This is a genomic window from Salinicoccus carnicancri Crm (assembly GCF_000330705.1).
Lineage (GTDB): Bacteria > Bacillota > Bacilli > Staphylococcales > Salinicoccaceae > Salinicoccus > Salinicoccus carnicancri.
In genome coordinates this window covers 574,518-632,188 of sequence record NZ_ANAM01000001.1, presented here as the reverse complement: position 1 = coordinate 632,188, position 57,671 = coordinate 574,518, and the positions used below count along the sequence as shown (strand labels likewise).

Annotated in this window: 53 protein-coding genes and 1 other annotated feature (2 of these 54 cut by a window edge); of the genes, 22 read left to right on the top strand and 31 right to left on the bottom strand. The window is 52.9% G+C overall.

From position 1 onward, the window contains the following. The 4 genes in view from C792_RS14165 to C792_RS14160 are tightly spaced (at most 14 nt apart) and all read right to left on the bottom strand, a layout consistent with a single transcriptional unit that may run on beyond the window. On the bottom strand, positions 1-136 hold the 5' portion of the coding sequence (locus C792_RS14165; protein WP_017548030.1) for an ABC transporter permease. Its footprint begins 995 nt before the window's first position; only the first 136 of its 1,131 coding nucleotides appear in the window; its start codon is at positions 134-136; its stop codon lies beyond the left edge, outside the window. A 14-nt stretch (positions 137-150) separates the two neighbouring features. Next, on the bottom strand, positions 151-1,113 hold the full coding sequence (locus C792_RS0103340) for an ABC transporter permease (RefSeq protein WP_017548029.1): 963 nt from the start codon (positions 1,111-1,113) through the stop codon (positions 151-153). 7 nt (positions 1,114-1,120) lie between these two features. Then, a complete protein-coding gene (locus tag C792_RS0103335; RefSeq protein WP_017548028.1) occupies positions 1,121-2,050 on the bottom strand; it encodes an ATP-binding cassette domain-containing protein in 930 nt (309 codons plus the stop codon). Further along, the gene (locus C792_RS14160; RefSeq protein ID WP_017548027.1) at positions 2,050-3,090 is read right to left on the bottom strand and encodes an ABC transporter ATP-binding protein; all 1,041 of its coding nucleotides are present in this window, start codon (positions 3,088-3,090) and stop codon (positions 2,050-2,052) included. The genes C792_RS0103335 and C792_RS14160 overlap by 1 nt, the downstream gene beginning before the upstream one ends. Positions 3,091-3,580: 490 nt before the next feature. Between C792_RS14160 and C792_RS0103325 the strand changes: the two genes are divergently transcribed. After that, a complete protein-coding gene (locus C792_RS0103325) occupies positions 3,581-3,775 on the top strand; it encodes a DUF2929 family protein (protein ID WP_017548026.1) in 195 nt (64 codons plus the stop codon). A 323-nt stretch (positions 3,776-4,098) separates the two neighbouring features. On the opposite strand, the gene C792_RS0103320 is transcribed toward C792_RS0103325, so the two are convergent. Next, the gene (locus C792_RS0103320) at positions 4,099-5,178 is read right to left on the bottom strand and encodes an NAD(P)H-dependent flavin oxidoreductase (protein WP_017548025.1); all 1,080 of its coding nucleotides are present in this window, start codon (positions 5,176-5,178) and stop codon (positions 4,099-4,101) included. A 261-nt stretch (positions 5,179-5,439) separates the two neighbouring features. Here C792_RS0103320 and C792_RS0103315 point away from each other — a divergent pair, with 261 nt between their 5' ends. The 9 genes from C792_RS0103315 to C792_RS0103275 all read left to right on the top strand — a co-directional run bounded on the left by C792_RS0103315 (position 5,440) and on the right by C792_RS0103275 (position 15,282). Continuing rightward, the gene (locus C792_RS0103315) at positions 5,440-5,991 is read left to right on the top strand and encodes a glycerol-3-phosphate responsive antiterminator (RefSeq protein ID WP_017548024.1); all 552 of its coding nucleotides are present in this window, start codon (positions 5,440-5,442) and stop codon (positions 5,989-5,991) included. A gap of 184 nt (positions 5,992-6,175) precedes the next feature. Continuing rightward, a complete protein-coding gene (locus tag C792_RS0103310; RefSeq protein WP_017548023.1) occupies positions 6,176-6,994 on the top strand; it encodes an MIP/aquaporin family protein in 819 nt (272 codons plus the stop codon). A gap of 32 nt (positions 6,995-7,026) precedes the next feature. Continuing rightward, a complete protein-coding gene (glpK, locus tag C792_RS0103305; RefSeq protein WP_017548022.1) occupies positions 7,027-8,550 on the top strand; it encodes a glycerol kinase GlpK in 1,524 nt (507 codons plus the stop codon). Between the two features lie 41 nt (positions 8,551-8,591). Then, on the top strand, positions 8,592-10,268 hold the full coding sequence (locus C792_RS0103300) for a glycerol-3-phosphate dehydrogenase/oxidase (protein WP_026090206.1): 1,677 nt from the start codon (positions 8,592-8,594) through the stop codon (positions 10,266-10,268). Between the two features lie 319 nt (positions 10,269-10,587). Further along, a complete protein-coding gene (gene ehuB / locus C792_RS0103295) occupies positions 10,588-11,466 on the top strand; it encodes an ectoine/hydroxyectoine ABC transporter substrate-binding protein EhuB (RefSeq protein ID WP_017548020.1) in 879 nt (292 codons plus the stop codon). A gap of 72 nt (positions 11,467-11,538) precedes the next feature. Next, entirely contained in the window at positions 11,539-12,201 is a 663-nt protein-coding gene (locus C792_RS0103290) for an amino acid ABC transporter permease (protein WP_017548019.1), read from the top strand. Continuing rightward, positions 12,201-12,896: an amino acid ABC transporter permease gene (locus C792_RS0103285; RefSeq protein WP_017548018.1), complete on the top strand. Its 696-nt coding sequence runs from the start codon at positions 12,201-12,203 to the stop codon at positions 12,894-12,896. Before C792_RS0103290 ends, C792_RS0103285 begins: the two co-directional genes overlap by 1 nt. After that, complete coding sequence (locus tag C792_RS0103280; protein ID WP_026090204.1) at positions 12,893-13,666, top strand: amino acid ABC transporter ATP-binding protein; 774 nt, start codon at positions 12,893-12,895, stop codon at positions 13,664-13,666. The genes C792_RS0103285 and C792_RS0103280 overlap by 4 nt, the downstream gene beginning before the upstream one ends. Before the next feature lie 227 nt (positions 13,667-13,893). After that, on the top strand, positions 13,894-15,282 hold the full coding sequence (locus C792_RS0103275) for an alanine/glycine:cation symporter family protein (RefSeq protein ID WP_017548016.1): 1,389 nt from the start codon (positions 13,894-13,896) through the stop codon (positions 15,280-15,282). Positions 15,283-15,503: 221 nt separating this feature from the next. On the opposite strand, the gene clpB is transcribed toward C792_RS0103275, so the two are convergent. After that, positions 15,504-18,095, bottom strand: a complete 2,592-nt coding sequence (gene clpB / locus C792_RS0103270) for an ATP-dependent chaperone ClpB (RefSeq protein WP_017548015.1) — start codon at positions 18,093-18,095, stop codon at positions 15,504-15,506. A gap of 155 nt (positions 18,096-18,250) precedes the next feature. Here clpB and C792_RS0103265 point away from each other — a divergent pair, with 155 nt between their 5' ends. After that, positions 18,251-19,075, top strand: coding sequence for an undecaprenyl-diphosphate phosphatase (locus tag C792_RS0103265; protein ID WP_017548014.1), 825 nt, complete (start codon positions 18,251-18,253; stop codon positions 19,073-19,075). A gap of 80 nt (positions 19,076-19,155) precedes the next feature. Here C792_RS0103265 and C792_RS0103260 read toward each other — a convergent pair whose 3' ends face one another. Continuing rightward, positions 19,156-19,464 carry a metal-sulfur cluster assembly factor gene (locus C792_RS0103260; RefSeq protein WP_017548013.1) on the bottom strand — a complete coding sequence of 103 codons (309 nt, stop codon included), beginning with the start codon at positions 19,462-19,464 and terminating at the stop codon, positions 19,156-19,158. 111 nt (positions 19,465-19,575) lie between these two features. Here C792_RS0103260 and C792_RS0103255 point away from each other — a divergent pair, with 111 nt between their 5' ends. From C792_RS0103255 to C792_RS14855, 4 genes are read left to right on the top strand one after another with little or no spacing between them, the layout of a single operon-like run. Beyond that, positions 19,576-20,394: a Cof-type HAD-IIB family hydrolase gene (locus C792_RS0103255; RefSeq protein ID WP_017548012.1), complete on the top strand. Its 819-nt coding sequence runs from the start codon at positions 19,576-19,578 to the stop codon at positions 20,392-20,394. An 18-nt stretch (positions 20,395-20,412) separates the two neighbouring features. Further along, positions 20,413-21,255 carry a DegV family protein gene (locus C792_RS0103250; RefSeq protein WP_017548011.1) on the top strand — a complete coding sequence of 281 codons (843 nt, stop codon included), beginning with the start codon at positions 20,413-20,415 and terminating at the stop codon, positions 21,253-21,255. A gap of 1 nt (position 21,256) precedes the next feature. Then, complete coding sequence (locus tag C792_RS0103245) at positions 21,257-22,600, top strand: CoA-disulfide reductase (protein ID WP_017548010.1); 1,344 nt, start codon at positions 21,257-21,259, stop codon at positions 22,598-22,600. Then, a complete protein-coding gene (locus tag C792_RS14855; RefSeq protein WP_156811621.1) occupies positions 22,597-23,253 on the top strand; it encodes a hypothetical protein in 657 nt (218 codons plus the stop codon). The genes C792_RS0103245 and C792_RS14855 overlap by 4 nt, the downstream gene beginning before the upstream one ends. On the opposite strand, the gene C792_RS0103235 is transcribed toward C792_RS14855, so the two are convergent. The 22 genes from C792_RS0103235 to C792_RS0103130 all read right to left on the bottom strand — a co-directional run bounded on the left by C792_RS0103235 (position 23,169) and on the right by C792_RS0103130 (position 49,949). Continuing rightward, positions 23,169-24,587, bottom strand: a complete 1,419-nt coding sequence (locus tag C792_RS0103235; RefSeq protein ID WP_017548008.1) for an alpha-amylase family glycosyl hydrolase — start codon at positions 24,585-24,587, stop codon at positions 23,169-23,171. The genes C792_RS14855 and C792_RS0103235 overlap by 85 nt on opposite strands. A 132-nt stretch (positions 24,588-24,719) precedes the next feature. Continuing rightward, positions 24,720-25,094: a YisL family protein gene (locus C792_RS0103230; protein ID WP_017548007.1), complete on the bottom strand. Its 375-nt coding sequence runs from the start codon at positions 25,092-25,094 to the stop codon at positions 24,720-24,722. A gap of 56 nt (positions 25,095-25,150) precedes the next feature. Further along, positions 25,151-26,053, bottom strand: coding sequence for a fumarylacetoacetate hydrolase family protein (locus C792_RS0103225; protein ID WP_017548006.1), 903 nt, complete (start codon positions 26,051-26,053; stop codon positions 25,151-25,153). Positions 26,054-26,099: 46 nt separating this feature from the next. After that, entirely contained in the window at positions 26,100-27,209 is a 1,110-nt protein-coding gene (locus tag C792_RS0103220) for a DUF418 domain-containing protein (protein ID WP_017548005.1), read from the bottom strand. Continuing rightward, positions 27,199-30,645, bottom strand: coding sequence for a helicase-exonuclease AddAB subunit AddA (gene addA, locus C792_RS0103215; protein WP_017548004.1), 3,447 nt, complete (start codon positions 30,643-30,645; stop codon positions 27,199-27,201). Before addA ends, C792_RS0103220 begins: the two co-directional genes overlap by 11 nt. Next, positions 30,626-34,135, bottom strand: a complete 3,510-nt coding sequence (locus tag C792_RS0103210; RefSeq protein WP_017548003.1) for a PD-(D/E)XK nuclease family protein — start codon at positions 34,133-34,135, stop codon at positions 30,626-30,628. Before C792_RS0103210 ends, addA begins: the two co-directional genes overlap by 20 nt. Before the next feature lie 58 nt (positions 34,136-34,193). Further along, entirely contained in the window at positions 34,194-34,727 is a 534-nt protein-coding gene (gene lepB / locus C792_RS0103205) for a signal peptidase I (protein ID WP_017548002.1), read from the bottom strand. Positions 34,728-34,739: 12 nt separating this feature from the next. Continuing rightward, positions 34,740-35,339 carry a TVP38/TMEM64 family protein gene (locus tag C792_RS0103200; protein WP_017548001.1) on the bottom strand — a complete coding sequence of 200 codons (600 nt, stop codon included), beginning with the start codon at positions 35,337-35,339 and terminating at the stop codon, positions 34,740-34,742. Between the two features lie 78 nt (positions 35,340-35,417). Continuing rightward, a complete protein-coding gene (locus C792_RS0103195; RefSeq protein ID WP_017548000.1) occupies positions 35,418-36,740 on the bottom strand; it encodes a glucose-6-phosphate isomerase in 1,323 nt (440 codons plus the stop codon). Between the two features lie 54 nt (positions 36,741-36,794). Further along, the gene (gene trpA, locus C792_RS0103190) at positions 36,795-37,601 is read right to left on the bottom strand and encodes a tryptophan synthase subunit alpha (RefSeq protein WP_017547999.1); all 807 of its coding nucleotides are present in this window, start codon (positions 37,599-37,601) and stop codon (positions 36,795-36,797) included. Further along, a complete protein-coding gene (trpB, locus tag C792_RS0103185) occupies positions 37,594-38,805 on the bottom strand; it encodes a tryptophan synthase subunit beta (protein ID WP_017547998.1) in 1,212 nt (403 codons plus the stop codon). Before trpB ends, trpA begins: the two co-directional genes overlap by 8 nt. Beyond that, positions 38,789-39,412, bottom strand: a complete 624-nt coding sequence (locus tag C792_RS0103180; protein ID WP_017547997.1) for a phosphoribosylanthranilate isomerase — start codon at positions 39,410-39,412, stop codon at positions 38,789-38,791. Before C792_RS0103180 ends, trpB begins: the two co-directional genes overlap by 17 nt. Then, positions 39,413-40,177: an indole-3-glycerol phosphate synthase TrpC gene (gene trpC, locus C792_RS0103175; protein WP_017547996.1), complete on the bottom strand. Its 765-nt coding sequence runs from the start codon at positions 40,175-40,177 to the stop codon at positions 39,413-39,415. Continuing rightward, a complete protein-coding gene (gene trpD, locus C792_RS0103170) occupies positions 40,178-41,242 on the bottom strand; it encodes an anthranilate phosphoribosyltransferase (protein ID WP_017547995.1) in 1,065 nt (354 codons plus the stop codon). A gap of 295 nt (positions 41,243-41,537) precedes the next feature. Next, positions 41,538-41,780: a binding site (T-box leader), on the bottom strand. A gap of 85 nt (positions 41,781-41,865) precedes the next feature. Continuing rightward, a complete protein-coding gene (locus C792_RS0103165; RefSeq protein WP_026090202.1) occupies positions 41,866-43,110 on the bottom strand; it encodes a Glu/Leu/Phe/Val family dehydrogenase in 1,245 nt (414 codons plus the stop codon). 338 nt (positions 43,111-43,448) lie between these two features. Then, positions 43,449-44,693: a Glu/Leu/Phe/Val family dehydrogenase gene (locus C792_RS0103160; protein WP_017547993.1), complete on the bottom strand. Its 1,245-nt coding sequence runs from the start codon at positions 44,691-44,693 to the stop codon at positions 43,449-43,451. Positions 44,694-44,763: 70 nt separating this feature from the next. Next, the gene (locus C792_RS0103155) at positions 44,764-45,957 is read right to left on the bottom strand and encodes an ornithine--oxo-acid transaminase (protein WP_017547992.1); all 1,194 of its coding nucleotides are present in this window, start codon (positions 45,955-45,957) and stop codon (positions 44,764-44,766) included. A 73-nt stretch (positions 45,958-46,030) separates the two neighbouring features. Further along, positions 46,031-47,572: an L-glutamate gamma-semialdehyde dehydrogenase gene (pruA, locus tag C792_RS0103150; RefSeq protein WP_017547991.1), complete on the bottom strand. Its 1,542-nt coding sequence runs from the start codon at positions 47,570-47,572 to the stop codon at positions 46,031-46,033. A 341-nt stretch (positions 47,573-47,913) separates the two neighbouring features. Next, the gene (ygs, locus tag C792_RS0103145; protein ID WP_017547990.1) at positions 47,914-48,294 is read right to left on the bottom strand and encodes a S1 domain-containing post-transcriptional regulator Ygs; all 381 of its coding nucleotides are present in this window, start codon (positions 48,292-48,294) and stop codon (positions 47,914-47,916) included. 139 nt (positions 48,295-48,433) lie between these two features. Next, entirely contained in the window at positions 48,434-48,721 is a 288-nt protein-coding gene (locus tag C792_RS0103140; RefSeq protein ID WP_083854819.1) for a DUF1871 family protein, read from the bottom strand. Continuing rightward, on the bottom strand, positions 48,690-48,893 hold the full coding sequence (locus tag C792_RS0103135; RefSeq protein ID WP_017547988.1) for a hypothetical protein: 204 nt from the start codon (positions 48,891-48,893) through the stop codon (positions 48,690-48,692). The genes C792_RS0103140 and C792_RS0103135 overlap by 32 nt, the downstream gene beginning before the upstream one ends. Positions 48,894-49,361: 468 nt before the next feature. After that, positions 49,362-49,949, bottom strand: a complete 588-nt coding sequence (locus tag C792_RS0103130) for a peptidylprolyl isomerase (RefSeq protein WP_017547987.1) — start codon at positions 49,947-49,949, stop codon at positions 49,362-49,364. Between the two features lie 204 nt (positions 49,950-50,153). On the opposite strand from C792_RS0103130, the gene C792_RS0103125 reads away from it, so the two are divergent. From C792_RS0103125 to mnhG, 7 genes are read left to right on the top strand one after another with little or no spacing between them, the layout of a single operon-like run. After that, a complete protein-coding gene (locus C792_RS0103125) occupies positions 50,154-52,568 on the top strand; it encodes a Na+/H+ antiporter subunit A (protein WP_017547986.1) in 2,415 nt (804 codons plus the stop codon). Next, a complete protein-coding gene (locus C792_RS0103120) occupies positions 52,537-53,004 on the top strand; it encodes a Na(+)/H(+) antiporter subunit B (protein WP_017547985.1) in 468 nt (155 codons plus the stop codon). Before C792_RS0103125 ends, C792_RS0103120 begins: the two co-directional genes overlap by 32 nt. Further along, positions 53,004-53,345: a Na(+)/H(+) antiporter subunit C gene (locus C792_RS0103115; protein WP_017547984.1), complete on the top strand. Its 342-nt coding sequence runs from the start codon at positions 53,004-53,006 to the stop codon at positions 53,343-53,345. Before C792_RS0103120 ends, C792_RS0103115 begins: the two co-directional genes overlap by 1 nt. Then, positions 53,335-54,828 carry a Na+/H+ antiporter subunit D gene (locus C792_RS0103110; protein WP_017547983.1) on the top strand — a complete coding sequence of 498 codons (1,494 nt, stop codon included), beginning with the start codon at positions 53,335-53,337 and terminating at the stop codon, positions 54,826-54,828. The genes C792_RS0103115 and C792_RS0103110 overlap by 11 nt, the downstream gene beginning before the upstream one ends. Then, positions 54,829-55,308: a Na+/H+ antiporter subunit E gene (locus tag C792_RS0103105; RefSeq protein ID WP_017547982.1), complete on the top strand. Its 480-nt coding sequence runs from the start codon at positions 54,829-54,831 to the stop codon at positions 55,306-55,308. It begins immediately after the preceding gene. Beyond that, positions 55,305-55,604 carry a Na(+)/H(+) antiporter subunit F1 gene (locus tag C792_RS0103100; protein WP_017547981.1) on the top strand — a complete coding sequence of 100 codons (300 nt, stop codon included), beginning with the start codon at positions 55,305-55,307 and terminating at the stop codon, positions 55,602-55,604. The genes C792_RS0103105 and C792_RS0103100 overlap by 4 nt, the downstream gene beginning before the upstream one ends. After that, positions 55,597-56,010 (top strand): monovalent cation/H(+) antiporter subunit G, encoded by a 414-nt coding sequence (mnhG, locus tag C792_RS0103095; RefSeq protein ID WP_245537505.1) that lies wholly within the window; start codon positions 55,597-55,599, stop codon positions 56,008-56,010. The genes C792_RS0103100 and mnhG overlap by 8 nt, the downstream gene beginning before the upstream one ends. A 103-nt stretch (positions 56,011-56,113) precedes the next feature. Here the strand turns inward: mnhG and C792_RS0103090 are convergent, their stop codons facing one another. Continuing rightward, entirely contained in the window at positions 56,114-56,494 is a 381-nt protein-coding gene (locus C792_RS0103090; protein ID WP_017547979.1) for a PaaI family thioesterase, read from the bottom strand. Further along, positions 56,487-57,671, bottom strand: partial view of a leucyl aminopeptidase family protein gene (locus tag C792_RS0103085; RefSeq protein ID WP_017547978.1) — the 3' portion only. It continues 303 nt past the right edge of the window; 1,185 of the gene's 1,488 nt are visible here — the last part of the coding sequence; the start codon falls outside the window, past its right edge; its stop codon occupies positions 56,487-56,489. The genes C792_RS0103090 and C792_RS0103085 overlap by 8 nt, the downstream gene beginning before the upstream one ends.

Here is a 57,671-nt window from a genome sequence, read left to right as displayed (position 1 = left end):
TCGGCCTGCCGTCGCTTGCCGACGCACGGTCGTCCAGTTCTTCCTGGCGGCGCATACGCTCCTGCTCGCTCACCCCTTCTGAATTTTCCTCTTCATGTTCCCGGCCCAGTCTGCCGTTGTTATCTTTATTATCCATTTTTTCCGCCCCCCTTACTTGATCCGTATCCTTGGATCCACGATGCTCAGAATGATATCGGACAGCAGTGCGCCGACGATTGCCATGAAACCGTAGAACAGGATCAGGATGTTCGCCACACTGAAGTCACGTGTCGATATGGAATCCAGGAACAGCCTGCCCATGCCCGGGTAGCTGTAGATCATTTCTATAAAGATGGAACCGCCGAGCAGTGCCACGATTTCATAACCGAAGAAAGCCGCAATTGGAAGTATGGAATTTCTGAATATGTGCTTGCTGTATACGGAAGACTCCTTCACGCCTTTGGCCCGTGCCAGGACGATGAAATCCTTCTGTTTCGTTTCAATGATGCCGCTTCTGAGATACTGGACCGTACCCACCAGCCCGATCAGGGCAATGGCGAAACTCGGCAGCACCAGGTGATTGATCTTGCTGAGTACGAAGTCGAGTGTCCCCGGTTCTATGCCGGGACCAACGGAACCGCCGGTCGGGAACAAGTCCAGGTTATAGCCGAATACCCACAGGATCACCAGTCCGAAGATGAACTGCGGTGTCGCAAAACCAAGGTATGTATACCCCGTGATCGTCGTATCGAGCAGTGAGTCGTTGTAGCGTCCGGAAACAAGTCCGAGCGGCAGTCCGAGCAGGTATATCAGGACTGTCGAGAACAGTGACAGCCAGATTGTGTTCATAAGCCTGTCACCTATGACATCGAGCACCGGCCGCTGGTGGAAGATCGAGTTCCCGAAATCACCCTGGAACATTGCGAATACCCAGTCCCTGTACTGTATATACCATGGATTGTTGAGACCGAGCGCTTCACGCCTCGCTTCGATCGCCTCTCTCGGAATCGTCGGATCGATCAGACCCGACAGTGCATCCCCGGGCATCATGGAGCCCATGATGAATACGAGGACACTGAGCACGACCAGCTGCGGGAATGTGACCAAGAGACGTCTGATTGTAAATTTCAGCATAAGTTCATCAACCTTTCACCGGAAGCGCAACTCTGTGCGTCTCCGAAATGGATTGCAGCGGGAACGCCCTTCCCTCATCGTCGAGGGATTCTGAGAAGTTCTGGTCATATTCCGTCTTGACCGTCTGCCTCACTTCCAGATTGCGTTCAATTTTATCCACGTTCGTATCAGGGATGGCTGCTATCAGACGCTTCGTATATATGTGCTGGGGATTTGAGAATATATCCTCGGCAGTCCCCTCTTCCACGAGGCGCCCCTGATACATGATACCGATGTGCTGGCACATGTGCCGGACGACACCGAGATCGTGGGCGATGAACATCATCGTAAGGTTCATATCCTTCTGTATCTCCTGCATGAAGTTCAGCACCTGTGCCTGGACGGACACATCCAGTGCAGACACCGGCTCATCGGCAATAATCAGTTTCGGATTAAGCGCAATGGCCCTTGCCACGCCGATCCGCTGGCGCTGCCCGCCTGAAAACTCATGCGGATATTTGTACAGTGCATCCCTCGGGAGTCCTACACGGTCGAGAAGATCGAGCACTTCCTCCGTCAGTTCCCCTTTCGGTTTCCGGTGGTAGTTCCGGATCGGTTCTGCGACGATGTCTAATACACGCTTACGCGCATTGAGCGAAGAGTACGGATCCTGGAAGATCATCTGGATGTCATCGCGGACATCCACTTTCTTACCGGATGCGTTCAGCTTCCGGCCGTCGAACAGTATGTCCCCTGCGGTGATGTGGTTCAATCCCATGACCGCCTTTCCGGTCGTGGTCTTGCCCGAACCGGACTCGCCTACGAGGCCGTACGTCGTTCCTTCCGGGATATTGATGCTCACCCCGTCGACCGCTTTGACATGATCTTTTACCGTATTGAAGAATCCTCCCTTGATCGGATAATGCACTTTAAGGTCCTTTATCTCAAGCAGTGTCATCAGGCTCTACCTCCGCTAAAAGTTTCCCTTGCCGCTTCCACTGAAGCCGCGGCGTCCCCGTCATTGTTCAGATGGAAATTCTTATAGCATGTGCATCTCACAAAGTGGCCCTCTGAAATTTCCCGGAGCTCCGGATTGTCTTCATGCTCCTCTTCAGGCACCCACGGAATGCGCGGTGCGAACCTGCAGCCTGTCCTGTCCATCTTGTCAAGGGGCGGGACGACACCTTCGATTACATGCAGCCTGCTGCCGAGCATGTCTTCGGACGGCAGGGAATTCAGCAGCGAACGCGTGTAGGGATGCTGAGGGTTCTTGAACAACTCACGCACCGGAGCGATTTCCACGACCTGCCCGGCGTACATCACAGCCACCCTGTCGGCCATCTCTGCCACAACACCCAGGTCATGCGTGATCAGGAGCACGCCTGAGCCCAGGTCATTCTGCAGTTCACGGATCAGGTCCAGTATCTGCGCCTGGATTGTCACATCCAGTGCAGTCGTCGGTTCATCGGCAATCAGCAGTTTCGGCCTGTTGGCGATCGCTATCGCGATGACGACACGCTGGCGCATACCGCCGGAGAGTTCGTGCGGGAATGCTTCCGCAACCCGTTCTGGGCGGGGTATCCCCACCCTGTCCAGCAGTTCGACAGCATAGGATTCACGTTCATTCTTCGATTTTTTGCCGTGGAGCTTCAATGTTTCCGTAATCTGCTGCCTTATCTTCATCAGCGGATTCAGGGCGGTCATCGGATCCTGGAAGATCATGGCCATATCCCCGCCGCGTATCTTATTCATCCTGCCTGTACCAAGGGATGTCAGCTCCTTTTCCATGAACTGGACTTCCCCCGTTATGCGGGCCTTCGTATGAAGTCCCATCAGTGAGAACGCCGTGGCACTCTTCCCTGAACCCGACTCTCCCACAAGCGCCAGCACCTCATTCGGTTTGATGCTGAACGACACATGGTCGACCGCCGGATAGTACTCACCCTTGATCTTGAATGAGGTCGTAAGATCATTGACCTCAAGTAACTTATCGGACATTAACAATCACCCATTCTTTCCTTACTCTTAGCAACCCTTTGTTTTGTGCTCCTCTGCGTTTTATGTAAACCGTGATGCCCTCCCCCCGGATGTTTACCGCACCGGACGGTATATAACAGAATTTCACATATGACTGTATAAGCATTAGTTGTAGGACAATTCAAAACAATATATCCTATATATATTGTAGTTCCGGAAGTTGTCGTTTGCAACTCCATTTTTCGAATTGTGACAATACTTAGCATATTTTTCAGAAGTTAAATATACACCATTGCATAGGGCAATTCAATACTTTGGAGGAAATTTTTTCTGACATTTGTAATCGCTTACAAATGAAATCTTTACAGCTCCGGGGTTATAATGTGATTTTGTGAAAATATTATTTTGTTTGCTTTTTCCTTTTATACATCAATCATGCGGATTGCCACTATACATATAAAGCATTTTAAGTTATTATTGATTCATATACTTATGCAGTGGAGGCAGGACCATGAGATACGTTATCAGCTTTATCTGGGCATTCATGCTGACACAGATGGTGAACTTTGTCCTGAACAGCCTTGGCGGCGGCAGCCCTTACATGTTCTGGAGCGGTGTCGCACTGGCGGTACTGATCACGGCAACGATTGCCATCTTTGATGTTATGCTCAAGCACCCGGATGAAGAAAGCGAAACGCAGGCATAACCGCCGATACGTTTTAAACCCGCAGCCAATATTGGCTGCGGGTTTTTCTTTCATTTTTTACATTGAAATATTGAAACTTCAGCGGACGCCGGACAGATTCACAGAATGCCTGGCGGCACAATCCTCCCGGCTGTGATCATATGGATTTTCTTTGCCCGTGAATCACAGCGGGTGCGCTCCCCCTTTTCTGCCGCACCCCTGCCCTGCCGGGAAACACTGGATTAAATTCCGGTTTTCTGATTATAACAATTTCCATTCTAAAATACTTTTCCAGTTAGAAATAAAACCCGGGGAGTGGAAAAGCCTGTCTCCATTACATCTTTCTAAATGTCGTATCCAAGCTCGCCCACTTCCAAAGAGAGGACCTCAATCAGCTCCGCCGCGGGCATATGGCGCGCGTGCTGCTTCCCCTGTCCCGCAAGAAGCATGGCATAATCGGGAGAGCCGGCGTTCTTTGAGGCATCCTGGAACGGCTGCGTCAGGCTGCGCTGCACCGGATAGGCCGTCATTTCATCTTCGAACATGCCGAACTCCGATATGAACCTGTTCTTTACAGCACGCGCCTGCCGGCCGGTGAACAATTTCGTCAGTACAGCGGGGATGTCTGCCGATTCCGTCAGTATTCTTTTATGGAGCGGATGCGCACCGCTCTCAAGGGCTGCGAGAAAAGCGGTACCCATCTGCACGCCTTCTGAGCCGAGGATACCGGCGGACACGATTCCCCTGCCCGTCATGATGCCGCCGGCTGCAATGACGGGGATATCCATGCGTTTCACGCTCTCAGATATGAGGGGCATGAGCCCGGTCAGGCTGTCTTCGGTCGTGCCGGGGTGCGCCCCGCGGTGGCCGCCGGCTTCAGCACCCTGGAGGATGACTGCATCCAGGCCGGCGGCCGCGATATCCGCCGCCTCCGCTGCCGTCGTTGCGGTCGCAAGTGTCACGATGCCATACGACTTCAAACGGCTGAGCTGATCCGCATCCGGTATACCGAAGATGAAGGAGACGACCGGGACCCCCTCCTCTACGACCACATCCAGCTGCCTGTCGAATTTTTCACGGACGTCTCCCGGTGCGGCCGGCGTGACGGGACCCTGTTCCAGTCCAAATGCATCATACGCCGGCCGGAGCAGGCGGAAGGCATTTTCGATGTCACTGTCCGTGACTTCAAAGTTCCGCGGAATGAAGAGGTTGACGCCGAAGTTCCTGCCTGTCCTCCCCCTCGTTTCACGTATCAGGCTGCGCAGATCATCCGGTGCCAGACTGCCGCCGGCGATCATACCGAGGCCGCCGGCAGCCGACACTTCAGCCACGAGATCCGGTGTCGTGATGCCGCCTGCCATCGGTGCCTGTATGATTGCCCGGTCCACCCCGAGCAGCTCCCTTACCCTTTTCGATTCCAACATGAATCCCTCCTGAAATATGTATCACGTTTAGTGGTCCTACCAATTCCTTCTATTATAATACATTGATACATGATAAACGATTGAACCACAATACAGACCTGATCCGCCCGGGCCCGCATTCCGGTTTGGCTCTGGTCTTCTTCCATAAACCCTATACCCCAACTGACACGTTTCTATACACTTTTTTGGACCGACTATACAAAATGCGCCGCTTCCTCTATCATGACTAGTACTATAATAAAATACGAATGGAGCAACACTATGGTTAAAATACTGCCGGCTGTACGGTCGATGAAGGATTTCGAAAAACTCACAGGGAGCGGATACAGGGAGTGCGTCGTCCTGGACATCCATATAGGACATCTGGAGAGCCACATATCCTTCATGAAGCAACACGGATTTGAAGTCTATCTGCACCTTGATCTGATCAGGGGATTGTCCACTGACATCGCCGCCCTCGAATACATCCACCAGCGTTTCAGGCCCACGGGCATCATCACGACACGCGGCAGGCTGATCAAAAAAGCCAACAGCCTCGGGCTCAGGACGGTCCTCCGCATATTCGTCATCGATTCCTCTGCAATCGAAAAGAGCATCGAACTCGTCAGGCAGACGGAGCCGGACCTCATTGAAATCCTGCCGGGGGTCGTCCCCAAAGTCATCCACCTCTTCAATCGTGAAGTGGATGCAGATGTGATTGCCGGCGGCCTGATCGAAACGGAGGACGAAGTCCGGAATGCGATTTCCGCCGGCGCGAAGTTCGTGACGACCTCCAACCGGGAGCTGTGGTTCAGCCAACAGGCGGATGAATAAAATATACGCTTCTGGAAATACACGGATAAAACAAGTTGACAGCGTTATCAAAATGGTATAAATTAGAAAGTAAGTTGATAGGACACGGAGATTTAGAGCCCGCATTTATAGCTGTACATAGCTATGAGTGTGGGCTTTTTTAAGTTTTATCGGCGCATTCAATCAAACAAAGGAGTGATTTGCAATGAATATTTACCTTGCAGAATTCGTTGGTACGGCCATCCTGACCCTGTTCGGGTGCGGTGTCGTTGCCAACGTCAACCTGAAGGGGTCCCTCGCCAAAGGATCCGACTGGGTAGTCGTCGCGTTCGGCTGGGGATTTGCTGTTACATTTGCCGTCTACGCCATCGGACAGTTTTCAGGGGCGCATATCAACCCGGCTGTCACACTCGGCTTTGCAGTCGCGGGTGATTTCGAATGGGCGAAAGTGATCCCGTACATTATTGCACAGATTTCAGGCGGCTTCCTTGGTGCCGCCATCGTCTGGCTGCACTTCATGCCACATTTCAAAGCTGAGGAGGATGAAGGGACGAAACTCGGGGTTTTCTCCACAGCACCGTCATACCCGAACTATGTTTCCAACTTCGCCAGTGAGATCATCGGTACGTTCATCCTGGTGATGGGCCTCCTCTTCATCGGGGCGAATGAATTCACCGAAGGGCTGAACCCGCTCATCGTCGGTTTCCTCATTACAGCGATCGGTCTCTCCCTCGGTGGTACTACGGGATATGCGATCAATCCGGCCCGTGACTTCGGCCCGCGGCTCGCGCATTTCTTCCTGCCGATACCCGGCAAGGGCATTTCCAACTTCAAATATGCAGTCGTGCCTTTCGTCGGCCCGCTGACAGGCGGAGCACTCGGTGCTGCTGTCTACAACGTTGTATTCACCGGAAAATCAGACATATTCCTGATTGTCACCATTGCCGCCACCGTTTTAGTTCTGTTGCTCGGGGTATTCCTAAATAAGAGCGTTCTTAAGGAAGATACATCGAAACTCATGTAACACATATCAATTTGAAAAGGGGAATGAAATCCATGGAAAAGTATATCATGTCAATCGATCAGGGAACGACGAGTTCCCGTGCCATACTCTTTGACCATGACAGCAATATCGTGGCGGACAGCCAGAGGGAGTTCAGACAGTACTTCCCTGAATCCGGCTGGGTGGAGCACAACGCCAACGAAATCTGGAGCTCTGTACTTGCCGTCATCGCCGGCGCCCTGACAGAGAATGATATTTCTGCAGAGCAGGTTGAAGCCATCGGCATCACGAATCAGCGTGAAACGACGGTTGTATGGGACAAGAACACCGGGAAACCTGTCTATAACGCGATTGTCTGGCAGTCGAGGCAGACAGCTGATATTTGTGAAGAATTGAAAAGCAGGGGCTACGAAGATGTTTTCCGCAAAAAGACAGGCCTGCTGCTCGACCCTTATTTCGCGGGGACGAAAGTGAAATGGATCCTCGACAATGTAGACGGTGCACGGGAAAAGGCGGAAAACGGCGAACTGCTCTTCGGCACCATCGATACATGGCTCATCTGGCGCTTCACCGAGGGCAAAGCCCATGTCACGGATTACACGAACGCGAGCCGTACACTCATGTACAATATCCATGATCTGGAATGGGACGACGAACTGCTCGACAAGCTAGATGTGCCAAAATCCATGCTGCCGGAAGTGAAGTCCTCCAGTGAAGTATACGGGGAAACGACACAGTCCCACTTCTTCGGACGCAACGTGCCGATCGCCGGCGTCGCAGGCGACCAGCAGGCGGCACTGTTCGGTCAGACATGCTTCAATGAAGGTGATGCGAAGAACACGTACGGCACCGGCTGCTTCCTGCTCATGAACACCGGAACAGAAGCGATCACCAGTGATAACGGTCTGCTCACGACCATCGCCTACGGCATGGACGGCGAAGTGAAATACGCTCTCGAAGGTTCCATCTTCGTTGCCGGATCCGCCATCCAGTGGCTGCGTGACGGCCTGCGCATGTTCTCATCTTCTCCAAAATCCGAGGAATATGCCAGCCGGGTCGATTCGACTGACGGCGTCTACGTTGTGCCGGCCTTTACAGGCCTTGGCGCCCCCTACTGGGATTCCGAGGCGCGCGGTGCCGTATTCGGCCTGAGCCGCGGCACTGAAAAGGAGCATTTCGTCAGGGCGACGCTCGAATCCCTCGCCTATCAGACGAAGGATGTACTGGATGCCATGCAGAAGGACTCAGGCATCAGCCTTGAAACACTCCGGGTCGACGGCGGCGCAGTGGCCAATGACTTCCTGATGCAATTCCAGGCTGATCTGCTCAATACGAAAGTCGAACGGCCCGAGGTCATCGAAACCACCGCACTCGGCTCTGCATATCTCGCAGGACTCGCCGTCGGCTTCTGGAAGTCCACCGATGAGCTGAAGCGTGTCAGCGACACTGATACGGAGTTCAAACCGGAAATGGAGGATGCCCGCCGCGGGGAACTCTACGATGGCTGGCAGGCTGCCGTCGGCGCCACGCAGGCATTCAAACCCAAAACGAAACACACTGAAGACGAAAACCAATAAAGGACTGGTGCCCTTTATTGTCCAAAAATATTAGGAGGGACATCATGCTGAACACATTAACCAGGAAAGATCAGCTTAAGCATATGCAGGAAGTGGATTACGATATCGTTGTCATCGGAGGGGGCATCACCGGTGCCGGGATTGCCCTTGATGCATCGAAGCGCGGGATGAAGGTTGCGCTGGTCGAGATGCAGGACTTCGCCGAGGGGACGAGCAGTAGAAGTACGAAGCTTGTACACGGGGGGCTGCGCTACCTGAAGCAGTTCCAGGTCGGCGTGGTGCGTGAGACCGGCCTTGAGCGTGCGATCGTCTATGAGAACGGACCGCACGTGACGACGCCTGAATGGATGCTGCTGCCTTTCCATAAGGGGGGCACTTTCGGCCACTTCACGACAAGCATCGGCCTGCGTGTGTACGATATGCTTGCAGAGGTGAAGAAAAACGAACGCCGCCGCATGCTGTCGATTGATCAGGTGCTTGAAAAAGAGCCGCTGGTCAGGCGTGATGGTCTCAAGGGCGGCGGCTACTATGTGGAATACAAGACGGATGATGCGCGCATGACGATTGAAGTGATGAAGCGGGCTGCCGAATTCGGCGCCGATCCGGTGAACCATGTAAAGGCCAGCGCCTTCGTCTATGATAAAGGGAAGATCGTCGGCATCCGTGCCGAGGACCAGCTGGACGGTGAGGAGTACCAGCTGCTCGGCAGGCGTGTCATAAACGCTACGGGACCGTGGGTTGATGATGTCCGTTCGCACGATCCTGAAGCGAAGAAAGGCAAAAAGCAGCTCCAGCTTTCAAAAGGGGTCCATATCGTGTTCGACCATAATGACTTCCCGCTCGGCCAGGCGGTCTATTTCGATGCGGAATCCGACGGCCGCATGATCTTCGCCATACCGCGCAGCGGCAAGACATATGTCGGTACGACGGACACTTTCTACAACGGGGATGAAAAAGAGATGCCGTCTGTGACATCAGAAGACCGCCATTACCTTCTGGATGCGGCTAATCACATGTTCCCCGGCCTCGACCTCACCGACAGCAGCATCGAGTCCACATGGGCCGGTTTCAGGCCGCTGATCCTTGAGGAAGGCAAGGATCCGTCGGATATTTCCAGAAAGGACGAGATCTGGGAGGCGGACAGCAACCTGATTACTATCGCAGGCGGCAAACTGACCGGCTACCGCCACATGGCAGAAGAGATCGTGGATCTCGTCACCAGGCGCCTAGAATCCGACTATGGGCTGAAATTCAAGCCGAGTGATACGAAACATCAGCCGATTTCAGGCGGTGACGTCGGCGGCAGTGAAAAATTCGAAGCGTACGTCCAGCAGATGGCGGACCGTGCCCCATCGTTCGGCCTCACAAAAGAGGACGGACGTGAGATTGCGCAAAAATACGGCAGCAACACAGATAAGATATTTGAAATCGCCGGCAACCTTAATGATGCGGCATCTGAGCGTTACGGTCTGCCGCCTGCCGTCCAAGCACAGGTACTCTACTCCATCCAGCATGAGATGGTGTATAAGCCGACGGACTATTTCGTGAGAAGGAGCAGCGACATGTACTTCTCCATCGATAAAGTCAACCAGTACCGCGATGGCGTCATTGGACTGATGAACAGCATACTCGGCTGGGATGAAGAGACGCGTCTCCGGTATGAAGCGGAACTTGACCGCTCCTACCTTGAAGCGACCCGGCCCGTCGTGGAAAAATAGAATGATCCGATCCATATCCCGTACTTCTTTTGTGAGGTGCGGGATATTTTCCTGCGAAAATATGGTGTATTTATACAACTTTTTTATTAGAGTGAGTGTAATTTATCCCCATAGCAGTTTGAATTATCTGTAAACTATAGTAGAATAAAGTGCAGGATTACCTTTTCAATGCGCTTTTCATTGGAGAAGCAGCCTTCCTGCGCTTCCACACCCATTTTTATCCTTTTCAACATGAATTTGACATAGAATATCACTTCGGTATACTGAGCGTGTACGATGTTCCAATTTAAGGAAAAATACTTGCTAGGAGGAGAATACTTTGAGGAAAATTTCGATTTTACTCACTTTCGCGGCAGCGCTTGTACTGAGCGCATGCGGCGGTGGCGGTGGTGAAGACCGGGTAGCCGAACTTCAGGAATCCGGTACGGTAAACATCGGGTTTGCCAATGAACCGCCTTATGCATATGAAAATTCCGAAACAGGGGAACTCGAGGGTGCGGCAATTGATATTGCGACTGCTGTATTCGAAGAAATGGGTGTTGAAAACGTGGAAGGCCATCTGACTGACTGGGGCGAGCTGATCCCGGGCGTACAGGCCGGCCAGTATGATGTCATCACGGCAGCTATGGCGATACAGCCGGACAGATGTGAAAACGCGCTGTTTGCAGAGCCTGAGATGCAGTATGGTGAAGGGCTCGTAGTCGCTGCAGACAATCCGCACGACCTGCACAGCTACGCTGACATCGCAGACAATCCGGATGTCACTGCAGCGCTCATGGAAGGTACGACACAGTTCGAATTCCTTGAAAGCGAAGGCGTGGATTCAGAACAGTTCATGTCGGTTGCCGACATACCGGGGCAGCTCTCAGCCGTACAATCCGGCAACGCCGATGTGGCTGCCGCAACCGGTCCGACACTCCGCTCCGCCTATGAATCACTGGGCAGCGATGCGGTGGAAATCGTCGAAGACTTCGAACAGCCTGATATCGAAGGCATCCCGAGCTTCGGTGCCGCCGCATTCAACCTGGAGGACGAAGAACTCCGCGATGCCTATAATGAAGCACTCGCAACATTGATAGAAGACGGAACCATAGATGAAATCCTGGATAATTCCGAAGGTTTCACCGCTGAGGAAAACCGCGTGGAGGCAGGCACAGTAACAGCTGCAGAACTATGTGAAGGTGGAAGTGAAGGTTAATATTCATGCTTTGGTCCAGTTATCCTGCAGGAAAGACTGGACCTTTTCATTTTTCCATGAAGGAGGGAGCACATGTTAGATTCCGCCTTTAACATACTGTCCTATCTGGGTCAGGGACTCTGGACGACAGTCAGCATCTTTTTAGCAGCAGCACTCTTTTCATATATCATGGCGTTTGTCGCCGGACTTACAAGAATGGTGAAGAATCCCATCATCCGGGGCGCTACGGCATTCTATGTGGAAGTTTTCCGGGGCACATCACTCATCGTGCAGCTTTTCTGGCTGTATTATGCAGTGCCGATACTGTTTGACATCCAGCTCGGCAGCAACTGGATCGTCGGTGTGATCGCCATCGGCCTGAACTACGGTGCCTATATGTCAGAGGTTGTCAGGACTTCCATCCTTGCTGTGGACAAGGGACAGACGGAAGCCGCCATCGCACTGAACCTGAGCCCGGTGCAGCGCATGAGGCACATCATCCTGCCGCAGGCGCTCAGGCTGATGCTGCCGGAATTCGGAAACTATTCCATACAGATACTCAAAGGGACTGCACTTGTATCGCTGATAGGTCTCACAGATATACTCTACTACGGCGACATCTACCGTTCGACGAATCTTTCAGAAGGGCCGATGGCATACCTGATGGTACTCATCATGTACTTCATCATTGCACTGCCATTGATCTGGATGTCCAAAAAAGGTGAGAAGATCGCCAGGAAAGGGGTGGCAAGCTGATGTGGAGCTGGGAAACCTTCATTGATGCGTTCCCCTTCATCATAAAAGGGATAAACGTGACACTCGGCCTGACATTCACGAGCTACGTGCTTGCACTTGCCGCCGGCTTCATCTGGCTCGCTCTCGAATCGACGCCGCTCAGGCCATTCAATTTCGTAATCTACTGGATCCGTGAGTTCATACGGTCGACACCGCCGATTGTACAGATATTCTTCCTGTACTTCGCCTGGCCGATGGTGCCGTATATCGGGACATCCTTCACGCCGTTCATCGCGGCGATGATCGCCCTCGGAGTCCACTTCTCGACATATATAGCGGAAGTGTACCGTTCGGGCATAGAGAGTGTCGATAAAGGCCAGTGGGAGGCTTCAAAGGCGCTCAATTTCTCCAGGAAAGATACATGGATGAAAATCGTACTGCCACAGGCACTCCCGCCCACCATACCGATGCTCGGCAACTATCTCATCATCCTGTTCAAGGAAGTGCCGCTTGCGGCGACGATCGGCGTGGTCGGCATACTGAGCCTGGGAAGAACGTACGGCGCAAATACGTGGTCATACATCGAACCGCTGACAATCGTCGCCCTGCTGTTCCTTCTGCTCAGCTACCCTTCCGCCGTACTCATCAGGAAGCTCGAGGATAAGGTGAACCGCAGATTCGACAAAAAGAATACGAAAGTGAAGGTGACAGAATAATGGAACCGATCGTTCAATACAAGGATATCCATAAATCATTCGGTGACGTCCATGTCCTGAAGGGGATCAACCTGGATATCCGCCCCACGGAGAAAATCGCCATCATCGGACCCAGCGGCTCCGGCAAGACGACGATCATCCGTCTGCTGATGACGCTCGAGGAACCGACGGAAGGCGACATCATCGTCGACGGGCAGAACCTGTGGAAGATGGAATCGGGAAAAGGAATGAAGAAAGCCAGTGAAAAGCATCTTGGCATCGTGAGGAATGACATCGGCATGGTGTTCCAGCATTTCAACCTGTTTCCCCATAAGACGATTCTGGACAACTGCGTTGTGCCGCTCGTCAATGTAAGGAAGATGAAAAAGGATGAGGCGGTAGAACTGTCGAAGCAGATGCTGGACCGTGTGGGGCTCGGTGATAAATACGAGTCTTATCCGACCCAGCTCTCAGGCGGGCAGAAACAGCGCGTCGCCATGGCGCGGGCACTCGTGATGAAGCCGAAGATCATGCTCTTCGATGAAGTCACATCCGCTCTCGATCCCGAGCTCGTCGGCGAAGTGCTCGAAGTCATCCGGGACCTCGCGGATAACGAGGATATGGCGATGGTGCTCGTCACACATGAAATGGATTTCGCACTTGAAGTCGCGGACCGGGTTCTGTTCCTCGATGATGGTGTAATCGCCGAATCCGGCACCGCTGAAGAAGTCATAAACAGATCCGAGAATCCGCGGCTGCAGGACTTCCTGCGCAGATTCCGCGGTGAGTAGTATCATATATCCATCCGGTCAAGAGTATCGGGTGGATTTTTGTTGCGAAAAAACCCGCTCCCAAAAAAATGATACATTGTACCCTAAATGAAAAAATACGGTTTAAACATGAACTATTACAATACCGAAAATAATTTTCTTTGTTATATTGTAAAAACCACAATTTATTTCATTTAATTTTTTTTGGCACTATTTGACAGCGTTTTCATAAAAATGGGAGTGGAATTATGTTAGAGATTTTAAATCGTATCAACGCAGTGCTCTGGGGGCCACCCAGCCTGGTACTGCTCGCCGGGACAGGTCTCTTTTTAACATTTCAGCTGAGGGGGCTGCAGTTCTCGAAACTAAGGTATGCTTTCAGGCTGGTGTTCACCAGGGACAAGGAAGATGCCGGTGCTGAGGGTGATGTCAGCAACTTCAAGGCGCTCATGACTTCCCTTGCCGGTATGATAGGCAACGGAAATATTGCCGGCGTGGCGACCGCCATCACACTCGGTGGACCTGGTGCTCTCTTCTGGATGTGGCTCGTGGGCCTCGTCGGCATGGCCACGAAATACGCGGAAGCCCTGCTCGCCCAGATCTACAGAGTGAAGAATGCGGACGGTGAGTACTCCAGCGGTCCGATGTACTATATAGAAAGGGGGATCGGCCCGAAGTTCAAATGGCTTGCTTTGCTGTTTGCCTTCTTCGCTGCATTCGCAGCGCTTGGCATCGGCAACGGCGTCCAGTCCAACACGATCGCCGATGTCATGGAGAACAGCTTCTTTGTACCCGGCTGGGTGACGGGTGTCATCCTCGTGACACTCACTGGTCTGATCGTCTTCGGAGGCATCAGACGCATCAGCAGTGTTGCCGGCGTATTCGTACCGGTCATGGCAGTACTTTATATCAGCAGTTCCATCCTGATACTCCTGTTGAACTATGACCAGATCATCCCTGCATTCGAACTCATCTTCAAACATGCCTTCACTCCGGTGTCTGCTGCAGGCGGCTTTTCAGGCGTAGTCGTCGCCCAGGCGATGCAGCACGGCGTATCAAAAGGCGTCTTCTCCAACGAAGCCGGACTCGGTACCGTTGCACTGATTGCAGGAAATGCCCGGACCACCCATCCGGTGAAACAGGCCCTGGTCGCGATGACCGGTACATTCATCGTCACAATCGTCGTGTGTACAATGACCGGTCTCGTGCTGATCGTTACCGGTTTCTGGGATGCATCAGGCGGCCTCCTGTCCGGAGTCGAACATGACCCGGGACTCGAAGCCGGCGCTCTGACCAGCGCAGCATTCGGGGCGGGCCTCGGGATTGTGGGGGAATATATCGTGTCCATATCCGTCATATTCTTCGGATTCTCGACAATCATCGCATGGTACGTTTACGGAACCAAATGCTTCGAATACCTTTTCGGTCTGAAATATGTAGCGGTATACGGAGTCATCTACATCACCGCCACATTCCTTGGCACAGTGATGGACCTTTCCACCGTGTGGGCGTTCGCCGATACAGCGAATGCACTCATGATGATACCCAACCTGATCGGGCTGCTCTTCCTTTATAAAGTGATCCGAACAGAAACACAGAAATTCTTCGCCAACCCTGTTGAGCGGACGAACATGTAGCATAGAGGATTCCCTCTTTGTGCAGATGGGGCCGGTTTTTGGCCAGGGCCACCGCGGATCGCACCGTGGCCGCCAGCTCAAAGCTGCAGGCCCGCAACCTTATTTGACGGCTGCCGTTTCCAAAACACCTCTGCCGGCCACAAAAAAATCCCCCTAAAGATGAACTTCAAAGTTCATCTTTAGGGGGGCACCTCCCCGATGGGAGGTTTTTTTCATCTCGATCAGTCCATATCGAATTTGAGCTCACCGTCTCTGTAGTCGACCCTGATCTTCAGGCCGTCTTCCTTGTCACGGGCGATGAGTTCTTTTGCCAGCGGGGTTTCGATATGGCGCTGGATGAACCGTTTCAGCGGACGGGCGCCGAATTGGGGTTCGTATGCTTCGTCTGAAATCCAGTCTTTGACTGCTTCTGTCACTTCGACGGTCATGTGCTGGTCCATCAGTCTGCGGTTCAGGTCGTGGATGAGCTTATCGGTGATCATCTTCATGTTGTCCTTGGACAGCGGACTGAACATGACGATGTCGTCCATGCGGTTGATGATTTCCGGCTTGAAGTACATGTGTACTTCGCTCATGACAGTGTCGCGGACTTCGTCAGTGATTTCGCCGCCTTCTGTCATCGAATCGAGCAGATGATGGGAACCGATGTTGGATGTCATGATGATGATCGTGTTCCTGAAGTCGACGGAACGCCCTTTGGAATCTGTGAGGCGTCCTTCATCGAGCAGCTGGAGCAGGATGTTGAACACATCGGAATGGGCCTTCTCCACTTCATCCAGCAGGATGACGGAATATGGCTGCCTGCGGATGGCCTCTGTCAGCTGACCGCCCTCTTCGTGTCCGACGTAGCCCGGAGGGGCGCCAATCAATCTGGACACCGCGTGTTTTTCCATGTACTCGCTCATATCTATCCGGATCATGTGCTTTTCAGAATCGAACATCGTCGCAGCAAGTGTCTTCGCAAGCTCTGTCTTGCCGACCCCGGTCGGCCCGAGGAATAAAAAGCTCCCGATCGGACGGTCCGGGTCTTTGATGCCGGCCCTCGCGCGGATGACCGCATCCGAGACGAGGTCGACTGCCTCGTCCTGACCCACTACGCGTTCATGAAGTATATCCGCAAGTTTCAACAGCTTGTCCTTTTCGGTTTCGACCAGTTTTGTGACCGGTATGCCGGTCCACTGGCTGACGATATAGCCGATTTCATCCTCCGTCACGACTTCGCGGATGATGCGGTTCTCTCCTGCACTTTCCTCCTGCAGCTTCTCCTCAAGTTCGCCAAGCTCCTTCTCAAGTGCCGGCAGTCTGCCGTGCCTCAGTTCGGCCGCCCGTTCCAGTTCATAGTTGTTTTCCGCATCCTCCAGTTCCTGGCGCACCCGGTCGAGCTCTTCACGCTTGCCGGTCACTTTCTGGATCTGCCCTTTTTCCTTCTCGACGCGCTGGGCCAGCGTATGCTGTGCCTCACGTGCTTCGGACAATTCCTTCTGCAGCTCGCCGAGCCTGTTTCTGGACACTGAATCATCTTCCGATTTAAGCGCCTGCTCCTCGATCTCGAGCTGCATGACACGACGGTTGATCTGATCCAGTTCCGTCGGATTGGAGCCCATCTCCGTGCGGATGGTCGCACTCGCCTGGTCCATCAGGTCGATCGCCTTATCCGGCAGGAACCTGTCCGATATATAGCGGTCGGACAGTTCCGCCGCTGCAACCAGTGCGCGGTCGGTGATCCTGACGCCGTGGTGCACCTCATAGCGCTCCTTCAGGCCGCGCAGTATGGAAATGGTATCCTCCACATCCGGCTCGGGAATCTGAACCTTCTGGAAGCGGCGTTCCAGTGCTGAATCCTTCTCGATGTATTCACGGTATTCATTGAGCGTCGTGGCACCGATGCAGTGCAGTTCGCCGCGTGAGAGCATCGGTTTCAGCATGTTGCCGGCATCCATTGCGCCCTCTGTCTTGCCGGCACCGACAAGCATGTGTATTTCATCGATGAACAGGATGATCCGGCCGTCCGATTCCCTGACTTCTTTTAAGACAGCCTTCAGCCGTTCCTCGAACTCACCGCGGTATTTTGCACCGGCCACAAGTGCGGACAGGTCCAGTTCGAAAATTGTCTTGTCCCTCAGGCTGTCCGGCACATCCCGGCGCACGATGCGCTGTGCGAGCCCTTCGACGATTGCAGTCTTGCCGACACCTGGTTCTCCGATCAGCACCGGGTTGTTCTTCCGCTTCCGGCTCAGTATGCGGATCGAGTTGCGGATTTCCTCATCCCGTCCGATGACAGGGTCGATGTTGCCGTTCCGCACTTCCTCAACGAGATCGCGGCCGTATTTTTCCAATACTTCATATTGTACTTCCGGATTCTGTGTTGTCACATGATTTCCTCCTCTTACTTTGTTGATGATCTCCCTGATCACCCGGTCTTTACTGCCTGCGGTTTCCCGCATGATCTCTTCCGTTTCGACTGCGGAGAGTATCAGGTGTTCGACAGATACATATTCGTCACTCATTTCGGCCATCAGCTTCTCTGCCCTCGAAATCAGTTTTGTGAACCCGTTCGACATGTACTGTCCGTACTGGACATTGTCGCCGGTTACGGTATTGTATTTCGCAAGCTTTTCATCATACGCCCCAAGAAGCGCCCGAACGTCAACCTTCGCGCGCTCAAGGACATCAGATGCCATGCTGTCGTCCATTTCGAGCATCGCTTTCATCACGGCTTCGATTTCGATGGACTGCAGTTTGAGTTCCACGGAAATCGACTGCGCCCGTTCGATGATCGACTGTACGGTATACGTCATTTTGTTTATATCCATGTATGTCACTCCTTTGATAAAAATGATTCAATAGAGTTTGACCTTTTTTGACCATAATTTAATTATACACTTTTCACACGCGTTTTCAAGTAATTGATGGCTTTTCAAATCAAATTAATTTATATTATATCTTAGGGATTTTAGGAGGTCTTACTTTGGACATCATACTTATCATAAAATATGTATTTTTGGGGCTCTTGCAGGGGATCACTGAACCGATACCCGTCTCATCAAGCGGCCACCTTGTCATAGCACGGGAACTGTTCAACATCGAAGCCAGCGGACTGTCGTTTGAAATTTTTCTGAATACCGCATCACTGCTTGCCATCCTGATGGTATACAGGAACGATATTATGGCGATACTCTCCAACCTGTACAGATATTTCTTCAAGCGTGCCAGGGATGAAGAGGCAGTAAAGGATTTCAAATACATCATGTATCTCATCATCGCGACAATCCCCGTCGGCATTCTTGGCGTGCTGCTCAAGGATGTGATCGGCGACAATATCTCAATGGGCTTTGTCGGCGTCATGCTGCTCGTGACCGGAGCGGCGCTCTGGTTCATCAAGAACAGGCGCGGCCAGAAGCGCGACGGCGAACTGACTGTGCGCGACTCCATCATCGTCGGGCTTGCACAGTGTATCGCCCTCACTCCCGGCATCAGCCGGAGCGGTGCAGCCCTCGTCGGCTCGATGGCGGTCGGCCTCAACCAGAAGAGCGCACTCCGCTTCGTGTTCCTGCTCTACATTCCGGTATCACTCGGCACAGCACTCATCTCAGCCGGCGACATCGTGAACGATCCGGAAATCGCTGCACTCGCCCTGCCGTATGCACTCAGCTTCGTGGCGACACTCGCCGCCACGTACTTCGCTGTAAAATGGCTGCAGAACGTCATGCAGAACGGCAACCTCGCGATCTTCAGCTACTACTGTTTCGCACTTGGAACATTTTCCATACTCTACTATTATATCTTCGTATAAGTGAAATTCCCGGATCCTCCCAGATCCGGGAATTTTCGCATTAAAAAGGCGCCTGCAGAAGCAGGCGCCTTTATATGACCTCAGCTCACGCCAAGGGCGATCTTTGCGTAGCGGCTCATCTTGTCTTTGCCCCATGGCGGGTTCCAGACGATGTTGACTTCGGTCTCTTTCACTTCAGGCAGTTCGCCGAGTGCAGTTTCAACCTGTTCAACAATCTGCGGCCCCATCGGGCAGCCCATGGATGTGAGTGTCATTTCGACGCCGGCTTTGCCGTCTTCATCGAGATGCACACCGTACACAAGTCCAAGGTTCACAATGTCTATGCCAAGTTCAGGGTCGATTACATTCTCAAGCGCACCCATCATGCTTTCTTCCATCGCTTTGTCCATCAATATCACTCCTTTTTAGAGTATATACCATTAATATACCAAAAAAATTACACTATTAAAATATAAATGATATGATAGTTTTATGAATGATTAACAAGGAGTATACAACTGATGCACAAACATTTAATATGCCTGGACCTGGACGGTACACTTCTCACAGATGAGAAGAAGATCAGTCCATATACAAAGAAAGTGCTGATGCACTTGAAAGAGATGGGTCATGAAATCATGATCTCCACCGGTCGCCCGTACAGGGCGAGTGAGCCCTACTACCGTGAACTTGAAATGTCGACGCCTGTCGTCAATTTCAACGGGGCGTTCGTCCACCATCCACAGGATCTTTATTTCAAGACGGTCCATGAAGAACTGGACCTTGAAGTGGCGAAGGAGATTGTGGCCCGGGTGCCGGACTTGAACATACAGAACATCATTGCCGAGGTGAAGGACAACGTCTACATCCACTACCACGACGAAGTGCTGTTCGAGGCATTCAGCATGGGAAACCCCCGGGTGAAAATCGGCAACCTGGTGCAGAACATGGAATCGGGGCCGACTTCCATACTGATCCAGGCGGATGAACCGGAAGTTCCGGGCATCCGCAAAGCGCTCGATGACCTGTTCGCCGAAACGATCGAACACCGCCGCTGGGGTGCGCCCTACCCGGTCATCGAAATCGTCAAGAAAGGAATCAACAAGGCGGTCGGCGTCGATTATGCGCGCGGCTACCTCGGCATCAGCCAGGAGCATACCATCGCGTTCGGCGATGAGGACAATGACACTGAAATGATTAAATATGTCAAACATGGTGTGGCCATGGGCAATGCCATCGAAGAGGTCAAAGAGGCCGCCGACCATGTGACGGATTCGAACGAAACCGACGGCATCGGCAAGTTTCTGAATGCGCATTTCGAATTGAATATACAACCATAACCGAGAGGAGCGATTGATATGCAGTTATTCGCAGACAGCTGTTCTGATATATCCCAGCAGGACTTCAAGGAGAAGGAAATTGAGTTCGTCCCGCTGAAAATTACCATCGATGACAAGGAGTACCTGGATCAGATTGAGATATCGAGCCAGGAAGTGCTTGATGAAATCGCAGACGGTAAACGTCCGCTTACCAGTCAGGCGAATCCTGAACAGTTCACCGACATGTTCATGCCGTATGTTGAGAAGGGGGAGTCTGTCCTCTACATCGCATTTTCAAGCGAACTTTCCGGCACCTACCAGAGTGCTGTCATTGCACGGGATACGATCCTTGATGAGCATACCGATGCGGACATCACAATCATCGATACGAAGGCGGCGAGCTACGGGCTCGGCCTCATCGTCGAACGCGCCCACAGCTACCTGGAAAGGGGCATCCAGAAAGAGGAGCTCCTCGCGAAAATCGAAAACGATGTAAAAAGCATCCGTCACTTCTTTACGGTGGATGACCTGGACTACCTCGCCAAAGGCGGGCGCCTGTCCAAGGGCCAGGCATTCCTCGGCGGACTGCTCAACATCAAGCCACTGCTCCATGTCGAGGATGGCAGACTCGTTCCCCTGGAAAAGCACAGAGGCACCAAAAAAGTCCACTCAAGCATGGTCAGACACATGCAGGCGGACAACGTTACCGGCGAGGTCCACATCACCCATGCGAATGCCCAGAAGCAGGCTGAGCAGCTCCAGAAGAAGATTATGGAGGAGACGGACGCCGGCAGTGTCAAAATCAGCATGATCGGCCCGACGATCAGCAGCCATACAGGCAACGGTACGGTTGCACTATTCTACTTCAATGAAGGTGTGTAATATGAAGCATTGTATTATCGTGGGAGGCGTGGCCGGCGGCGCAACCGCCGCTGCACAGCTCCGCAGGATAAATCCCGAAATCCGCATAACAATCTATGAAAAGGGCCGCGACATCAGCTTCGGCAACTGCGGCCTGCCATATAACATCGGCGGCGAGGTGAGCGACCGGGACAAGCTCGTCGCCGCAACGCCTGAGAGCATGGCCGAACGGGATATCACTGTGATGACGCATCATGAAGTGACCCGTGTGGACAGCGGAACGAAGAAAGTCACCGTGAAGGATATCAACGGGAATGATACGTTCGAAGAGGACTATGACTACCTGATCCTCTCCCCGGGCGGGGCACCGAAGACTCTGTCCGCGTTGCTCGATGTTCCGCAGGCATTCGTCCTGCACAACCTCGAGGATCTGGACGGCATCAAATCTCATATCGACAGGCATGATGTGGATAAGGTCGTCGTCATCGGTGCCGGATACATCGGTCTCGAACTGATCGAGAACTTTGTCAGACGCGGCATGCACGTGACCTTTATCCACCGGAGCGATGAAGTCTACCGTCCTCTTGAAGACGATATGGGGGATTTCTTCATCGAGGAGATGGAACGCCAGGGGGTCGATGTCAGGCTCAACACCGAAATCGTGGAAGTCGACGGCAATGTCGCGACGCTTGATAATGGCGAGGAAATCGATGCCCCGATGATCGTTGCAGGCATCGGCATACTGCCGCGGACGGAATTCCTGCAGGGCTCCGGCATTGAATTGAACGATGATGGATTCATCTGCACCGGTGAGACAGGCCGTACGAGCGCCGAGTCCGTCTATGCGCTGGGGGACGCCATCGAGACATTCTACCAGCATACGGGCGGGAAGACGACGGTCGCCCTCGCCTGGGGTGCCCACCGCATGGCATACGTCATCGCCAGCCAGATCAGCGGAAATGGAGACGTCGTGTTCGAGGGACTGCTCGGCACCAACATCATGCGGTTCTTCGGCTATGATATCGCGACGCTTGGACTCGGGCAGCACGAAGTCACCGGGTACGACCACTTCATCGTCGACCACCGGCAGCGGAACAAAGCCGGATACATGGACGGCAGCGTCCCCATCCGGGTGCGGATCTATGTGTCAAAAGCAGACGGCAAGATTCTGCGCGCCGCCGTCGTCGGCACCGAAGGCGTCGACAAACGCATCGACATACTCGCCGCACATATCCGGCTCGGCGGGACGGCGGCCGACCTCGCCAACATCGAAGTCGCATACTCCCCGCCGTACTCCAGCCCGAAAAGTGTGCTCAACATGCTCGGCTACAAAACGATTGAAAAAATGAAGAAGCTCGATGAATGACCGATCGGTCGATTGAGAACCGCCGTGCCGCCTCCTATAGGAGCGGGAACGGCGGTTCTTTTGCGGCAGGGCGGGTGTGTGGCGGACACCGCAGGCGGCGCCGTGTCCGGAAAGCGCTCATGGCGGACACCGCGGATGACGCCGTGTCCGGAAAACGCCCATGGCGGACACCGCGGATGGCGCCGTGTCCGGAAAGCGCTCATGGCGGACACCGCAGGCGGCGCCGTGTCCGGAAAGCGCTCATGGCGGACACCGCAGGCGGCGCCGTGTCCGGAAAACGCTCATGGCGGACACCGCGGGCGGCGCCGTGTCCGGAAAACGCTCATGGCGGACACCGCGGATGGCGCCGTGTCCGGAAAACGCTTGTGGCGGACACCGCGGGCGGCGCCGTGTCCGGAAAATATTACAAATCTACAAAACGGAGGCCGGCAACAATGCTTATCGGCCTCCGTGAATCGGACCATGGCCATCAAATGAGTCTGCCGGCCGCCATTTGGAATTTCAGTTCAGCTATACGGACGTCGTCCCATCAAAAAAGAGGCCACACCGGCCTCTCTCACAAAAATCATTACATATCTTCTTTTGGCTTACGGCGTTTGGCTACGATCCAGATGAATATTCCGAATCCGCCGAAGATGATGAGTCCGGCGTAGACGTAACCGTTATTGAGACCGGTCTCTTCAGTGATGGCGTAGAGTTCCGCCTCCTCCCGGTCGAGAACGGCGTTGTAGCTGTCCTGTCCTTCAGCGGCTCTGAGCTTGTCTCCGATGAGCATGCCGCTCATCATCTTGCCCCTGTCATCGGCTTCAAGCGGGACGTTGAAGTTTTCAGTCCTTGAGGTGTCGTTGATGTTCAGTATGAAATCGATGTCGGCGGTGTCGTACCGGACGACATAGTGGCCGCTCCCATCTGCTTTCAATTCCGTCATCTCACCGCCGAGCAGCTGTTTGTGCTGCGTAAATACAGTGTTGATCTGCTTGATGTAGTCAACCACTTCCTGGTCTGTCCAAAGGTCCATCTGCCTGTGCACCGCAGGGATGGTATCACCGTTCAGCGCGACTTCCGTCCCGTACTGGAAGCTGATGGGACCCGGGTAGCCGTACAGGTACGCGGTGAGCTGCTGTATGCGGGTGCCCGGAAACATATTTTCCCCGGCTGCATGCATTGTGAAGCGCTCGGTGAACCAGTGGTCTGCAAGCAGCATCTGTCCATCTTCCGGATAGGATGGTATCGCCTTATCCGTCGTGCTGAAGGCCTCTGCGACATCCTGCCTCATGGATTCTGAAGCGACATGGTCAAACCCTTCCGCCCCGACCGGTTCGCTGCCGAGAATTCCGTATGTCGTCACGCCCTCCGGCATGAATTCGCGGGCGTCCACGCCATCCTGTACCACGTTCATGCTGAGGCCGTCGATGCCGAATTCATCAACGAAGGACTGCGCCATCTCCCTGTACGCGTCCTGGTTCTCCGGCACGCTCAGATCGATGAACTCCACATCGCCGATCTCAGAATAGTATTCCTGCTGGAGTTGATTGAGCTCGGGGTCCTGCAGGGTTTCGTAGCCCTCCACCGCACTCGCCGGCATGTCGACAACGACTTTCATATCCATCTCATGTGCCGCATCGACAAGGGACTGGAACCCTTCCGCTCCGCCGAACGATTCCTCAATCTCCCCATAGCTTTCTACATCGTAGCCGAGATAGTCCTCAGCCGACCTTTCAAAGACCGGCGACAGCATGAGTGTGTCGAATCCCATGTCATGTATGTATTCCAGATTTTCCTGTATGCCGCGAAAATCCCCGCCGAACGGGAGCGGCTCTGTCTCGTCATCCGTCACATTGACATCATTTGATTCATCCGCATTGAGGAATCGGTCGACGACAACTGTATAGATGCGGTCGTGCGGCTTTTCCCGGGCTGATGCATCCTGCTGGAACATGCCGCCCACTACCAGCACCACCACTATGTATTTCAATAATTTCTGCATTGTGACCCTACCTTCTTGTCTAATATCCCAAGTATACTAGATAAAAAATAAAAATATCATATTTTCAAAGAATGTTCACAAAATCCCATGAAAAAGACACTCCCTTAAAAAGAGTGTCTGATTCCACCAGTGTTATCTGAACAGCGCAGTGACCGGTCCCATCGGCAGATAGATGCCGAGCCCGATCGTGATGACTGCAAGCACGAGGAATATGATGAACAGCGGCTGTCCGGTACCCTTCCTCTTCCTTATCACTGCCATTTCCATCAGGCCGAGCGTAAACAGGCCGGCAAGGAATTTGAGGCCGTACAGCATACCGTTGATGCCCATCGCCTGGATGAACAGAACAAGGCCTGATACAAGGACGATGACGTAAAACAGTCTTGCAATCATATGGGGAACTTTTGCGTACTTTGCATCCGGATCCCCCGGATTTTTAATTGAAAAGTAAGTGATGAAGAAGAACACAACTGCAAGGACAATTGCTGTAAGGTGCAAGTGTATCATGAAATCTCCCTTTCTATTGTGAATCACTTACCATTCTAACATATCCGCCCGGATTTTCATTCACCGATATATGTCGTAAGTGTGCCGATTCCATTGATGGAAATACGGACTTCGTCACCCTTTTTCAAAAATTGCGGCGGGGTCATTCCGGCGCCGACACCCCCCGGTGTGCCGGTTGCGATGATGTCACCCGGCTCAAGAACGACGTACTTGGAAACTTCCGCAATCAGTTCATCAAGCTTCAGCACCATCTCTGATGTACTGCCGTCCTGGCGGATCTCCTCATTCACCTTCGTGACGATGGATGTCTGCTCCGGATTCGGCAGCTCATCCTTCGTGACGATGAACGGCCCCATCGGGCAGCCGCCCTTCAGGCTTTTCGACAGGAACGGCAGGAGGTGCTTCTTCTGCAGGTCGCGTGCCGTGATATCGTTGATGATCGTATAGCCGTAGATGTAATCGAGTGCCATCGAGCTTTCTATCCTGTCCGCACGCTTGCCGATGACAACGCCAAGCTCCCCTTCATAGTCGAGCGCGCTGGTTACCTCCCCATGGTCCGGAATGACAGCTTCATCCCCGACGAGGCTTGTTGCAGCCTTCGTGAATACATAGAGGCTCTCAACTTCGTTGTCCAGCTCCTCTGCGTGCTTTTTGTAGTTGCGTCCGAACGCAATCACGTTGTTCGGCGGTGTCACCGGCGCAAGGAATTCTATGTCCGCAAACGGTGCTTTATACTGATCCGCATTGCCGGACCGGTCCGCCTTCTCCACTAATTTTCTTACGATTTCCTGGAAATCCAGAGTATTGTATGTTGATATCCCCTCGAGCAGCGTCTTCGGATAGCCCGCATCACTGCCGAAATCCTCGAACAGCTTCGGCAGTATCCATGCACTTTCCTCGCGCTTTACCTTAACCCCGTAGTAAGTCTGGTTTCCGTAGTCAAATGTCAAAAATTTCATGGATTACGCTCCTTTTGTTGTTTTATCCATTATAACAGACAACCGGTCAATTTTCCCCGCATTTATCTGAATTATCCGCAAATAGTGTTTCGATGCCCCCTGCCCCAGCTTTCCGGAATAAAAACCCGACGGCGACTGACAGCACGTAGACCGCCGTCATGATCAGCACCATCGAAAGTATGCTGACGTCGCCGTACGCCGTGAATCCGATTCCGTAGAAGATGAATATCAGCAGGATGTTGCCGGCTATATACATCGTCAGTACCCTGCCGCCGAGCGGTGCAAACAGCGCCACGGCCTTTTCCGGAATGACGGCTGATATGAACAGGAGCAGGATGAAGTATCCGAGGGCGAGGACGGGACCGCCGAAATTGTCAGCCAGCAGCGTGCCGCTGTAGGTCCCGAGCGTGACGACCTGGATCAGCTTCAGGGCAAGCCCGCCGCCCGCAAGGGTGATGAACATCGCTACTGCGAGTATATGATTTGCAGCGAGCAGGTCTTTGATACCGACTTTGGACAGCGCCATGCCAAAGAGCAGCCACGGCAGGACAGTGAACAGGAGGGTATACACCATGCCCGGGATGTCGCCTGTGAATATCTCGATATTTTTGCTGATGATCGCGAAGTAGTCGCTGCTCCTGTACACACTCGTCTGTTCGTTCACCGTCTGGATGGCCGAATACATCTTATCCGTCGGCGAACCGATATTCTCCAAAATATCCGGCAGGACGTTCGCGGCCATGTGGAATGCGAACAGGAGAACCGCCGAAATCATGGGCACGAACCATTTCGATTTCAGGAATATGAGTCCCACAAGCGCGGTCAGGGCAAGTCCCGGCAGGAAATCCCAGGCAAAGACGAACACCGACTGGAGTGAGCCCGCAAGGAAGATGGTGATTGTTATTTTGCCAAGGTCCAAAATCCCCCTGTCGCGCCAATGGTTCAGCATGTAGCCGGTGATGAGAGCGACCAGAGGCATGACGGCGCTGCCGGTGAATATGTTGACAAGATGGTATGAGCTGAGCGAGTCACCGCTCAGATATTCATATACATTTATCGCATCATACGGCATCATGTAGTGCATCCCGTTCATGAGAAGTACCGGGAACAGTGTGATGGCCAGGATGAATCTGATGCTGCCTTCTTCAGTTTTCAATTTTAATCGCTCCATAATCAAAGAAATATAGGTAAACAGTAACATCTTTTCCGAGGGCCTGCATCGCAGAGCGCCTGTAGATATCCATCTGTGTACCGTATCTTTCCACGAGATCCGACGGTCCGAGTCCGGTCCCTGCCACGCGGTCCGTCTTGTAATCCAGTATGACGTAGCTGCCGTCGATCTCGAGCAGGGCATCCATGATCCCCTGAACCATCTGGTCCTCGTATTGCGAGTAGCCGATCGCCTTCTGGTTCATGATGAACGGAATCTCGGTATGGATGGATTCCTGGCGCGCCAGCAGTTCGGCCATCACACTGTCTGACAGGAACTGTTCGATGTTCTCCACCATCTTCTCCCTGTGCATATCGGTGATGAGCATGTCTTCCAGGGTGTTGTCTTCAACCAGGCGCCTGACGTACGCGGCACGTTCCACAGCTCCGAGCCCGCGTACTTCTTCGTAGCGGTTCATCATGTGCATCATCATCTGGTGCATCACAGTACCGAAGACCGGGGCATCGAGCGTCTCGCTGCGGAAGTTCGGCAGTTTCAGGTTTGGCGTCCGGTCATGGCGGATGACTGCACTGTCGTCCGGCGGCGTTTCATTGCGCCGCTTGATTTCCGTCACGGACTCCTTGAATACGGTACGGGCCTCGGCCTGATGCGGGTATTTATAGAACAGCCTCTCCTTCAGCGGTTCATTGTCCGGCACCTTCAGCCCTTCGAGTTCAGAAAGCGATGCGTAGCGCCTGTCATCCGTTCCGGTCTCCTCCGGAGGTTCAGCATACTCCAGCGTGAGGAACGGCATATCCTCATTGATGAAGATCGGTGCGATGAGGTCCTGTATGGTCCGGGCGTTCAGCCTGTCATCGGCATTGATCAACCCCGGTTCATAGGAATATTTCTCCTTATACTCCCCGTCGTAGACCAGCGGCATGATGAGCTTGTCGATCGCACGGGTCATCGCTACATACACAAGCCGCATCTCCTCGCTGATCAGCTCCCGGAGTACCTGTCTGGATGCGACTTCCGAGTGGATGCTCGGCATCACTGCAAGTGCCTCCGGCAGGAACCGCTTCATCGCAATGCCCTGCCCAGGGTGGACACTGATCTTTTTCGAAACGTCCATCATGTTCAGGCGGCGGTGCAGCCCTGCATATATCACATAATTGAATTCAAGCCCCTTGGAGGCATGGATCGTCATGACACGGAGCGTGTCATCGTCCGGCGACACGGTGTTCTCTTCGCCGAAGTCCTGTCCGTCATCGATCATGCGGTGGATGTATGAGATGAATTCATACAGTGAAAGCTGTGACATGGCTTCGAATTCACGCGCTTTTTCTATGAAGCCGTTCAGGTTCGCACGCCTTGACCTGCCGCCTTTCTGACCGGCGAAGTATTCCAGGATGCTGAATTCGAGATAGATTTCATCAATCAGCTCCGGCACACTCATATACCGCGCATATTCCTGGAGCGACCGGAGTGCATCCCGGAATTCGTGGAGCTTCTTCATGACCACCGCCGGGCCATCATATTCGATCAGTGCACCGTACATGTAATCCGCATCCGACGATGCACGGATCCGCGCAATCTCATCTTCTGTGAAACCGAACATCGGCAGCCGCATCATGCCGACAAGATGATCGTCCTGAAGCGGATTGTCGATGACGGAAAGGATGCTGATCATCGTACGGATCTCAAGCGTATCGAGATAGCCCGAGCGGTTGTTGACGAACACCGGCAGTTCAGCTTCACCGAGCAGCCGGCGGTAGGATTCATTATCCCGCGTGTTGCGCGTCAGGATGACGATATCCCTGTAGGCCACACCTTTCCGTACAAGGTCCCTGACCACATCGATGATATGCTTTATCTCTGCATCCCCGCCATATTCAGCCTTGTTTTCGATGATATGGCACTCCGAATGCAGCGGCGCCTCCTCGAGATAGTTCCCCTGCACAAGCCGGTGCGTGTCATCATACGTGATTTCACCGACTTCACGGTCCATGATCTTCTCGAATACGGTGTTCGTAAGGCCGAGCACTTCCCCGCGCGAGCGGAAATTGTGGTTCAGGCTGATCAGCCGCCCGCTGCCCCCTGTCTTGAAGCGCTCAGACTTGGTGATGAACAGGGACGGGTCTGCCTGGCGGAACTTGTAGATGGACTGTTTGACATCGCCCACCATGAAAAGGTTGCCATCCGATTCACCGCCGGTCTTAAGCACCTGGATGATGGCCTCCTGTACACGGTTGATATCCTGATACTCATCAATCATGATCTCCTTGAACTGGCGGCGGTAGCGCTCCCCGACCGCCCCGTCCCCGGCGTTCAGTATCCCGAGCGCATAATGTTCATAATCCGAAAAGTCCATTTCATTCCGCGTGCGCTTCTGCTGCCTGAACCTCTCTATCACCTTGAGCGCGATATCGATGAGTACGTTATTGGCCCCGTTCATCGGTGCGAGCTCCGCCTTTACGCGCCCGAGATCATACGCCGGTGCATCCCGCACCTCATTGTAGCGGTCGCGGACGCGCTTGTGCACGGCAAGCAGCGCCGCTTTCCGATCGGGGTCGGCAATATTTTTGATGAAGGCCGAACGGCCGTCCTTGAGCGGGAATGCCGGCAGTTCCACCGGCCGTCCCTCCATCACATCACCACCCGCCCGCTCGACAGACATGACGGCTGATTCAAGCGCATCGTAGGCTTCCACCACCTGGGCCTCCTTGATCGATTCATGCACCGCCGTCCTGTAATGGGTGCGGAGCAATCCAAGGTCTGCAAAAAGCGCATCAAGCTTCAGCCTGAGGTTGTGGTTGTGCTCAGAGAGTATGGCTTCGAGACGGTCCACATCGATATACTGGTCCCTGTTCCCTTCGAGGAACCCCTGTGGATCGGGGCTTGCAACCGCCGTATAATAAAGATCCCGTATGGCACCGAGCAGCCCCTCGTTGCTCTTATCCGTCGACAGCATGGTGGAAACATGCCGGAAATCTTCATCCGGCGCCATGTAATAGGATTCGAGCACGCCGGAAATCACATTTTCCAGGCGGAGCTTCATCTCGATATCGCCGAGTGTGCGCATATCCGGGGACAGCCCGATCACATTATAGTGCATCTGTATGAGGTGCAGACAGAAGCTGTGCAGCGTCGATATATGTGCCTCTTTAAGCTTCAGGGACTCCCTGTATATTCTCGGATCCCTCTTTTCAAGAAATGCGGTCTTGAGCGCCTTCTCGATCTTCTCCTTCATATCGCGTGCGCTCATGTTGGTGAAGGTTGCGACGAGGACTTCATCGATCGAATACTTCTCCTCCAGTATCTTCCGGATGATGCGTTCGACCAGAACCGTCGTCTTTCCGCTTCCGGCAGCAGCCGCCACCAGTACATCGGAACCTTCATATTCAATGGCTTCGAGCTGCTTATCCGTCCACTGGACCATGGTCTCCCACCCCTCTTTCAAAATTCTCTATCGTTTCGTCATCCACCGTATTCATCCTGATGTCCCGCCGGTTCATCAGCGGATCGATGCGGCAGGCGGATTTGAAATCGCACATTTCACATGCCAGTCTCGTGTTCGACGGATCCAGGGATATCGGTGAAGCCAGCACCTCGCCCCGGTACATGCGGTCCGTCGTATCCCGGTACATCTGCATGATATGATCCGCATAATGTTCAAACAGGAGCGGGCTGTAGTACCTGTGCCGGGTTGCTTTGTTTATTTTGCCTGCACTGGTGACGGAGATCGGGTAGTAGGCGCTGTACATCTTGTAATCATCGAGTTTTGAGAGCATGCCCGTAATACCGGCCGAAGTTTCATCGATCATGCCGTCGTATTCGGCATTTTCATTGATGAACGCCCCGTCCGGGCGCATGCGTTTCTTCTGCTCCTCTTCAGCGTGTTCCAGCGACTCCTCGCCGGCGAGCGAGATGAGCGGATCCCTGACCGGGAAGAAGAGCATGCTGTTCGGCATGATACGCCCTTTGCCGAAATACTCCGGACCCTTCTCCACCAGCACATGCATGTATGTCATCATCTGCAGTTCAAGTCCGTTCAATATGCCCGCTTTCGAGATGGACCGTGCACTCGACTTGTAATCGATCAGGTTCACATACGCGTCCTCCCCCGTCTCATACATATCCACGCGGTCGATTTTGCCCCGCAGATGGATCGTGTGGCCGTCCCCGCTCGTCAGTGTCACTTCATCGATCGGACTTTTCACGAAGCCGAATGACAGCTCGGCTTCCGCAATCCTGTAGTCACCCAGTTCCTCGATATCCCGCATGAACACGAGCAGGCGGACGATCGCATCCCCTGCGCGCCGTTTCAGCGACTGATAGTAGCCCGTATGATCGAAGATGCCGAACTGGATCGCCCGGGCGAAACGCTCGATGGAATCCTCCACCTGCATCCGTATCTTCTCTGTATCGTGGAGGAGTGTGAAGCCAAGCTTCGCCACTGTGTCATAGAGCACTTCGTGGTACAGGTTCCCCAGCTCAAGCGGGGCGACCTGATACGGTTTCCGTACATTGAGCCTGAGTCCGTAGGAGCTGAAATGCTGGAACTGGCAGCGGTGGAACGTCTCAAAACGCGATACGCTCGCATTCATCTCTCCGCCGTACAGCGCCTGCGCCGCTTCTTTTGACAGCGGCCGGGCGCGGTTGTCGTGTGTCAGATTGCGCCTCAATCTCGGATAGAAATCATGCCAGCTGTCTTTCATGAGCACCTGGAACGTTTCGACCCACGGACGGTATTCCGGAATCCTGAGGAAATCCGAAGGGTCATCCACCTGGGATGTCATCATCTCGCGCATCTTCAGGTGGAGCAGCGGCTCCATGCTCGCAGCCGATGATATCAGACGTTCCGGATTGAAACGGCTGTATTCACTTACCCGCCTGTACTCATAATTCCGCACCTGCTCCGGCCGCTGCGGCATCACTTCATCGAGGAACGGGCTGCGCTTTGTCACATCGCCTGAAGGCAGTGTGACACTCCAGCTGAGGTACAGCCCCTCGGTCGCGCGGGTGATGGCAAGATAGAATACGAAGCGCTCGTCCTGGGCAAGCGTCCTCGAGCTCGGCGACAGTTCGATGTCCGCCCGTTCGAAAAGCGCCTTTTCCTCATCGGAGATGATGTCCCTGTTGCGTGTTTCCCGGGGCATCGCATCGCGGTTCACACCAATCAGGAAAATATATTTCTTGTTCTCCACTTTGGACAGGTCGAGTGAGCCGACCATCACCTGATCTATTGTGGAGGGGAGGAGGCTGAACTCCGCATTCTTAAGCCCGTCCATGAAAGCTTCATAGAAGACCTGGAAACGGACAGCCCCGTCATCATAGACCACATAGGCATCATCGAGCAGGCGGATGAACAGATTGTATGCCTGCTCCGTTTCATCCCTTTCCCGGATCTGGTCGTTCTCATCCTGATGCACCATCTCCTCTGTGATTTTCTCCACTATCCCTTCCGCCATCAGGAAATCATAGATGATGCCGATGTACTCGCGCACCGTCCGCTCTGCCCTGAATTCGGCAAAGAGCACCTCAAGGCGCGACAGGATTTTATTCTTGAATTCGATCATGTCCTGATACTGCCCGCTCTTGTCTACGGTGTGGAGCACACCGTTTTCGTCCGGCACGGTGATGTAGCGGAATTTGTCATCATCGAACAGGGCAGCGCCGCCGAGGCCGCGCTCCAGCGCAAAGTTCTCCAGCTGATCGATGTACATCCTGTCTGTATCCTCACACAGGTATCCTGTCTTCAGCACGTTCATGAATGCGTTGAATTCGTAATTTTTCGTATAGCAGTCGAGCAGCGCCATGATGAACTGGATGAACGGATGGGAGTACATCTGGACTTTCCTGTCGATATGGTATGAAATATCGAACCTCCTGAAAACGGAACGGATGAGCGGTTCATAGGACGCGTCCCTGTAGAGGATCCCGATATCACTGTAGTAGGCGCTGCCGTCTGCCACGAGGCGTTCTATCTCCCGCGCCGTTTCAGTGATCTCCTCAAGGGCGTTCGGCGCTTCGGTGATCGTCACCCCTTCATAGTCGTACATCGTCTCCTGTTCTGCGAAATGCGATTCAATCTGGATGAGCCCTTTCTTTTCAGAGCGTTTGAAGTCCTGTCCGAAATGTTCGAATTCGAGGCTGTCATCCCCCATGAAGAAACGGAGCCTTTCGATGACGGCATCGGTCTTCCTGAACAGTTCCTTGTTCGTCCCCTGATGCGTAAGGAGGATGTTTATCTCCCTCACGCGTGTGTGAAGCGCCTGGATGAGCGCATATTCCACTTCGGTGAAATTGTGGAAGCCGTCGATATAGATGACCGCATCCTCGAGAGATCTGATTGTCCTGCCGGAGTAGAGGAGATCGATGAACTGGCCGGTCAGGTTCAAATCCTCTATCTGGAGTTCCGCTGCCCTCAGCAGCCACTGGTCATAGATGAGCTGCAGGTCGGAAAACTTGTCCTTCATGCGGCCGGCCTCAGGCTGTGCCCGTCTCAGGTCGTCAGGCGCCACCCGGTAGGCACTCAGCTCTTTGAGCATATCGAGCACTTTCTGGGAAAATTTTATGTACTGTGAGCTGTCCCTGTAGAAGGACAGCTGCTCCTTCATCTCCGTCATCATCTTGTGGAGCAGCATGATATGCCCGCTTTCCGACAGGGCATCCCTCGTGGAGTGGCCGGTCTCGTTGAAGACATGCCACATGAAGCGTGAAAAGCTGAATACGGCGGTCCTGAGGCTGCCGCTTCCGCCGTCCCGGGCACCCGTGATGATGTTTTCATATCTCAGCGTATTCTGCGTCGGCGTGATGATATAGATGGGGGCACCGAGCGGTTTCCCTTTCGTTTCCGCCTGTATGTCCTCGAACATCCGCCCCGTCTTGCCGGTACCGCTGACACCGGTCCAAATCTTTAATGTCATAATATTTCACTCCTCGAGAGTAGACAAAAGACACCCTTCATCCGGGTGTCTTTGCCATTCAGTCAAAATTGATGGATATTTCATTGAGAGGCCAGAAGCGGAGCTGGACTTCCCCGATCACTTCCGACTGGTCAACCAGCCCGAAATCGCGGCTGTCCCGGCTCACCGGGCGGTTGTCGCCCAGAACGAGCAGTGTCCCTTCCGGAATCGTCTCCTCTTCGACACCAAGTTCCTCCAGTGTGAAATTGTCCATGTATGAATCCTCCGTATGGGTCACGTAGTCCTGATTGAGCGGTTCGCCGTTCACATAGACCTGCTTGTCTTCCATCCTGACGGTATCCCCCGGGGTGCCGATTACACGTTTCACATAGGCCGGACCCTTTTCGGAATTGAAGACGATCACATCATCCGTCTCATAATCACTGAAATTATCAATGAATTTGTTGACCACCACTTTGTCACCGTCCTCGAATGTCGGATCCATGCTCAGACCATCCACCGTGAACGATACGAACAGGAACTGTCTGATTATCAATATGAGGACCACTGCGACCACTATCGCAATGAGCCATTCTTTTATCTCTTTCAGCATAATGCCACACCCCTATTTATCCATTTTTCTGTTGATGTACTTCTGGTATCCTTTCGAAAAGAAATAGATGAGCACCAGACCGGCAATTGACAGTGTAAGCCGCAGCGGGGAAGTGAAGAATGATGTGACATCGTACCCCACGAGAGACATCGTCAATATCATGATCGCTTTTGCCGCAAGTAATATATACAAGTATACGACTTTTTTAAGATTCGATAAAGCCGCAATGACATTGATCACCGATGTCGGTGTAAAAGGCAGTGACAGCAGTACGAACAGGAACACGAAACCACGCCGGTCGATGAACGACAGCATCTGCCCGAGCCGTTTGTGCTTCCTGATATATTTCTGTGCGGACCGCCTGAAAAAATACCTTATGAGCAGGAACACGAGATAGCTGCCGAGCACCGTCCCGGAATAGCTTGACAGGGAGCCCAGTATGAACCCGTATGAATTTATGTTGACCACCACGATGATGAACAGCGGCAGAAACGGCAGGAATGACTCCATGAATACAAGCAGGAACCCAACGATGAGTCCGAGCTGTTCGACTTCCCTGAACAGCTGTTCAAGCCCTTCCTGCGTCATCAGTCTTTCAAAAATTGCTTCCAAATTAATAACCCCGTCCTATTTAAGAAAGGCTATATTACACTGTAATATAGCCTTAAGTTCTATACAATTATATAATTTTTAGCGGAGTCTGTCATTCAATTGCTCCCGCAATTCCTCATACCCGGATTTCCCGAGCAATGCGAACATATTCTGCTTGTATGCTTCCACACCGGGCTGGTTGAACGGGTTGACACCGAGAAGATAACCACTCATTGCACATGCGATTTCGAAGAAGTAGACCATATAGCCGAATGTATAGGCATCCATCCTCGGAATCTGCACGACCATGTTCGGCACACCGCCGTCCACGTGGGCAAGGATCGTGCCCGTCATCGCCTGGTGGTTGACAGCATCGACTGTCATCCCCGCCAGATAGTTGAGACCGTCAAGATCTGCCTCCTCCTCTCCGATCTCCAGATCGGAGAGCGGTGTTTCCACATCGATGACCGTCTCCATCAGCATCCTTCTGCCTTCCTGGATATACTGGCCCAGTGAATGCAGGTCTGTAGTGAAGTTGGCACTGTGGGGAAGGATACCCTTATTGTCCTTGCCTTCACTTTCCCCGAACAGCTGCTTCCACCATTCACCGAAATACTTGAGGCGCTCGTCATAGTTGATGAGCATCTCGACATCGTACCCCTTGGCAAGGAGGGCGTTCCGCACCGCTGCATACTGATAGGCCGGATTGTCTTCCAGTCCCTCTTCCGCCAGATCATCCATTGCCGCATGTGCACCTTCCATCATCCGGCTGATGTCGATGCCGGAAGCGGCGATCGGCAGGAGTCCCACAGCGGTCAGCACGGAATATCTGCCGCCGACATCGTCCGGCACTACGAACATTTCATACCCCCGCTCTTTGGCGAGTGTGTTCAGTGCCCCCTTCTCCCGGTCTGTTGTTACATAGATGCGGTCTGCCGGATTCTCATACTTTTCCTCGAGCAGCTTCTTGAATACGCGGAACGCGATGGCCGGTTCCGTCGTCGTACCCGATTTGCTTATGACATTGATGGAGAAGTCCCTGTCCTTCAGGTGGTCTTTGAGTTCATTCATGTAATGGCTGGAAAGGTGATGGCCGGCGAAGATGATTTCCGGGCCGTTCTGACCAAAAGCCGGCGCCATCATTTCAATTGCCGCCTTTGCTCCGAGGTAGGAGCCGCCGATGCCGATTACAACCAGGACATCGGAGTCTCCCCTGATTTTGTCCGCTGCTTTTCCCACGCGGGAAAACTCTTCCCTGTCATGGTTTTTGGGCAGATCGACCCAGCCGAGATAATCACTGCCTGCACCGGTGCCTTCACGGATCAGCGAGTGGGCAGCTGAGACGAACGGCTTCATGTTGTCCAGTTCTTCTTCATCCAGAAATGTTGAAACGTTACTATAATCGAATTTGATGTGTGTCATGGCATCCTCCAAATAGTTTATCTATCTTCTATATTGTAGATAAAAAGGGCATGACTAATCAAATATTTTCGACGTCACTTTTTTCAACACGTTTTTCTGCGGGATTATTCCGCTGATCTCATCCGCCTTCCCTTCATGCAGCAGATTGACGATGCGGCTGCCGACGATCACACCGTCACATGCCGCACCAACCCGCGCCGCCTGGTCCCGCGTGCTGATACCGAACCCCGCGCACACGGGCGCATTGCTCACTTCGCTGATGTGTGACAGATGGTCATAGAGGGACTCATCAAAATCGTCGCGGACGCCCGTTGTGCCGTTGACCGTCACAGCGTAGACGAAGCCTTCCGCGGTCTCAGTCACTTCCCGGATCCGCTCCGAACTGCTCGTCAGTGTGACGAAGCGGATGTTTGCGATGTCGTACTTGGCAAGCGGCGCAGCGAATTCGTACTCCTGTTCGAACGGCACATCCGGAAGGATGACGCCTGCGACGCCCGCTTCATGCGCCAGGCCGGCAAACTTCTCCGCCCCAAGCCTGAGTACAGGGTTCGCATATGACATGATGACGACGGGAATACTGATTTCCGACTTTATGCGGGCGAGTTCCAAAAGCACGGCTTCAAGCGTCACGCCTTCAGCCAGTGCACGCCGGCCCGCCGCCTGGATTGCCGGACCATCCGCTACAGGGTCCGAGAATGGAATGCCGAGTTCCACAATCGATACACCCGCAGACTCAAGTTCCCGAATCCGGCGTCCGAGATCAGACAGCCCGCCGTCACCGGCCATGATATAGGCGATGAAGGCTTTTTCACCCGTTTCCCCCAGTCTGTTGAATGTGTCTTCTATCTTGAATTTACTCATATCCACCGTCCCCCTTCAGCCGCTCCTTGATTTCGGCAACATCTTTGTCCCCTCGGCCCGACAGACATATGACGAGACTCTGTCCCTTTTCCATCTCCGGTGCCATCTTCAGCGCATGGGCGACGGCATGGGCACTTTCAAGTGCCGGGATGATGCCCTCGGCCCGTGACAGAACTTCGAAGGCACCGAGCGCCTCCTCATCGGTGACATGGGCATATTCTGCACGGCCGATTGCTTCGAGATGGCTGTGCTCCGGTCCTATCCCCGGATAATCGAGCCCCGCTGATATCGAATAGGCCTCCTGGATCTGTCCCGCTTCATCCTGCAACAGGTGCATCTTTGCACCGTGGAGGACACCGATGTGTCCGTTTGTGAGCGAAGATGCATGCTCGCCCGTCTCAATGCCGCGGCCGGATGCCTCGACACCAACCATCCTTACCGATCTCTCTTCAATGAACGGATGGAACATGCCGATGGCATTGCTGCCGCCGCCGATGCATGCAACGACTGCATCGGGCAGACTGCCTTCAATGTCCATCATCTGACGCTTCGTTTCCCTTCCGATGACCGACTGCAGATCACGCACGATTTCCGGGAACGGGTGCGGCCCGAGCGCCGAGCCCAGAATATAGTGGGTGTCGTCGACATTCGCCACCCAGTAGCGGAGTGCCTCATTCACCGCATCCTTCAGCGTACCGCGTCCCTGGTCCACGCTGACGACCCGGGCGCCCAAAAGTTCCATGCGGAAGACATTCAGTTCCTGGCGCCTCACATCCTCTTTCCCCATGAATACCACACAATCCAGGTCCAGCAGCGCACAGACGGTGGCAGTCGCCACGCCGTGCTGGCCGGCGCCCGTCTCGGCAACGATCTTCCGCTTGCCCATGCGGCGGGCCAGCAGTGCCTGTCCGATAGTATTGTTGATCTTATGCGCTCCCGTATGGTTCAGGTCCTCCCGCTTTAGATAGATCTTTGCACCGCCGCACTGTTCTGTCAGGTTTTCGGCCAGGTAAAGCGGCGTCTCCCTGCCGACATAGTCCTTCAGGTACGCCTCCAGTTCATGCTGGAATTCCTGGTCCGCCTTCGCTTCACTGTACGCGGCCGCAAGCTCCTTGACCGCGCTCATGAGAGTCTCGGGTACATATCTGCCGCCGAACTCCCCGTAATACCCGCGGGCATCCGGCTGTCTATAAGTCTTCTCCATCATTTACACTCCTCACTTCACTCATGATATCCTTTATCTTTTCCGGATCCTTGGTTCCGTCTGTTTCCGCACCGCTTGAGAGGTCCACTGCGTACGGGGCCACTGCGCTGTAGGCTGCTCTGATGTTGCCTGCATTGAGCCCGCCGGCAAGTATCAGCCGTTCTTTGTCTATGTCAGGATGATCAAGGGCCGACCAGTCGAACACTCTGCCGGTGCCGCCGCGGGCCCCGCTGCTGCCGCTGTCGATCAGGATGAAGTCTGCCGGGAAGCTGAACATCTCCCTGAAAGTACAGGCTGATTCATGTGAAAACACCTTGATGATGCATGCATCGAGCGACATGGCAAAATCTCCGTCCTCATCACCGTGCAGCTGGACATAGTCGAGTCCGGCGCGCCGGATGGCTTCATCGATTTCATCCTTGCCGGCATTCACGAACACGCCAACCTTTCTGATGCCCGGACCCAGTGCCCCGGCAATTTCCTCAGCTTCCCCGACTGTCACCCGGCGGCGGCTGTCGGCGAATAAAAACCCGATCATATCCGCACCGCTCTCTTCTATTGCTTTTGCCGCTTCGACCGTCTGTACACCGCATATTTTCACTTTCATCTATACCGGCACCTTGAGTTCCGCTATCTTTTCAGCCGGGTCATCCGCCGTCATCAGCGTCTCACCCACCAACAGTCCTTTGGCGCCGGCATGCTGCATCCTGAGGGCATCCTCCCGCGTCCGGATACCGCTCTCCGCTATGAACAACGGACCGGAGTCCCGGTATTTCCCGAGCAATTTTTCCGTGTTGGCAATATCCACCGTGAAAGTCTTCAAATCGCGGTTGTTGATGCCGATGATTTCCGGTCCTATCCTGAGGGCACGTTCCATCTCCGCTTCATCATGGACTTCGACCAGCACATCGAGGCCGAGTGACTCTGCATGACCGTACAGGTTTGTGAGTGTGGCGTCATCGAGTGCCGCCACGATGAGCAGTATGACATCCGCACCATGCCGGCAGGCGTTGTCGATCTGGCGCGCATCAATGACGAAATCCTTATTGAGTACCGGCACGTCGACAATGCTTTTTACCTGCTCCAGGTCCTCCATCGTACCGGAGAAGAATTTCTCATCCGTGAGGACCGAAATCGCATCTGCTCCCCCGCCAGTATATTTTGCCGCCTGCTCCGCCGGGTTGATACTCTGATTGATATCCCCCCTGGACGGTGAAGCGCGCTTCACCTCGGAGATGACCGCCATCGTACTTGAAAATTTCAGCTTTTCCGCCAGCGAAACCGGCTTTCTGTCCACTTTGGGCGTTATGCTCGGCAGGCTGTCCAGTTCCAGTTTTTTCTGTGTGATGATATCATCCAGTATTGTTCCCATCTATATCACTCTTTCGTCCGAGTATTTGACCATGTTCCTGAGCTTGGCCAGTGCGTTGCCCGTTTCGATGCTTTCCCTCGCAAGCTCGATGCCGGCCTCGATCGAGTCTGCGGCCCCTGCTGCATACATGCCAAGGCCGGCATTCAGCAGTACCGTATCCCTCTGGGCCGGCGCCGCGGTGCCCTCGAGTACGTTTTTCAGTATTTCCGCGTTTTCACAGCTGTCCCCGCCGGCGATCTCCTCGAGGGGATACGTGGGGAGCCCGACGGACTCCGGCGTGAATTTCATTTCATAGATGGCGCCTTTCTCAAGCAGGGCCATATGGTTCTCTCCGGCAAGTGACGCCTCGTCCATATGGCCGGCACCATTGATCACAATCGCTCTTTTGCGTCCGAGCCGCTTCATTACGGTCGCCATCATCACGAGCTGGCTGCGGTCATAGATGCCGAGGAACTGATGGTCCAGCTCCACCGGATTGATGAGCGGTCCGATGAGATTGAAAATCGTCGGCACCCTGAGATCCTGCCTGACCTTCATGATCTGACGGAGCTTCGGATGCACGTGCGGTGCAAAGAGGAATGCGATGTTGTTCTCCTGGAGCATCAGGTCCGTGTCCTCCGGCCCGAAATCGAGTGCCACACCCAGTTCAGACAGGACATCCGAACTGCCCGTCCTGCTCGTCACGCTCCTGTTGCCGTGCTTTGCGACTGTCACATTCGCCCCTGCAAGGACGAACGCCGACGTTGTTGAGATATTGAAGCTGTGCGAGCCGTCACCGCCGGTGCCGCAGTTGTCCATCACATTCGTCATCGTGCGTCTGATCGGCAGCGCATTTTCCCTCAGCACTTCGACGAGTGCGGCGATCTCTTCCACCGTCTCGCCCTTCGCCTTCAGTGCCATGAGGAATGCCGCCACTTCGGAGTCGCTCACGGTGTCGTTCAGGATGATCTCCATCGCCTCCGCCATCTCTTCGAACTCCAGATTTTCACGTGCGGACAGCTTTATGAGATGAGTGCGTATGCTTCGTTTTTCCACCTGTATTTTGAATGCCTGGTTTGTGTTCATTGTCCATTTCTCCTTTCGAATAAAAAAGTCCTCCACAGACGTTCTGTCTGTGGAGGACGATATCACCGCGGTGCCACCTCGTATTAATGCCGCCAGGGGCATTCTCTCTCACCGTATAATGCACGGCCGGCATCCGTATGGTTGACCCAGGCCCATTCAGAACAGCTGCATGTACCGGTTTCCACCACCCCGGCTCTCTGCCACATGCCCACTGTACCTACTTGTTCTGGAATACGGATCTGTATGAATTTTGCGCTGCTGCCTGCGTATATAAAAAAGCTCCCCTGTCTCTATATAAAAGGACGGGGAGCCGTGGTACCACCTTTATTGACCGACTGAACGGTCCACTCTGGCTGCAGCCTGAATCCAGGCTGCAAATCCCTGTAACGCGGGACGGGCGCCAGAGCCTAATCTTAAAGTAATTTCAGCTTCTGGTTCTGACGGAAGTCCATTCACACGCCCCATGCACCGGTTCGCACCGACCACCGGCTCTCTTTGACATTAAGGATATGCTACTCCTCTTCCTGATCATATGCTATTTAAATGATTGTATCCCATACTAATACATGAAAAAGGATAATGCAAGCTTAAAATGAAAGTTTTTTCAGAAAAGTTGGATTTCTCTATGCCCAGTGGCGGTATCTGATCGCCTCGGCCGTGCGTTTGATGCCGACCACATAAGCAGCAAGGCGCATGTCGACACGGCGGGTATCATGGACTCTGTACACTTCGTCGAACGACTCCCTCATCTTCCTGACGAGGAGCTCATGGATTTCCTCATCGTTCCAGTAGTAGCCCTGCTTATTCTGTACCCATTCGAAGTACGAGACGGTCACACCGCCTGCGGATGCCAGCACATCAGGCACGATCAGCTTGCCGTTTTCGGTCAGGATGGCAGTCGCCTCCTGGGTCGTCGGACCGTTCGCCGCCTCGCAGATGATACCGGCCTTGATGCGTCCTGCATTTTCCTCAGTGATCTGGTTGGCGATCGCCGCCGGAATCAGGAGATCACATTCCAGTTCGAGCAGTTCTTCATTCGTCACCTCTGCAAGGCCCAGTTCCTTCGGAACATCCACTTTGTCCTTATGCTCTATGATATAGTCGATATCGATGCCATCCGGATTATAGAGCGCACGCGTGGATCTCGATACACCCACGATTTTCGCCCCTTTGTCGTAGAGAATCTTGGAGATGAAGCTGCCGGCGTTGCCAAAGCCCTGGACCACGACACGTGCATCCTCGATCTTGATGCCGCGCTTCAGAAGTGCCTGTTCGACACAGATTACCGCCCCCATCGCAGTTGCGGTGTTGCGTCCCTGGGAGCCGCCCAGCACAATCGGCTTGCCCGTGATGAATTCGAATGCGTTATCTGAATGCTTCACGCTGTACTCATCCATCATCCAGGCCATCACCTGGGCATTGGTATATACATCGGGCGCCGGAATGTCCTTGGCCGGACCCACAATCTGTGAAATTGCCCTGACATATCCCCTTGAAATCCCCTCCAGTTCCTTGTCACTCAGCTCTTTCGGGTTACAGATGACGCCGCCCTTGCCCCCGCCGTACGGGAGCCCGACGATGCCGGCCTTCAGCGTCATCCACATCGAAAGTGCGATCACTTCCTCCTCCGTCACATCAGGGTGGAAGCGGATGCCCCCTTTGGTCGGTCCGGCAGCATCACTGTGCTGGGCGCGGAAGCCCGTAAAAACTTTCACAGAGCCGTCATCCATATGTACCGGAATGCGCACTTTGAGCAGCCTTTCAGGTTCTTTGATCAGGTCGTACATGCCCTCATCAAAGCCGAGCATATCCAGCGCTTCATGAATTACAGATTGTGTTGATGAAATAAGATTCGAAGTCTTCCCCATAATTTTTACCACCCTCATAAGATTTCCTCGGGACACGGCATGATAAATTGAATCTGCCTGGTAGATCCTTTCCCGTACAGAGTAGGAACCCGCTTCAGCCTGTCCTTTTTGCATAATGTTAAAATTTTCGCAATTTAAATATTTATAATAATACAAAAGTTCGCATAATGCAAGAAAATCACAGAATGGAAATGCAGTTGAATTGAACATGCGCCTCCTGCAGGAGGCATACATTAACACTTTAACGGCCGGCGAATACGCTTTTGAACAGCCGTCAGCCTTTAGACCATATGAAAGACCCGGAAATCCATGGGATTTCCGGGTCGTCTGTTCTGATTTTATGCCCAGCCTCTGTATCTTGCCGCTTCTGCTGTACGCTTGATGCCGATGATGTACGCTGCAAGCCGCATATCAATCTGACGTTTGTCATGGAGGTCATAAATCTCATCGAAGGCCTTTCTGAGTTTGAGCTGAAGTTTCTCATTGACTTCGTCCTCATCCCAGTAGTAGCCCTGGTTGTTCTGTACCCACTCGAAGTAGGACACTGTCACACCGCCTGCCGATGCAAGCACATCAGGCACGATGAGCTTTCCGTTATCGGTGAGGATTTTTGTGGCTTCTTTAGTAGTAGGACCATTTGCCGCCTCACAGATAATATCCGCTTTGATATCATTTGCGTTCTCTTCTGTAATCTGGTTGGCTATTGCGGCCGGGATCAGGATGTCACAGTCGATTTCAAACAGTTCATGGTTGCTCAGGACATCATCGAACAGATTTGTCACCATGCCAAAGCTGTCACGACGATCCAGCAGGTAGTCGATGTCGAGCCCGTTCGGATCATGCAGCGCCCCGTTCGCATCTGAGACCCCTACAATTCTGGCCCCTCTGTCCGACAGGATTTTGGACAGGAAACTTCCTGCATTTCCGAATCCTTGTATTACGATGCGGACATCTTCCATCTTCATACCGCGTTTTTCCATTGCCTGCTCAAGGCATAGGACAACGCCCATCGCTGTTGCACGGTCACGCCCCTGGGAGCCGCCCAGCACGAGTGGTTTACCTGTAATGAATCCCGGAGAGTTGAATTCGTCAATCATGCTGTACTCATCCATCATCCACGCCATGATCTGCGAGTTCGTGAACACATCCGGTGCCGGTATATCCTTGGTCGGTCCGACAATCTGCGAGATTGCACGGACGTAACCGCGGCTCAGACGCTCTACTTCCTCAATGCTCATCTCACGCGGATCACAAACAATTCCGCCTTTGCCTCCGCCGTATGGGAGATCGACGATTCCCGCCTTCAAAGTCATCCACATGGAAAGCGCCACGACTTCCTCCTCGTTTACATCAGGATGGAAACGTACACCGCCTTTGGTCGGCCCGACCGCATCATTATGCTGCGCCCGGTATCCCGTGAACACTTTTACAGAACCGTCATCCATACGTACAGGGATACGTACGGTCAACAGGCGCATCGGTTCTTTGATGAGTTCATACATGCCCTCATCGAAGCCGAGTTTGTCCAGGGCTTCATGAATGATCGCCTGTGTAGAAGTGATAAGATTTGATTTCTCTGACATTTTTTATCCGCCTCTTTTTATGAAACTGTTTTCAACTTCATTGTATCATACTAAATCTTTTTTTAAAGCGTTATTTGGACAGCACTGACTTCACTTTTTCAAGCGCCCAGTCGAGGTCTTCTTTTGAAATGATAAGCGGCGGGGCAAAGCGGATGACCGTTTCGTGCGTCTCCTTGCAGAGGATGCCAAGTTCTTTCAGCTCTTCACAGTACGGACGCGCCGGCTCCGTCAGCTCCACACCGATGAACAGGCCGCGGCCGCGGATTTCCTTGATGGCCTGGTTGTCGATCTTCTTGAGTTCCGCCTTGAAGTATTCGCCCAATTCGTTGGAGCGTTCCACCAGATTCTCATCGATCATGACATCAAGCGCCGCTTCCGATACGGCACAGGCCAGCGGGTTGCCGCCGAACGTGGAACCGTGGGAGCCCGGGTTGAATACCTCGAGCACTTCCCTGTCGGCAACGACCGCTGAAATCGGGAACACGCCGCCGCCGAGTGCCTTGCCCAGGATATAGACATCCGGTTTGACATTATCCCAGTCCGTTGCAAACAGTTTGCCGGAGCGGCCGAGCCCCGCCTGGATTTCATCCGCTACAAACAGCACATTGTGCTCATCACACAGGTCGCGCACTTCTTTCAGAAAGCCTTCCGGCGGAATGTTGATGCCGGCCTCGCCCTGGATCGGCTCCAGGAGGACAGCCGCTGTATTTTCATTGATCTGAGCCTTGATCTGTTCGATATCACCGAAGTCCACGAGCTTGATGCCCTCAAGCAGCGGGCCGTAGCCGCGACGGTATTCCGCTTCCGATGACAGGGAGACGGCAGCCAGTGTACGGCCGTGGAAGTTCTGGTTCATCGCGATGATTTCCGCTTTGTCTTCCGCCACGCCTTTGACATCATACGCCCAGCGGCGCACTGCCTTGATGGCCGTTTCCACGGCTTCGGCACCGGTATTCATCGGCAGTGCCATCTCTTTGCCGGCCAGCCTGCATATCTTTTCATACCACGGGCCGAGACGGTCCGAGTGGAATGCGCGGGAAGTCAATGTAAGCTTGTCCGCCTGATCTTTGAGCGCCTGGATGATTTTCGGATGCCTGTGGCCCTGGTTCACCGCAGAATATGCACTCAGCATATCAAGGTATTTGTTGCCCTCCGGGTCTTTCACCCATACGCCCTCCGCTTCCGAGATGACGATTGGCAGCGGATTGTAGTTCGGTGCTCCGTATTGGTTTGTCTGTTCAATGATTTCCTGTGATTTTGTCATAATGACACCCTTTCCAAAAAGACAGCAGGCTGAGACCTCCCGCTGTCCTGATAATATTTTATGGTTTCTGTTCCTACAACTGTTCTGAAGATGTTTTACCCTGCATATGCAGCGTCAGGTAATCCGGGCCGCCGGCTTTTGAGTCAGTACCGGACATCTTGAAGCCGCCGAACGGCTGGTAGCCGACAATCGCTGCTGTACAGCCGCGGTTGAAGTACAGGTTGCCGACCATGAAATCGCGGCGGGCCTGTTCGATGTGTTCACGGTTCTGTGTAATGACAGCACCTGTCAGGCCGTAGTCCGTCGCGTTGGCATATTCAATTGCCTGATCGAAGTCCTTCGCTGTAGCAAATCCGACGACTGGTCCGAAAATTTCTTCCTGCATGATGCGGTCATCATGCCTGAGACCTGAGAAAATCGTCGGATGTACGAAATGACCCGTGTCATTCTCCGTCGTACCGCCGGTTTCAAGCTTACCTTCCGACTTGCCGATTTCAATGTACTTCCCGATTTTCTCAAGTGATGCATCATCGATGACCGGCCCGACATTGACATCGGATTCCGGGTTGCCCACTTTGAGCTGCCTCGTCTTCTCGACCACTTTGGCAAGCAGTTCATCATGGATGTCCTCGAGCGCGATTACACGGGAGCACGCCGAACATTTCTGGCCGCTGAAACCGAATGCTGAATAGGTGATTGCTTCGGCCGCAAGTTCAAGGTCGGCATCGGAATCGACGACGATCGTGTCCTTGCCGCCCATTTCTGCGATGACACGCTTGAGATGTGTCTGGCCGTCCTGGACGATGGCAGCTTTTTCATAGATACGTGTGCCGACATCGCGTGAACCCGTGAAGGAAACGAATCGCGTATCTTTATGTTCCACCAGATAGTCGCCGATGTCACGGCTCGAGCCCGGAATGAAGTTTACTGCTCCTTTTGGCATTCCCGCCTCTTCCAGCACTTCCATGAACTTGTACGCCACGATCGGTGTGCGGGAAGACGGTTTGAGCAGCACAGTATTCCCTGTGACGAGTGCAGCAGCCGTCGTGCCGGCCATGATGGCGAAAGCGAAGTTCCATGGAGAGATGACAAGTCCGACACCGAGCGGTATGTAGTGGAACTGGTTGTATTCGCCCGGACGGGATTCGACGTGATCACCGTCTTTGATCTTGAGGTTATTCCGTCCGTAATACTCAAGGAAATCAATGGCTTCCGCCGTATCCGCATCCGCCTCTTTCCACGGTTTGCCGGCTTCCTTTACAAGGAGGGCTGTAAATTCAAACTTGCGCTTACGAATGATCGCCGCCGCTTTGAACAGCACGTCTGACCGGAACTCGAATGTGGATTTCCTCCAGGATTCGAATGTTTCAAGGGCTGCATCCATCGCCCGCTGGGCATGTTCCTGGTTGGCCTGGGACATGTGCCCAATCATTTCCGTCTTTTCAGACGGGTTATATGACTCTTTCTTTTCATCGGTCATGATGCGTTCTCCGCCAATGATCAGGGGGTAGTCCTTGCCCAGATAAGATTTTACTGTCTTTAATCCCTCTTGAAGCTTTGTCCGGTTTTCCTCGATGGAAAAGTCCGTAAACGGTTCGTGTTTGTACGGTATCATTACAGATAACCTCCTTAAAGTATTGAATCTAAAGATTATAATGAACGTTTTATCAGACTTTTTCAACCCTTTTGATAACTGCGGCACAGCGCAGAATGAAAAGTATTGTAAACCTATTCATACAGTTTAATATCTATTCAATTGACAGAATTTATTTCACTACCGCATCAGCCTTTCCATAGCTGACTGATGAAAACGCTATTCACAAAAAATTATGTAAGCGGTTTTAAAAACATGTTGAAACGCTTCCAATCAATCCGGCAAACTTCCAAAATAAAAAGACCACAGCCCATGCCGCAGTCCTTTTATGTTCAAGCCGTGTTTTAAAATGGAAGACCTCATCACTTATCCTTAAGGTATTTCTTTGCCTCTTCAATCCATTCCGGCATCTTTTGTCTGATGGATTCGAATCCATATTTCTCCGTCTCACGGATCTGTTCCAGAACAGACCGCCTGTCCCGTTTCCTTTCCTCGCGTTTGAAGTATTCATTCTCCTTCAATGTAAGGTTCAGTTTGCCATGCTTGTCCACGCTCAATATCTTCGCTTTTACAATCTGGCCCTTCGACAGAAACTGGTTTACATCATGGACATAATCGTTCATCACTTCCGAAATATGAATGAGTCCTTCTTGATTATCAGGGGTTTTGACAAAAGCGCCATACGGCTGGATGCCAGTCACTTTCACTTTGACGAACTGGCCTTTCCGATAATTTTTTGCCACTTATATTACCCCGCTTACTTTCGGTAGTACATACGCAATGATTATTTTATCATATTGAATGACGATTATCTAATCATTGACGGGGAAGGCGGCATATGAAAAACGCAGCCAGCACTTCATCACGGGAGCACTGCCTGCGTCACGGTTCTTTATAAAGTTCGATGATTTCAAAAGCTTCAATTACAACGGGCCTGATTTCCCCAAGAGGCACCGTCCTTTCAAATGAAAAGCGGAACACATCCTGTATTCCGGCGCTCGCTTTTTCCACATCTTCCCTGTGCCTGAAAATCACATCCATGCTGTCGTAGATTTCACTGTCAAAGTCGAAATCCGCCCCGTCCGGCATACCGGCGGCCGAAGGACACCATCTTCCAAGAAGCCTGTACAGCTCGACATTACCTTCGGGACTCATCATGGTCTTTCTCATCCAGTTGTTTCAGCACCTGCTGCTCAAACGCCTTCATCTTCTCTTCCTGCTTGCGGGAATACTTTCTGACCAGGCGGAATACGATATAGGCCAGCAGGATACAGATGGCCAGCGTCAGGAAAGCCGGGATATATTCAGTCTTATCTTCCGGGAAATAAAGAAACTCCATCATAGTTAATCACTCACCTTTATCTCAATAGATTATAACAAAGAATATCCCGCCATGTCCCACCCTATTAATGACTATTTTGTGAGCGTTTCAGACTTAACTGTTGAAATCCGGGAAGAAATGTGATGCGGAGATACAGGCCTCAGGTTCTTCTGGCGGACACAGCGAATGCCGCCGTGGCCGGAAAACCCCTTTGGCGGACACCGCGAATGCCGCCGTGGCCGGAAAACCCCTTTGGCGGACACCGCGAATGCCGCCGTGGCCGGAAAACCCCTTTGGCGGACACCGCGACTGCCACCGTGGCCGGAAAACCCCTTTGGCGGAAACCGCGATTTCCACCGTGGCCGAAAAACCCCTTTGGCGGACACCGCGACTGCCGCCGTGGCCGGAAAACACTGAAAATCCGTACGGCCAGCATAAAACAGGGGACAGAACCTTCCGGCTCCGCCCCCTGATCAAACTATTCAACCATCACTTCACTTCAATATTTTCGATGACCACATCTTCGACAGGACGATCCTGTGCGCCTGTTTCAACATCTGCAATCTTCTCGACGATGTCCATGCCGTCTATGACGTGGCCGAAAACCGTGTGGCGCTGGTCGAGCCACGGTGTGCCGCCATGCTCGGTATACGCATCGATGATTTCCGACGGGTAGCCGGCTCCTTCGAGCTGTGACAGCATCTGGGAAGGGACCTCTTTCAGCTGTACGATGAAGAACTGGCTGCCGTTCGTACCCGGGCCTGCGTTCGCCATTGAAAGGGCACCGTAGAGGTTGAATGCCTCTGTGGAGAATTCATCCTCGAATGAGCCGCCGTAGATGCTTTCTCCGCCCATTCCTGTTCCTGTCGGGTCGCCGCCCTGGATCATGAAATCTTTGATGACACGATGGAAAATCTGGCCGTCGTAGTAACCATTTCCCGCGTGTGTCGTGAAATTTTCCACCGTTTTCGGGGCGATATCCTTGAAGAGTTTGACGGTTACGTCTCCATGGTTTGTATGGATGACCGCCCGCACTTCATTTTCCTGCACTTCATTGTTCAACTGTGGGAATGCCATTCTAATCCTCCTAAAGTTTCAAACGTTTCAATTTCATGGTTAAAAATATGAAAATTCTGTGACACCAATTCCTTTTATTCCTATTTATACTATACAGTGATTTTATTTATTTTCAATCCCTATACATTTATTTAACCTGATGTTTCATGTATAATTTGCTATATAATGTGCAAAAATTTGTACAACGACGAAGGAGGTCACACAGTGACGTTAATACATCTGGCGATTCTGCTGCCTGTCATTGCCGCCGTTTTCATCGGCACGCTCTACAGGTATTACAGACGTATACACCTGGGCTGGTTCGTCCTGCCTGTACCACTCCTGATCGTCATCTATCTGTTTACCCTGATTCCCCGGGCGATGAACGGACAGGTGATTCATGAAACAATGCAGTTCATGCCGAGAATCGGTATGAATTTCGATGTTTACATAGATGGTCTCGGACTGCTGTTCGCCATACTGATATCAGGAATCGGGGCGCTCGTCGTCCTATATTCAATCGGTTACCTCTCCGAAAAGGAGAACCTCGGTAACTTCTATGTCTTTCTGCTCATGTTCATGACCGCGATGCTCGGCATCGTGCTCAATGACAACGTGATCATGCTCTATCTTTTCTGGGAACTGACATCAATCTCCAGTTTCCTGCTCATCGCATTCTGGTACACCCGTGACCGCTCGCTGTACGGTGCCCTGAAGTCGATGATCATCACGATGTTCGGCGGCTTCCTCATGCTCGGTGGATTCATCACCCTCTACCTGATCACAGGCACATTCAGCATCAGAGGGATGATCGAAGCCCTGCCGCAGATCCAGGAAAGCCCGCTTGCACCTTTCGCAATCGTACTCATCCTGTTCGGCGCATTCACGAAATCCGCACAGTTCCCGTTCTACATCTGGCTGCCGGATGCCATGGAGGCGCCAACCCCGGTCAGTGCATATCTGCACTCAGCCACGATGGTCAAGGCGGGAATCTATCTTGTCGCACGTTTTACCCCGCTGTTTGCCTTTTCAAACCTCTGGGTATGGACAATCCTTATCGTGGGCCTGTTTACGATGGCCTGGGCGTCCTTCAATGCCATCAAGAAAGATGACCTTAAAGCGATACTCGCATTCTCCACCGTTTCACAGCTTGGCCTCATCATGAGCCTTCTCGGACTCGGGGCGCTGAGCCTTGCAACAGGTGCAAATGACGAACTGTTCACAGTCGCTGTCGTTGCAGCTGTGTTCCATACGATCAACCATGCAACATTCAAGGGTGCACTGTTCATGATCACCGGCATCATCGATCATGAAACCGGCACAAGGAGCATGAAACGCCTCGGCGGCCTCCTTACCATCATGCCGGTTTCGTTCACCCTGACAGTCATTACTGCACTGTCGATGGCCGGCCTGCCGCCATTCAACGGCTTCCTTTCCAAGGAACTGTTCCTGGAAGCCATGATCACTGTGCTGAAAGCCGACTTCGGAGCCATGGCGAGCACGGACTTCCTCATCCCGCTTGTTGCGGTTATCGGAAGCATTTTTACATTCATCTATTCCATACTGATCATCTACGGCATCTTCCTCGGTAAACGGACGCACGATACGCCGAAAGAACCGCACGATCCTCCGGTGCTGATGCTGATTTCCCCGGCAATTCTGTCGCTGCTTGTCATCATCTTCGGACTGTTCCCGAACGTGCTGTCGGCAACAATCATCGACCCGGCAGCCATGGGCATCATGGACAGTGCAGAACCGCTCGGCACACATCTTGCGATGTGGCATGGTTTTGCCAACCCTGCACTCTGGGCGACAGTAGCCGTTGTCATCATCGGCTCTGTGATGTTCTATTTCAGGGACAGATGGATGTTCATCTACAATTATCATAAAGAAGCATTTACACTCAATTTCCTTTACGATCAGGGGCTTCTGTACAGCCGCATCGGATCGGAGAAAGTCACTGACGGCTATATGACAGGCTACATCCGCAACTATCTGGTCTATATATTCGGCTTCTTCATCGTGATGGGCATCATAACGCTCATGAATTCAGGCTTCAATATGGACTTCAGCGGCTTTGCACCTGTAGGCATACAGGAAGTCATCATAAGCCTCATAATACTCATTGCAACAGCAGTCATCCTCATAACGCGCTCGCGCATGGTGTCCATCATAATGCTCGGGTCCATCGGTTTCTCGATGGCACTCTTCTTTGTATTCTTCAGGGCACCTGACCTTGCCCTGACGCAGCTTGCGATAGAAACGGTGACGACAGCCCTTTTCCTGGTCTGCTTCTATCATCTTCCCAAGAAGAGCAGGCACGAAGAACGCATGCGGTTCAAGTTCACAAACTTCATCGTTTCGGCAGGAGTCGGGATCCTCGTCATCCTGTTCGGCATCTCCGCCTTCTCCGGAAGGGTATTCGAACCGATCAGCGAATTCCACATCGAGAATGTGTATGAACTCGCTGCAGGCGGCAACATGGTCAACGTCATACTTGTCGACTTCCGTGGTTTTGATACATTGTTTGAGACACTTGTGTTCGGCATCGCCGGCATCGGCATTTACACATTGATGAAACTGAAACTAACCAGAAAGGATGAAGACAATGAAGAGCACTCTGAAGAAAGCAGGGTATAGCAAGGTACAGAAACAGGTCCATGATGTCTTCCTGCAGTTCACTTCCAAAGTGATCTTCTTCATCATCATCCTGTTCGCCTTCAAATTGTTTTTTGCGGGTCACTATACTCCGGGCGGCGGCTTTGTCGGTGGCCTGCTGGCAGCAGCGGCCATCATCCTCCTTCTGATCGCCTTTGATCAAAAAACGGTTGAGAAAATGCTGCCGATCGATTTCAGGATCCTGATTGCGACCGGCCTTGTCCTTGCGGCCGGCCTGCCGACTCTTTCATTTCTGTTCGGCACACCGTTCTTCACACACCAGCACACATACATCACTGTGCCGGTGTTTGGTGAAGTTGCACTGCACTCCGCAGTGATCTTCGATGTCGGAGTGTTCCTGACAGTTGCAGGGACAGCGCTCCTCATCATCAAACTCATTGCAGAGGAGGACGATTGATGGAACTGATAACCATCATACTGAGCGGTATACTGATCGGTTCATCGGTATACATGATGCTCTCAAAAAGTATAATCAGGATCATCATCGGCACAGCCCTGCTGTCACACGGAGTCCATCTGATGCTCCTGACAATGGGACGGCTTAAACAGGGGAACGTCCCCGTCCTCGACCCGGAGGTATCCTCATACACCGATCCCCTGCCCCAGGCGCTGATCCTGACGGCGATCGTCATCGCTTTTGCACTTACGTCCTACATTCTCGTACTTGCGTTAAGGATGTACAGGGAGCTTGGTACAGATAATGTAGAAGAAATGAAAGGAGTTCCACATGACGACTAACATACTGCCCCTATTACCTATAATGATCCCCTTTTTCGCCGGGATCATCATGTTATTCATGGGAAAGCGTCCAGTCTGGCACAGAGTTGTCTCAGGAATTTCAGGACTCCTTATGATGCTTTCAGCCGTCTGGCTGGTCATATCCATCTACCGGAACGGGACGATCGTGACATTTCTGGGTGACTGGATGGCACCATTCGGAATCAGTATCGTCATCGACATGGCGGCAGCACTGCTCCTTCTGACCACCACGATCATTGCATTCCTGATCGTGGTCTATTCGTTCCAGTCGATCGGCATCGAACGGGAGAAGTACTTCTACTATCCCATGGTGCTGTTCATGATCGCCGGCGTCAATGGCGCTTTCTCGACCGGGGACATATTCAACATGTTCGTATTCTTTGAGGTCTTCCTGCTTGCATCCTATGTACTGATTACGATGGGCGGGACCAGAGTACAGCTTCAGGAAGGGTTCAAATACCTGCTGGTCAATCTTATTTCTTCGAACTTCTTCGTTCTCGGTCTCGCCTATCTCTATTCCGTGACAGGCTCACTCAACATGGCGGATATCTACCTGAAGCTCGAAGATTATGATGGCAACATGGTAATCATGACGGTCCTTGCTGTCGTTTTCCTGTTCGTGTTTGCTACGAAAGCCGGACTTTTCCCGCTGTTCTTCTGGCTCCCGGGTTCATATTATGCGCCCCCGATGCCGATCATCGCACTGTTCGGTGCACTTTTGACCAAAGTCGGCGTCTACGCGATTGCCAGGACATACAGCCTTTTCTTCATTGAAAACCAGGCATTTACCCATCAGGTACTGCTGCTTATGGCACTTCTCACCATCATAATGGGTTCAATCGGGGCGCTTGCCTATACGGACATGAAAAAGATAATCATATACAACATACTGATTGCAGTCGGCATCATCATCGTCGGCTTCTCCCTGATGGATGAGACGGGTACCATTGGTGCAATCTACTATCTGATTCACGATATGATCATCAAGGCTGCACTGTTCATGCTTGTCGGTTTCATCATATACCGGACGGGTGAATCGGATACCGGACGGCTCGGCGGACTGATCAGAAGCCATCCGGTCACAGGCTGGATGTTCCTCGTAGCAGGTTTTGCACTTGCGGGAGTACCGCCGTTGTCCGGATTCTACGGCAAACTCTTCATCGTCCAGTCCGCCTTCGGCAATGACCTTTACATCGCCGGCCTCATCGTACTGCTGTCAAGTCTTGCGGTGCTGATTTCAGTGGTCAGGATCTTCATGAACGTATTCTGGAGGGAAAGTCCTGCAGCAGGCGGTCTCCGGGCCATCAAGAGCGACAAACTTCTGTTCTCTTCCATCGGACTTGTCATCATCTCCGTGGCGTTCGGACTCGCCGCCGACCTCCTTTATCCATTATTCGAGATGGCGGCCCTGTCATTCCATGACCCGGCGACTTATGCCGGTTATTTAACGGAGGTGGAATAGATGCCATTACAAATACTGATCAACCTGCTCCTTGCCGTACTGTGGATGTTCATGGGTTCTGAATTCAGCGTAGCATCCTTCACCACAGGTTATATCATGGGACTTGCCGCAGTATTCCTGCTGCGCAGGTTCCTCCCGGGCTCCTTCTATCTCAGACGTGTCTGGCGCATCGTCAGACTGTTCTTCATCTTCATCATCGAAATGGTGAAGGCGAACATCGATGTGGTCAAAATCGTGCTGAGCCCGAAGATCGATGTCCATCCCGGTTTCTACGCCTACCCATGTGATCTTGAGGAAGACTGGGAAGTCGTCCTGCTGTCATCCCTCATCACCCTTACACCGGGGACGGTTGTTGTGGCGATATCAGATGACCACTCGACGATCTATATACACGGCGTCGATATGAAAAGTGCGGAAGAAGAGATCCAAAATATAAAATCTGCATTTGAAAATGAAATAAAAGAGGTGGCGAAACCATGAATACATTCCTTGATGTCGTCATCATATTCTCTGTCATCGTCCTGGCGTTTGCCATGCTCGGCATGGTCTACCGCATGCTGAAAGGTCCGACGCTGCATGACAAACTTGTGGCACTCGATGCATTCGGGGTATTGCTAATGGCCATGATTGCCCTGACGGCGATGATGCTCGGTACGACCCACCTGCTTGTCGTGGTACTGCTCATCGGCATTCTTGCCTTCATTGCCACAATCGCTTTTGCGAAATTCCTAGAGAAAGGCGTGATCATCCAATATGATAGAAATAGTGATGAGTAGCATTATCGCATTCTTCATACTCGGCGGTGCATTCTTCGGTGTTGTCGCCGCCATCGGTGTGATCCGTCTGCCGGATGTGTACACAAGACTTCATGCCGCATCCAAAAGCTCGACACTCGGTGTCATGATGATGATGACCGGCACCTTCCTCTATTTCTGGTATGTGGAAGGCTATGTGGATACCGAACTTGTGCTTGCTGTCCTCTTCATCTTCATCACCGCACCGGTAGCTGCACACCTTCTCGCAAGGAGCGCCTTCCATGCGGATGTGGAACCCTATCAGCTGACGATATTGAACGAGCTGAAACGTGATGAGACGGGGGCACCGGACGGCAGCCACGGAGAACGCGTAATCATCGAAGGCAAACGCAGACCAGACCTTGAAAACAGAGAACCTGAGAAATGAAAGCATCCCCGGTCCAACTGTGAGGTGAACCTCACTGGACCGGGGATTTTCATGCTAAAAAAGGGGGTTCCCGCCGGAACCCCCCTTTCACATCTGTACAGGATCATCTCTTTTTCTTTACCGCCATCGTACACCTTGAAAGACACACCAGATCGCCCGCTTCATCCGTAAGTTCGATTTCCCATATCTGTGATGAACGGCCTTGGTGACGGCAGCTGGCTGTGGCTGTGATCACGCCGTCCTGCTTGGTTTTTATATGGTTGGCATTGATCTCCATGCCGAATGTGACCTCATCGTCCATAATCTGTCGGGCGGCGCCGAGGCTGGCCGCCGATTCCGCGAGCACGACGCTGGCGCCGCCATGGAGATACCCGTACGGCTGCAGCACCTTCTCTGTCACCGGCATCTCCATGACCATCACTCCCGCCTCCTCATGCACGATACGGATGCCGAGCACATCGATGAGTCCTTCCATGTCACTCATGCATATCACCCGTTTCCAGATACTTCACGATTGAATGGATCATGACCCCCGTCGCCCCTTTCGGGCCGTACGGTGTGCGTTTTGATACCGTTCCGGTACCTGCGATGTCAAAGTGGATCCACGGCGTGCCGTTCGTGAACTGTTTGATGAAGCATGCTGCGAACGATGCCCTGCCCGGCTGCTCCACATGGTTCGTGAGGTCGGCGATGGCAGATGATTTCACATTTTTCTCTTCGATTTCCGTAATCGGCAGCTGCCAGACCTCCTCCCCGGTCGTTTTCGCGATTTCAAAGAAAGGCTCGAGGAAACCGGGCTTTTTATTGGTGAAAATGCCGGTGCGCTCTGTCCCGAGTGCCGCTACGACAGCTCCTGTAAGCGTGGCGAAGTCCATGATCAGACCCGGGGAATACTGCGATGCATGGAATACCGCATCCGCAAGGACAAGGCGGCCTTCTGCATCGGTATTCTTCACTTCGACAGTGGTGCCGCTGTATGACGTATATACATCATCCGGGCGCATTCCGTTGCCGTCAATCATATTTTCAGCAAGGGCAATCACGCCGACTACATGGACCGGCAGCTCGAGTGCGCTTATCGCATGCATCATGCCGACGACGTTCGCAGCGCCGCTCATGTCATACTTCATCTCCGGCATTCCCGTCTTGCTCTTGATGGAATAGCCGCCGGTGTCATAAGTGATCCCTTTGCCGACCAGTGCCACAGGCTTTCTGGATTCTGCAGATGGATGCTTGTACTCGATGGTCACGAGTCTTGGTGCAGCTTTGGATGCCTTGCCCACCGCGGTGATCAGGCCGTAGCCCTCCCCGGCAAGCGTCCCCTCGTCCTTCACCCTGCCGGAGACGTATTTGCGGTCCCTGAAAATTTCCGCCACCTTCTCCGCCATATGTTCAGGCGTCATGATGTTCGGCGGCGTTTCGCTGAAGCTCCGTGCCATCGCTATGCCGCGTCCGAGCGCTTCCCCGCGCTCCACCGCTCCTTTTACATCCACAACTCCTGTAATCAGAAGTTCAGCCCGATCAGAGAAAGAACCGGCTCTGTCCGCCCTGTAGGACTCAAATTCATAGATGCTGACGACGGACATGAGCCCGATCGCCTCTGCAAGAAGCGTCTTGTCATAGGGGATTGTATCGAGCAGCAGCTGCCCTTGCCCTGTATC

Bases quoted from the DNA above. Each gene is read 5' to 3' on its own strand.
- C792_RS0103130 (WP_017547987.1), bottom strand. From the start codon at position 49,949: ATGGCATTCCCACAGTTGAACAATGAAGTGCAGGAAAATGAAGTGCGG.
- mnhG (WP_245537505.1), top strand. From the start codon at position 55,597: ATGAGTAGCATTATCGCATTCTTCATACTCGGCGGTGCATTCTTCGGT.
- glpK (WP_017548022.1), top strand. From the start codon at position 7,027: ATGGAAAAGTATATCATGTCAATCGATCAGGGAACGACGAGTTCCCGT.
- C792_RS0103320 (WP_017548025.1), bottom strand. From the start codon at position 5,178: ATGTTGGAATCGAAAAGGGTAAGGGAGCTGCTCGGGGTGGACCGGGCA.
- lepB (WP_017548002.1), bottom strand. From the start codon at position 34,727: ATGCTGAAAGAGATAAAAGAATGGCTCATTGCGATAGTGGTCGCAGTG.
- trpB (WP_017547998.1), bottom strand. From the start codon at position 38,805: ATGGAGAAGACTTATAGACAGCCGGATGCCCGCGGGTATTACGGGGAG.
- C792_RS0103285 (WP_017548018.1), top strand. From the start codon at position 12,201: ATGTGGAGCTGGGAAACCTTCATTGATGCGTTCCCCTTCATCATAAAA.
- C792_RS0103120 (WP_017547985.1), top strand. From the start codon at position 52,537: ATGAAGAGCACTCTGAAGAAAGCAGGGTATAGCAAGGTACAGAAACAG.
- C792_RS0103155 (WP_017547992.1), bottom strand. From the start codon at position 45,957: ATGACAAAATCACAGGAAATCATTGAACAGACAAACCAATACGGAGCA.
- C792_RS0103235 (WP_017548008.1), bottom strand. From the start codon at position 24,587: ATGCAGAAATTATTGAAATACATAGTGGTGGTGCTGGTAGTGGGCGGC.
- C792_RS0103340 (WP_017548029.1), bottom strand. From the start codon at position 1,113: ATGCTGAAATTTACAATCAGACGTCTCTTGGTCACATTCCCGCAGCTG.
- C792_RS14855 (WP_156811621.1), top strand. From the start codon at position 22,597: ATGACCGATCGGTCGATTGAGAACCGCCGTGCCGCCTCCTATAGGAGC.
- C792_RS0103245 (WP_017548010.1), top strand. From the start codon at position 21,257: ATGAAGCATTGTATTATCGTGGGAGGCGTGGCCGGCGGCGCAACCGCC.
- C792_RS0103210 (WP_017548003.1), bottom strand. From the start codon at position 34,135: ATGACATTAAAGATTTGGACCGGTGTCAGCGGTACCGGCAAGACGGGG.
- C792_RS0103290 (WP_017548019.1), top strand. From the start codon at position 11,539: ATGTTAGATTCCGCCTTTAACATACTGTCCTATCTGGGTCAGGGACTC.
- pruA (WP_017547991.1), bottom strand. From the start codon at position 47,572: ATGATACCGTACAAACACGAACCGTTTACGGACTTTTCCATCGAGGAA.
- C792_RS0103275 (WP_017548016.1), top strand. From the start codon at position 13,894: ATGTTAGAGATTTTAAATCGTATCAACGCAGTGCTCTGGGGGCCACCC.
- addA (WP_017548004.1), bottom strand. From the start codon at position 30,645: ATGGTCCAGTGGACGGATAAGCAGCTCGAAGCCATTGAATATGAAGGT.
- C792_RS0103255 (WP_017548012.1), top strand. From the start codon at position 19,576: ATGCACAAACATTTAATATGCCTGGACCTGGACGGTACACTTCTCACA.
- C792_RS0103135 (WP_017547988.1), bottom strand. From the start codon at position 48,893: ATGATGGAGTTTCTTTATTTCCCGGAAGATAAGACTGAATATATCCCG.
- C792_RS0103115 (WP_017547984.1), top strand. From the start codon at position 53,004: ATGGAACTGATAACCATCATACTGAGCGGTATACTGATCGGTTCATCG.
- C792_RS0103140 (WP_083854819.1), bottom strand. From the start codon at position 48,721: ATGAGAAAGACCATGATGAGTCCCGAAGGTAATGTCGAGCTGTACAGG.
- C792_RS0103110 (WP_017547983.1), top strand. From the start codon at position 53,335: ATGACGACTAACATACTGCCCCTATTACCTATAATGATCCCCTTTTTC.
- C792_RS0103260 (WP_017548013.1), bottom strand. From the start codon at position 19,464: ATGGACAAAGCGATGGAAGAAAGCATGATGGGTGCGCTTGAGAATGTA.
- trpD (WP_017547995.1), bottom strand. From the start codon at position 41,242: ATGAACACAAACCAGGCATTCAAAATACAGGTGGAAAAACGAAGCATA.
- C792_RS0103195 (WP_017548000.1), bottom strand. From the start codon at position 36,740: ATGACACACATCAAATTCGATTATAGTAACGTTTCAACATTTCTGGAT.
- C792_RS0103180 (WP_017547997.1), bottom strand. From the start codon at position 39,412: ATGAAAGTGAAAATATGCGGTGTACAGACGGTCGAAGCGGCAAAAGCA.
- C792_RS14160 (WP_017548027.1), bottom strand. From the start codon at position 3,090: ATGTCCGATAAGTTACTTGAGGTCAATGATCTTACGACCTCATTCAAG.
- trpA (WP_017547999.1), bottom strand. From the start codon at position 37,601: ATGAGTAAATTCAAGATAGAAGACACATTCAACAGACTGGGGGAAACG.
- C792_RS0103335 (WP_017548028.1), bottom strand. From the start codon at position 2,050: ATGACACTGCTTGAGATAAAGGACCTTAAAGTGCATTATCCGATCAAG.
- C792_RS0103250 (WP_017548011.1), top strand. From the start codon at position 20,413: ATGCAGTTATTCGCAGACAGCTGTTCTGATATATCCCAGCAGGACTTC.
- C792_RS0103090 (WP_017547979.1), bottom strand. From the start codon at position 56,494: ATGAGTGACATGGAAGGACTCATCGATGTGCTCGGCATCCGTATCGTG.
- C792_RS0103160 (WP_017547993.1), bottom strand. From the start codon at position 44,693: ATGTCAGAGAAATCAAATCTTATCACTTCTACACAGGCGATCATTCAT.
- C792_RS0103310 (WP_017548023.1), top strand. From the start codon at position 6,176: ATGAATATTTACCTTGCAGAATTCGTTGGTACGGCCATCCTGACCCTG.
- C792_RS0103100 (WP_017547981.1), top strand. From the start codon at position 55,305: ATGAATACATTCCTTGATGTCGTCATCATATTCTCTGTCATCGTCCTG.
- C792_RS0103165 (WP_026090202.1), bottom strand. From the start codon at position 43,110: ATGGGGAAGACTTCGAATCTTATTTCATCAACACAATCTGTAATTCAT.
- C792_RS0103315 (WP_017548024.1), top strand. From the start codon at position 5,440: ATGGTTAAAATACTGCCGGCTGTACGGTCGATGAAGGATTTCGAAAAA.
- trpC (WP_017547996.1), bottom strand. From the start codon at position 40,177: ATGGGAACAATACTGGATGATATCATCACACAGAAAAAACTGGAACTG.
- C792_RS0103230 (WP_017548007.1), bottom strand. From the start codon at position 25,094: ATGATACACTTGCACCTTACAGCAATTGTCCTTGCAGTTGTGTTCTTC.
- C792_RS0103225 (WP_017548006.1), bottom strand. From the start codon at position 26,053: ATGAAATTTTTGACATTTGACTACGGAAACCAGACTTACTACGGGGTT.
- C792_RS0103325 (WP_017548026.1), top strand. From the start codon at position 3,581: ATGAGATACGTTATCAGCTTTATCTGGGCATTCATGCTGACACAGATG.
- C792_RS0103105 (WP_017547982.1), top strand. From the start codon at position 54,829: ATGCCATTACAAATACTGATCAACCTGCTCCTTGCCGTACTGTGGATG.
- clpB (WP_017548015.1), bottom strand. From the start codon at position 18,095: ATGGATATAAACAAAATGACGTATACCGTACAGTCGATCATCGAACGG.